The 42368-nt window shown below is 43.3% G+C and carries 42 protein-coding genes; 33 read left to right on the forward strand and 9 right to left on the reverse strand.

Features of this window, described 5'->3' with window-relative positions; translation table 11 throughout:
- On the forward strand, window positions 1-339 hold a 339-nt coding region (locus BLQ57_RS17070), incomplete at its 5' end, for a transposase (protein WP_139162729.1).
- 341 nt (window positions 340-680) lie between these two features.
- Here the strand turns inward: BLQ57_RS17070 and BLQ57_RS17075 are convergent.
- The gene (locus BLQ57_RS17075) at window positions 681-1415 is read right to left on the reverse strand and encodes an RluA family pseudouridine synthase (protein ID WP_087940844.1); all 735 of its coding nucleotides are present in this window, start codon (window positions 1413-1415) and stop codon (window positions 681-683) included.
- Between the two features lie 109 nt (window positions 1416-1524).
- Here BLQ57_RS17075 and BLQ57_RS17080 point away from each other — a divergent pair, with 109 nt between their 5' ends.
- On the forward strand, window positions 1525-2151 hold the full coding sequence (locus tag BLQ57_RS17080) for an NHL repeat-containing protein (RefSeq protein ID WP_087940843.1): 627 nt from the start codon (window positions 1525-1527) through the stop codon (window positions 2149-2151).
- A 44-nt stretch (window positions 2152-2195) separates the two neighbouring features.
- On the forward strand, window positions 2196-2711 hold the full coding sequence (locus BLQ57_RS17085; RefSeq protein WP_139162782.1) for a hypothetical protein: 516 nt from the start codon (window positions 2196-2198) through the stop codon (window positions 2709-2711).
- Window position 2712: 1 nt separating this feature from the next.
- Here the strand turns inward: BLQ57_RS17085 and BLQ57_RS17090 are convergent, their stop codons facing one another.
- The 4 genes from BLQ57_RS17090 to BLQ57_RS17105 all read right to left on the reverse strand — a co-directional run bounded on the left by BLQ57_RS17090 (window position 2713) and on the right by BLQ57_RS17105 (window position 7292).
- The gene (locus BLQ57_RS17090; protein WP_087940841.1) at window positions 2713-3687 is read right to left on the reverse strand and encodes a YpdA family putative bacillithiol disulfide reductase; all 975 of its coding nucleotides are present in this window, start codon (window positions 3685-3687) and stop codon (window positions 2713-2715) included.
- Entirely contained in the window at window positions 3677-4447 is a 771-nt protein-coding gene (locus BLQ57_RS17095; protein WP_087940840.1) for an NRDE family protein, read from the reverse strand. The genes BLQ57_RS17090 and BLQ57_RS17095 overlap by 11 nt, the downstream gene beginning before the upstream one ends.
- 48 nt (window positions 4448-4495) lie before the next feature.
- A complete protein-coding gene (locus tag BLQ57_RS17100) occupies window positions 4496-5602 on the reverse strand; it encodes an alkene reductase (protein ID WP_087940839.1) in 1107 nt (368 codons plus the stop codon).
- 130 nt (window positions 5603-5732) lie between these two features.
- Window positions 5733-7292, reverse strand: coding sequence for a S8 family peptidase (locus BLQ57_RS17105; RefSeq protein WP_087940838.1), 1560 nt, complete (start codon window positions 7290-7292; stop codon window positions 5733-5735).
- 194 nt (window positions 7293-7486) lie between these two features.
- Here BLQ57_RS17105 and BLQ57_RS17110 point away from each other — a divergent pair, with 194 nt between their 5' ends.
- The 16 genes from BLQ57_RS17110 (at window position 7487) to ftsZ (ending at window position 26391) form a co-directional block, all read left to right on the forward strand.
- Window positions 7487-8293 (forward strand): SDR family NAD(P)-dependent oxidoreductase, encoded by an 807-nt coding sequence (locus BLQ57_RS17110; RefSeq protein ID WP_087940837.1) that lies wholly within the window; start codon window positions 7487-7489, stop codon window positions 8291-8293.
- 104 nt (window positions 8294-8397) lie between these two features.
- On the forward strand, window positions 8398-8772 hold the full coding sequence (locus BLQ57_RS17115) for a BlaI/MecI/CopY family transcriptional regulator (protein ID WP_087940836.1): 375 nt from the start codon (window positions 8398-8400) through the stop codon (window positions 8770-8772).
- Window positions 8769-10643 carry a M56 family metallopeptidase gene (locus tag BLQ57_RS17120; protein WP_087940835.1) on the forward strand — a complete coding sequence of 625 codons (1875 nt, stop codon included), beginning with the start codon at window positions 8769-8771 and terminating at the stop codon, window positions 10641-10643. Before BLQ57_RS17115 ends, BLQ57_RS17120 begins: the two co-directional genes overlap by 4 nt.
- Before the next feature lie 389 nt (window positions 10644-11032).
- Window positions 11033-11467, forward strand: coding sequence for a division/cell wall cluster transcriptional repressor MraZ (mraZ, locus tag BLQ57_RS17125; protein WP_087940834.1), 435 nt, complete (start codon window positions 11033-11035; stop codon window positions 11465-11467).
- Between the two features lie 3 nt (window positions 11468-11470).
- Complete coding sequence (rsmH, locus tag BLQ57_RS17130; RefSeq protein ID WP_087940833.1) at window positions 11471-12382, forward strand: 16S rRNA (cytosine(1402)-N(4))-methyltransferase RsmH; 912 nt, start codon at window positions 11471-11473, stop codon at window positions 12380-12382.
- Window positions 12379-12762: an FtsL-like putative cell division protein gene (locus BLQ57_RS17135; RefSeq protein ID WP_087940832.1), complete on the forward strand. Its 384-nt coding sequence runs from the start codon at window positions 12379-12381 to the stop codon at window positions 12760-12762. The genes rsmH and BLQ57_RS17135 overlap by 4 nt, the downstream gene beginning before the upstream one ends.
- Window positions 12759-14867 (forward strand): penicillin-binding protein, encoded by a 2109-nt coding sequence (locus tag BLQ57_RS17140; RefSeq protein ID WP_087940831.1) that lies wholly within the window; start codon window positions 12759-12761, stop codon window positions 14865-14867. The genes BLQ57_RS17135 and BLQ57_RS17140 overlap by 4 nt, the downstream gene beginning before the upstream one ends.
- Window positions 14867-16330 carry a UDP-N-acetylmuramoyl-L-alanyl-D-glutamate--2,6-diaminopimelate ligase gene (locus BLQ57_RS17145; RefSeq protein WP_087940830.1) on the forward strand — a complete coding sequence of 488 codons (1464 nt, stop codon included), beginning with the start codon at window positions 14867-14869 and terminating at the stop codon, window positions 16328-16330. The genes BLQ57_RS17140 and BLQ57_RS17145 overlap by 1 nt, the downstream gene beginning before the upstream one ends.
- A gap of 1 nt (window position 16331) precedes the next feature.
- Complete coding sequence (gene mraY, locus BLQ57_RS17150; protein ID WP_087940829.1) at window positions 16332-17543, forward strand: phospho-N-acetylmuramoyl-pentapeptide-transferase; 1212 nt, start codon at window positions 16332-16334, stop codon at window positions 17541-17543.
- A gap of 8 nt (window positions 17544-17551) precedes the next feature.
- Window positions 17552-18904, forward strand: coding sequence for a UDP-N-acetylmuramoyl-L-alanine--D-glutamate ligase (gene murD / locus BLQ57_RS17155; protein WP_087940828.1), 1353 nt, complete (start codon window positions 17552-17554; stop codon window positions 18902-18904).
- On the forward strand, window positions 18901-20076 hold the full coding sequence (locus BLQ57_RS17160) for an FtsW/RodA/SpoVE family cell cycle protein (protein WP_087940827.1): 1176 nt from the start codon (window positions 18901-18903) through the stop codon (window positions 20074-20076). Before murD ends, BLQ57_RS17160 begins: the two co-directional genes overlap by 4 nt.
- Window positions 20077-21186: an undecaprenyldiphospho-muramoylpentapeptide beta-N-acetylglucosaminyltransferase gene (gene murG / locus BLQ57_RS17165; RefSeq protein WP_087940826.1), complete on the forward strand. Its 1110-nt coding sequence runs from the start codon at window positions 20077-20079 to the stop codon at window positions 21184-21186. It abuts the gene before it with no gap.
- Window positions 21183-22589 (forward strand): UDP-N-acetylmuramate--L-alanine ligase, encoded by a 1407-nt coding sequence (gene murC, locus BLQ57_RS17170; RefSeq protein WP_087940825.1) that lies wholly within the window; start codon window positions 21183-21185, stop codon window positions 22587-22589. Before murG ends, murC begins: the two co-directional genes overlap by 4 nt.
- A complete protein-coding gene (locus tag BLQ57_RS17175; RefSeq protein ID WP_087940824.1) occupies window positions 22586-23344 on the forward strand; it encodes a cell division protein FtsQ/DivIB in 759 nt (252 codons plus the stop codon). The genes murC and BLQ57_RS17175 overlap by 4 nt, the downstream gene beginning before the upstream one ends.
- Window positions 23345-23354: 10 nt before the next feature.
- Window positions 23355-24665 (forward strand): cell division protein FtsA, encoded by a 1311-nt coding sequence (gene ftsA / locus BLQ57_RS17180; RefSeq protein WP_087940847.1) that lies wholly within the window; start codon window positions 23355-23357, stop codon window positions 24663-24665.
- A 106-nt stretch (window positions 24666-24771) separates the two neighbouring features.
- Window positions 24772-26391: a cell division protein FtsZ gene (ftsZ, locus tag BLQ57_RS17185; RefSeq protein ID WP_087940823.1), complete on the forward strand. Its 1620-nt coding sequence runs from the start codon at window positions 24772-24774 to the stop codon at window positions 26389-26391.
- Window positions 26392-26394: 3 nt separating this feature from the next.
- On the opposite strand, the gene BLQ57_RS17190 is transcribed toward ftsZ, so the two are convergent.
- Window positions 26395-26919, reverse strand: a complete 525-nt coding sequence (locus BLQ57_RS17190) for an NADPH-dependent FMN reductase (protein ID WP_087940846.1) — start codon at window positions 26917-26919, stop codon at window positions 26395-26397.
- A gap of 94 nt (window positions 26920-27013) precedes the next feature.
- Between BLQ57_RS17190 and BLQ57_RS17195 the strand changes: the two genes are divergently transcribed.
- From BLQ57_RS17195 to BLQ57_RS17225, 7 genes are all read left to right on the forward strand, one after another.
- A complete protein-coding gene (locus BLQ57_RS17195) occupies window positions 27014-27832 on the forward strand; it encodes a purine-nucleoside phosphorylase (RefSeq protein WP_087940822.1) in 819 nt (272 codons plus the stop codon).
- A 72-nt stretch (window positions 27833-27904) separates the two neighbouring features.
- Window positions 27905-30325, forward strand: coding sequence for a TonB-dependent receptor (locus BLQ57_RS17200; RefSeq protein ID WP_087940821.1), 2421 nt, complete (start codon window positions 27905-27907; stop codon window positions 30323-30325).
- On the forward strand, window positions 30312-31406 hold the full coding sequence (locus BLQ57_RS17205) for a DUF4249 domain-containing protein (protein ID WP_087940820.1): 1095 nt from the start codon (window positions 30312-30314) through the stop codon (window positions 31404-31406). Before BLQ57_RS17200 ends, BLQ57_RS17205 begins: the two co-directional genes overlap by 14 nt.
- 91 nt (window positions 31407-31497) lie before the next feature.
- Window positions 31498-32235, forward strand: coding sequence for a ThuA domain-containing protein (locus BLQ57_RS17210; protein WP_087940819.1), 738 nt, complete (start codon window positions 31498-31500; stop codon window positions 32233-32235).
- Window positions 32236-32301: 66 nt separating this feature from the next.
- Complete coding sequence (locus BLQ57_RS17215) at window positions 32302-32883, forward strand: NifU family protein (protein ID WP_087940818.1); 582 nt, start codon at window positions 32302-32304, stop codon at window positions 32881-32883.
- Between the two features lie 10 nt (window positions 32884-32893).
- Complete coding sequence (locus BLQ57_RS17220) at window positions 32894-33964, forward strand: DUF3810 domain-containing protein (RefSeq protein WP_087940817.1); 1071 nt, start codon at window positions 32894-32896, stop codon at window positions 33962-33964.
- 70 nt (window positions 33965-34034) lie between these two features.
- Entirely contained in the window at window positions 34035-34925 is an 891-nt protein-coding gene (locus BLQ57_RS17225; RefSeq protein ID WP_169712787.1) for a M23 family metallopeptidase, read from the forward strand.
- Here BLQ57_RS17225 and BLQ57_RS17230 read toward each other — a convergent pair.
- Entirely contained in the window at window positions 34915-35823 is a 909-nt protein-coding gene (locus BLQ57_RS17230) for a DMT family transporter (RefSeq protein ID WP_087940815.1), read from the reverse strand. The genes BLQ57_RS17225 and BLQ57_RS17230 overlap by 11 nt on opposite strands.
- Window positions 35824-35935: 112 nt before the next feature.
- Window positions 35936-36925 (reverse strand): tRNA dihydrouridine synthase DusB, encoded by a 990-nt coding sequence (dusB, locus tag BLQ57_RS17235; RefSeq protein ID WP_087940814.1) that lies wholly within the window; start codon window positions 36923-36925, stop codon window positions 35936-35938.
- 37 nt (window positions 36926-36962) lie between these two features.
- Between dusB and BLQ57_RS17240 the strand changes: the two genes are divergently transcribed.
- The 6 genes from BLQ57_RS17240 (at window position 36963) to BLQ57_RS17265 (ending at window position 41487) form a co-directional block, all read left to right on the forward strand.
- Window positions 36963-37907: a CPBP family intramembrane glutamic endopeptidase gene (locus BLQ57_RS17240; protein ID WP_087940813.1), complete on the forward strand. Its 945-nt coding sequence runs from the start codon at window positions 36963-36965 to the stop codon at window positions 37905-37907.
- Entirely contained in the window at window positions 37891-38097 is a 207-nt protein-coding gene (locus BLQ57_RS17245; protein ID WP_087940812.1) for a putative signal transducing protein, read from the forward strand. The genes BLQ57_RS17240 and BLQ57_RS17245 overlap by 17 nt, the downstream gene beginning before the upstream one ends.
- Window positions 38081-38920, forward strand: coding sequence for a phosphatidate cytidylyltransferase (locus BLQ57_RS17250; protein WP_087940811.1), 840 nt, complete (start codon window positions 38081-38083; stop codon window positions 38918-38920). Before BLQ57_RS17245 ends, BLQ57_RS17250 begins: the two co-directional genes overlap by 17 nt.
- A gap of 70 nt (window positions 38921-38990) precedes the next feature.
- On the forward strand, window positions 38991-40268 hold the full coding sequence (locus BLQ57_RS17255) for a Glu/Leu/Phe/Val family dehydrogenase (protein ID WP_087940810.1): 1278 nt from the start codon (window positions 38991-38993) through the stop codon (window positions 40266-40268).
- A gap of 70 nt (window positions 40269-40338) precedes the next feature.
- Window positions 40339-40998, forward strand: coding sequence for a phosphatidylserine decarboxylase family protein (locus BLQ57_RS17260; protein WP_087940809.1), 660 nt, complete (start codon window positions 40339-40341; stop codon window positions 40996-40998).
- 81 nt (window positions 40999-41079) lie between these two features.
- Window positions 41080-41487, forward strand: coding sequence for a hypothetical protein (locus tag BLQ57_RS17265; RefSeq protein WP_087940808.1), 408 nt, complete (start codon window positions 41080-41082; stop codon window positions 41485-41487).
- Window positions 41488-41580: 93 nt separating this feature from the next.
- On the opposite strand, the gene BLQ57_RS17270 is transcribed toward BLQ57_RS17265, so the two are convergent.
- Window positions 41581-42066, reverse strand: coding sequence for a Clp protease ClpB (locus tag BLQ57_RS17270; RefSeq protein ID WP_240507857.1), 486 nt, complete (start codon window positions 42064-42066; stop codon window positions 41581-41583).
- 85 nt (window positions 42067-42151) lie between these two features.
- On the opposite strand from BLQ57_RS17270, the gene BLQ57_RS17275 reads away from it, so the two are divergent.
- Window positions 42152-42368, forward strand: a 217-nt coding sequence (locus BLQ57_RS17275; RefSeq protein WP_139162783.1) for a transposase, incomplete at its 3' end; no start/stop codon positions are given.

Below are 42368 nucleotides of genomic sequence, written 5' to 3' on the forward strand. Positions count from 1 at the left end.
ATTTCCAATGCTTATAGGCTCAAAGAACTGTTCAACGAGTTTTGGGACTTTAAGGACAAAGAAGAGGCTGCTGCATACCTTTCCTATTGGTGTGACCTTGTAAAAGAATCCAAGATATTCCCGTTCATGGAGGCGGCCAAAACCATACAGGCACATTGGTTCGGAATTGTAAGCTATACAGAAACCAATTTAAACAACGGAGTCCTCGAAGGCATTAATTCCAAAATACAGTTAGCCAAAAAAAGAGCCAGAGGGTACAGGAACATTGACAACTACATTAACATGATTTATTTCATTGCTGGGAAACTCAAATTCGACTACCCACTATATTCCACATAGAGCCAAATATTTCCCCCGACGAAGGAGGGCTTATTTCTACTATATTTCAATCGTATTTCCATTCCCCTTTTTCACGGCTAAGAATGGCTCTCCTTCTTCGAGCAAGATGGTAATTGAACCTTCTCCCAAAGAGGAGCAACTTTCAAAAGGTTAATGATGATGATGGTGAGATATCTGCGAAATCAGCGGATTTATCTGCGTAAATCTGCGGGAAATAGAGACTCTGTGAAATAAAATTAACTTCGTACGTCGAAATATTTCACCCGAGGAAGGAGGGCTTATTTCTACTGTATTTCAATCGTGTTTCAACTGTATTTCAATTTCCTTCCTGCAGGAGTTTTTTAACCCGAGAAAGTATTGTCCAAGTGCTGATCTTTAGCTTTGATTTCCTCAAATTCCAGAAACTGCTCCCAAAACTCATTTTCCGGAAGCGCAGCCCGTAAATACAATTTTTCCTTTTTGATGGGATGCACAAAAACCAAATTAAATGCGTGCAGATTGATGCTGGCATCGGGATTGGGCTTGGCAAACCCATACTTCAAATCTCCCCGAATCGGACAACCCATGGAAGCCAATTGCACTCGAATCTGATGCGGTCTGCCGGAAACGGGACGCACCTCGAGTAGCCAATGGTCATTGAGTTTGCCGAGGGTTTTGTAGTTGAGTTCGGCTTTCTGCGAACCCGGTACTTCTCGCTCGTGAGCAGTCACGACGTTTTTTTGCTCGTCCTTGGTTAGCCAATGCGTCAGTTTGCCCATTTCTTCTTTAGGACGTTTTTTGACGATCGCCCAATAGACTTTATGAATATCCCGCTTGCGAAAAAGCTCCATCATCCGCTCGAGACCTTTGCTTGTCCGCGCAAAAACCACCAAACCACTAACGGGACGATCCAATCGGTGGACAGGATGCAAAAAAACTGCTCCGGGTTTATCGTATTTTTTGGCGATGTAATCCTTACAATAATCGGTGAGGGTTTTGTCTCCGGTTTTATCCCCTTGGACGAGAACTCCCGCGGCTTTATTGACCACAAGTAAATGATTGTCTTCGTAGACGACGTTAAAAGGCTGCTTTTTCATAAGTTCTGCAAAGGTAGGGAATTTGTAGCTAGTTGGTTTTTATTCCATTTTATTATGAGTTGGGCTTCAATTATTTTTTAGTAAACTTGAAGAACTAAACTAACTTACAATGAGGTATTCTTGGACTTTTTCTTTACTGCTAGTTGCACTTTTCTACTGCAGTCCAAAAGAAGAGAATTCACAGGTTGAGATCAAACCTAATGAAATCAGTTTGGTCGCTGAAGATTCGACTGTAGTGAAAGATATTCTCGCTTCCACCTTTATTTTTCAAGATGGGGATAAGGATCACTTGATTTTTAGAGATGCTCCAGCTTCGACGATTTATGTATTTGATCGAGAGACAGGGGATTTGGTAAATAAATGGACCAAAACAGGGGATGTCCCTGGAGCATTTTCCATGGCAGTGAGCAATCTGGATATTTCCGATTCCGGTGAACTAGTGCTGTTGGATCCGAATCAGGGTTTGCTGATTTTTACCAAAGATGGGGGATTGATCAAAAGAGCAAGTCCTGTAGCCAATCAGTGGAGTTTTGGAGGAGCTTTTAATCTTTTTAGAGTCAATGAGTTGGTTACTATACAGGAAGAGAAATTCAATCTCTATTCATTAGATAAGCTAGAAGCCGAGCAAGATTATACCGCTGAATACCTTAAGAATCGAAAAAACTTAGTCTTGACAAATCTGGAAACTGGGGAACATCGCCTGATCTATCCTTTCCTGAAGGTTCAAAATTCCTGAGTGGGAAAGTTTTTCCATTTGAAGATTTCAGACCTCGATTTGTGGTGGATGAAGCCGCGAATAAACTCTTTGTGGTTTTCCAAAACGAGCCCGTGCTTTATACCTATGCTTGGAATGATGGCGAGCCGCAACTGGAATCCAGCAAAAGAATTGAGCTTCCCGGTTTTGAAGAAAATAAAGGATGGGAAGTAGGGCAAATTCAAATGGCTCAAATCACGGATCAATCTACCGAGCCTTTTCCTGCTCGGATCCAAGCTTTGGAAGCTGTAGAAAATGGATTTTTGCTGAGTTACAGTACCCGCCCATTGGATGAAGACAACTATACCCGGTATATAAATAAGGAAGCAACAGCCGACGGGTTTAAACAAATTATCGCCGAAACAAGACCAAAAACGGTATTTTTGGATTCAGAGGCAAATGTTTTTCCTGTTGATTTTCCACCGATGCATTATGAAAGCTTTCAAATCATCGAGGATAAAATCCACTGGATGAAAAAACCCAATCCCGGAGAAGAAGCTGAAGAATTTACTGTCTATTGGGGAGCGCTCAAATTCGATTGATTCAATTCAATTTTTTGGCAATATCCGCCATAATTGACTTTGCGTGGACAATGGAATTTTCGATAAAGAACTCGCGTGTATTTAAGCCCCCGCATACCACTCCGGCTAGGTAAACGCCCGGCACATTGGACTCTTGATTGGCTTGATCGTAGCAAGGTTGGCGTTTCTCGTCCAAGGACAACTCCACTCCCAATTGATCCAAAAGCGCAAAATTGGGCTTGTAGCCCGTCATTGCCAGTACGAAGTCGTTTTCGATCGTAATGTCTCCATCGGGTGTGGCGATGACTACTTCATGATCCTTGATTTCCTTGACCTTGGAGCGGGTAAAGGCCTTGATGGAGCCTTCTTTTATTCGATTCATGATATCGGGGCGAACCCAATATTTCACATTTTCATCTACTTCATCTCCGAGCAAAACCATACTGACTTCGGCACCTTTGCGCCAAGTTTCCAATGCGGCATCCACCGCGGAGTTTGCGCCTCCGACTACCAATACTTTCTGGGCAATAAAAGGCCAAGGCTCCTTATAATAGTGCATGACTTTTGGAAGATTTTCTCCAGGCACATTCATCAAGTTCGGTAAATCATAAAAACCGGTGGCCAAAACGATTTTTCGAGTTGGGTATTCACCTTTTGAGGTGGTGATCAGGAAATGTTCCCCTGATTTTTCCAAGGTTTTTACTCCTTCATAAAGATTGACCTTGAGTTTAAAATGAAAATAAATTCTTCGATAATATTCTAAGGCCTCGGTGCGAGTGGGTTTGTTTTCTACCGACATAAAGGGAATGCCGGCCATCTCCAAGCGATCCGAGGTAGAGAAAAAGCGCATATTGATCGGGTAGTTGTAGATGGAATTAGTTAAAGCGCCTTTCTCAAGGATCAAATATTCCAATCCTGCTTTTTGAGCTTCTACACCACAGGCTAATCCGATTGGTCCTCCGCCGACAATAATTACATCAAAAATTTTATCGCTCATTTTTATCTAATTTGAATTGCTCTAGGGTATCCTTAAAATCTTGCTCATTCCAGTCAAAGCTCCTTTCTGTAATAGAAATATCTCCGGATTTGTTCCACAGAATAGCACTTGCCGAGCGGGTCCCATAATTTCCATTTGCCCGGATCAGCTGGGCCGAAAGCGCAATTTCCAGTTCTTTAGGCGCTCCGGTATCGGGAAGCTTTTCTAGGGGATAGGTTTCTTTGGACTTCAGAATTGCCAATAGGGTCTCATGAGAAAATTCATTATCCAGTGTACTTTCAAGTTGGTTTTTAGCCAATTCGGTTTTCGGCCAAGATTCATTGAGCAGTCCATTGCTCAATCCGTATAGCCCGGGTTGTATCTCTTTGATTCCCTTTCCGAAATTGCTCAAATAGAAAAGGTCTCGTCCGTCAGAAACGAGCAGATTAAAGCCCTCATAGCGATCCTTTTCCTTTTCGATTGCCTTAAGATATTCTTCAGGAGAAATGGAGTCTTCTAGAAAATCCTGAACCAATTTACCACGGGAAATCTCTCCATGCCCCATTTTTCTAAAATCCCGATAATTGGTCAAAAGGGACCAACGCCCATTGGGATGAAAACCCATCCAAGTTCCGCCGCTTTTTAAATCCTTTCCACCAAAAAAGCCAGTATCCCATTGATGCAGTTTTGCCGTAGGCCGCTCAAAAAACTCATCTCTATTGGCAGAGATGATCAGCGGATATTCAGACTGTTCTTTCCAGGAAAAGGCTACTAGGCACATGGACTTAAAGATAAAACAAAGGCCGGAAAAACCGGCCTTTGGGGTGAATTAATCAACTTTTGCCTCCTCGAGGCTAGGGTAATCGGTATATCCTTTTTCACCAGGGGTGTAAAAGGTGTCTTGATCCCAATCTGCCAAAGGCGCATGTTGGGCAAAGCGCTCAGGAAGGTCAGGATTGGAAATGAAAGGCTTGCCGAAAGCAACTGCATCAGCCAATCCTTCTTCAATCACTTGGTTTCCACTCTTTTGATCAAAGTTACTATTGATCACTAGGGTGCCTTGGTATATCGGACGATAACGTTTTGCAATATTGGATTCCAAAAATTCAACATCTGAAACATCCGTAAATGGCTCAGATAAATGTAAATAAGCCAAATTGTAGTCGTTGAGTTTGTTCACAATATAATCGAAGGTGGGGATCGTCTCCTCATCGGCTTCCATCCCAAAGGCTCCGTGAAGAGAAGGATTCAGGCGCAGACCGATTCGGTTTTCCGGCATGACTTCTTTGATGGCATCGATGATTTCGAATAGTATTCGAGTTTTATTCTCGATACTTCCACCATATTGGTCTGTCCGCTGATTGGAAGAGTTGTTGAAAAACTGATGGAGCAAATAGCCATTGGAAGAGTGAATCTCCACTCCATCAAAACCAGCCTCCATTGCGTTTTTAGCGCCATTTTTGAAATCCTCGATAGTTTGCTTAATGTCCTCTAAGGTCATTTCTTTAGGAGCGACCGTTTCTTTGAAGCCTTGAGGAGTGTAAGATTTTGAATTGGGATTGATTGCTGAGGGTGCATGGGGTAGCTCTCCATTATGAAAGTCAGGGTGCGAAATTCTACCCACATGCCAAAGTTGGATAAAAATGTGACCGCCTTCCTCGTGGACAGCTTGAGTTACTTTTTTCCAACCGTCGATTTGAGCTTGAGAGTAGATTCCCGGTGTATTGATATAGCCTACTGCTTTCTTGGATATTTGAGATCCTTCTGTGATGATCAAACCCGATGAAGCTCGCTGTTGGTAATACTTGACGTGAATATCAAAAGGTGCATTTTCTGGATTATTCGCACGACTTCGTGTCATAGGAGCCATGAACACACGATTTCTAAGATTCAGATCTCCCATTGTAAGTGGAGATAAAAGTGCTTGATTACTCATAAAATTATAGTCGGTTTAGTTTTGTGAATTCTATGTATATACAACTAATCCGATTTTCTTAAAGTTCGTCTAGTCAAAAAAAAAGCCACCGAAGGCAACTTCGGTGGCTTGAAAGGCTTTGCTATTGAGGTTAGAAGTTTACCGTCACTTCATTGGAGCAAGTGGATGTTCCTGCTTCGCAAATTTGATAAGAAAGACTACCGCCGCCTCGATTAGTGGTCTGGTCTGTGTAGCTACCTCCTGAAACAGTAGCGATTTTGCTTCCATCCCGGTAAATGTCTACTGAACCTGTATTTCCAGACCAGGAGAGGTTAGCTCCCCAGCGTCCTTTTTCTTTAAATCCATTAGCAGATAGGTCTATCCCAGTAGGATCTTCTGGTTCTGGATCCGGCTGTGGATCTGGCTCAGGGTCTGGCTCTGGATCTGTTCCACCGCCACTGTCTCCACCTGTAGTTCCTAGAGAATAGAGCATATGATTGTTAGCCGAATTGGAGTTAGTCACCACACCTTTTGTGGAAGTGTTGCTAATGAAATCATAAACTTGTTGTGAAGTTGCGTTTGGATTGGTTTCCAAAAACAAAGCTGCTACGCCTGCTACGTGAGGAGAGGCCATGGAGGTGCCGCTGATTGAATTTGTGGCTGTATTGCTAGTGTACCAAGCTGCTGTAATGCCGGACCCCGGTGCGAATATATCTACACAGCTTCCATAGTTGGAAAAACTAGACCGAGCATCGGAAGAAGTAGTGGAGCCTACTGTATAAGCATTTGCAGCGCCAGCAGGGGAAGAATTACATGCATTTGTATTTGAATTTCCTGCAGCCACGATGACTGGTACACCTGCATTGTACATTCTACTAACGGCATTGTTTACAGTTGAGCTTGATCCTCCGCCTAAAGACATATTGGCAACTGAAGGGCCAGAAGCGTTTGCTATTACCCAGTCCATTCCGGCAATTACTCCACTAAAAGTCCCGGACCCATTGCAATCAAGAACGCGTACAGATACAAGCGTTACATTTTTGGCTACTCCATAGACAGTTCCGCCTACTGTTCCTGCTACGTGGGTACCATGCCCATCACAGTCTTCTGAGTTTCCTCCAAAAGCATCATAACCCCGCTGGGCACGACCACCAAACTCCACATGGTCTGTGCGGATTCCTGTATCAATGATGTAAGCCGTGACTCCCTGACCGGTTGAATTATAGGTATAAGAACCATCGAGGGGCAAATTGGCTTGATCGATCCGGTCAATCCCCCAGGTAGCACCTGTTTGAGTGGTAGAGTACTTGGTGACTACCCCATCTGGCTCTATGTATTTGACTTTAGGGTCACTTTCCAATTTACGCAGCTGCTCTTGGCTGAGCTCTGCAGCAAATCCAGAAATCAAACTACCATATACTCGATCTATTTGAGTTTCCTCCAAATTGTATCGAGCTGCAAAATCATTGGCTACTACTCGCATCCCTGCTTGGGCAATTTCGTAGTCATTGGTTTTTCTGAATTGAATATTACTTTCATTCAATACCACAATATACCTCCCCGGAATAAGCTCGGATTCCTGGCTATTTACTGCCAGTTCCGCATCTGTCAAATTGATAGTTTGCTCTGTATCCGTACAGGCAAAAACAGAAAATGCAAGACCAAAAAGTAAAAACCATTTGGCCTTTGTGAAATTTTTAAAATGTTTCATCTTTTAATTAGTTGATGGTTTAGGCAAGTAATTTATATTTTATTTCATAAAAAATACAAAAAACAAAATAAAAATATGGGAAAAATTAATTTTACAAATTAAATATGGTTTTCATTTACGTTTTTTAGTTTTTTACATATGGAAAATAGACTTTCATATTTTTTTCTCAACTTGACTGTTTATCACCCCAAAAAATGAACCCAACATTAATCGTCATCACTGGTGCAGGTAGCGGCATCGGCAAAGCACTTGCTCACTATTTTAGAGACCTTGGGTTTCCCATGATTCTCATCGATCGGTCCGAGCAATCCCTGCTTGAAAATTTCTCATCAAGTCCAGAGTTGCATCTGTTGCTGGGAGATGTGAAGGATGAAGCTACTTGGAGGAGCTGTATTCGCTCAGCTCAAAAAATGCATAAGCCGATCTCTCATTTGATACATGCCGCAGGAGTATTGCAGCCTGGATTTTTGACGGATTTCGAACTCTCGGCGATTGACTTTCATATGGATGTCAATGCCAAGGGCTGTATGCTAGGCAGTACGCTGATAGGAAGAGAGATGAAAAATCAGGAGTTTGGACATATCATTACCATTTCTTCTCTAGCAGGCTTGGCCCCCGTACCAGGTTTGAGCTTGTATACGGCGTCCAAGTTTGCTGTCCGTGGATTTTCGATGGCAATCCATCAAGAGTTAAAAGATTATGGTGTGGACGTATCAGTGCTCTGTCCCGACTTGGTGGCTACACCTATGCTGGATTTGCAGCTTCAGTTTCCAGAGGAAGCAGCCTTGTCATTTAGTGGGTCAGCAAAGGTCTTGACAGTAGAAGAAGTGCGCGATGCGGTTTTAAAACTGATGAAAAAGCCACAACCTCTTCTATGTATCCCAAAGAGGAGAGGGTGGCTCGCCAAAATCGCAGGGAACTGGCCCTTCTGGACTGATGTCTTTAGGGATAAACTTCATCAAAAAGGAAAAAATAGAATAAATGCTATCCGTAAGGAGTAGCTAATCAGTAATTTAAGAATTTTTAATACGATTGTTGTCGTACTTTTTTGGGAATTACGATTCTCTTCGTATATCTTTGTACGAAAGCTATCGTATAACTCGCTATGAATAAACCAACAGAAGCTGAACTGGAGATTCTTTCTCTGCTTTGGGAAATGAAAGAAGCAAGCGTCAGACAGATTCACGAAAAACTGGCAGAAACCAAGGAAACGGGCTACACCACTACTTTAAAAATGATGCAGATCATGCATGCCAAAGGATTATTGGATAGAGACGATCAGAATCGGACTCATATTTACAGGCCAAAGATCAAAAAAGGAGATACTCAAAAGTCCCTGTTGAAAAACCTGATGACAACAGCTTTTGGAGGGTCTGCCAAAAATTTGGTGATGCAAGCCCTAGGTCAAGACAATCCCTCTCAGGAGGAAATCGATGAAATTCGTGCTTTTTTAGATGACTTAGCCCAAAAGAAATCATGAATTTATTGAACGACTGGTTACCCGAAAGTTTACTTCAGGTCCTCGGTTGGACCTTGGTACATTCCGTTTGGCAATGGATCATCCTGGCGGCATTGCTATGGGGAAGTCTTAAAATATTTGTACATAAGTCGCCGCAATTCAAATACAAGATGGCATTAATGTCTCTTAGCTTTGGGTTTTTGACAAGCGTAATGACCTTGTGTTATGAATTGAGTTTGAATTCCTCGGACAGCCTCTCTTCTGTAGCGGTATTAATGGATTGGAATACTCAAATGAGTCCCACTGAAGGTCCAACTTTATTGTCAAATTTCACAATTTGGATAGAAAATCAACTTCCATTTTTGGTCAACATCTGGTTTTTCGGGTCACTACTTTTTTTGGTTCGATTATTTACCAATTTGTCAGCAGTCAGGCATCTTCGGCTCCATAGTCAGAGAAATAAAGAGAGCTCCCTAGAGGACATATTTGAGGGGATTTCGCGTAAAATAGGACTAGCTAAATTGCCTCAGCTAAAAATTACTTCCGACGGGCTCTCTCCTATGGCAATGGGCGTGGTCAAGCCGATGATTTTGATTCCTGCTGGCTTGATTTTTCAGCTTTCACTAAAGCATCTAGAGGCTATTTTGGCACATGAACTCGCCCATATCAAGCGAAATGATTATTTGATCAACTTGATGCAGTCCATCATGGAAGTACTCTTTTTCTACCACCCCTGCTTTTGGTGGATCAATCAGACAATCAAGGAGCTTAGAGAAAATGCCACAGATGACTTGGCTATTGCTTCTGGCGTGGCTCCTCAAGTGCTCGCTGAAGCACTGGCCGAAGTGATACATTATGCAAAAGAAAATAGCCCCGAATTAGCTTTGGCAGCAGCCAAAAAAAGAAATCCCACACTAAACCGAATCCGAAGAATGCTGGGACTTCCAGCCCAAAACTATCCACAAAACCCTATAATCACTATTCCTATGATTTTATCATTGATTATCAGTGCGAGCTTGATTACAGCAGCACAGCAAGTAGACGAAAAGTCCATAAACGAAATTCTTCCCGAAATTTCCTTAGAAAACCCTATGTTGGATGCCTTCTCGGATATGATGCCGCAGGCAAAAGCAGTCTCTACAGATACCACAGAGAAAGGGAAGAAAGAAATAATCCTGATCGATGAAGAAAGAGAAGGGCAAGAATGGATAGATGAAAAGGGTAATCGAGTGGTCATTCGACAGCGTGGAAACAATAATTCTTTTGTTTACAGGATGAAAGGAGATACACTAATCGTAAATGGCGATACTCTTATCAACTCCGCCAATGTCATAGAATTGGAAGACATACCCATAATGGATTTGGAAGATTTCCCTAGCATCGTGATGGCTCCTATGCCGCCAATGCCTCCTTTTCCGGAAGGATTTCTTGAGGGTTTTGAACTGAATTTCTCTCCGCCTTCACCTCCCTTTGTTTTTGAATTTGAGGGAAAGGGACCGGGTGTGTTCTTCTTTTCGGACACCACAGAGCTGAGTGAAAAAGAGCGTAAGGACTTGCAAAAAAAGCACGAGGAAGGGATGAAGGATTTTAGCAAAAAGATGGAAGAGCAATCTGCGCGTTGGAACGAGCGAATGAAAGAGTGGGAAGCAGAAATGGCTCCGAAAATGAAAGAATGGGAAGAAAAAATGAAGGTTTGGCAGGAAGCTCAAGCCCCAAGAATGGAGGAGTTTCGTGCTAAAATGAAAGAGTGGCAAGAAGCTAATGAACCAAGAATGGAAGAATTCCGGAAAAAGATGGAAGCTTGGGAAAAGGAGAACGCCGAAAAGATGGCTGAGTTCAAAAAATCACTCGAAGCCGAACTCGAAAAAATGAAGAAAGCAAAAGATAATTAATTTGTGTGTTGATGCCTTTGAAAAAGCCCTGGTCGATGATCGGGGCTTTTTTGCGTGTAACTGCTAGTGATGATTAGGGTTAAATTTTTTTGGGAAATTCTCCCACTTTTTTTCAAATTCTTTTTTCAGGTTTGAGTCTAACCTCTTACCAATTGCTAAAAAAGTGTAATTCTCCTCAAAATCAGACTTTTTTAAATTGCCTTGACTTGATTCTAATCAATTGAGAACCAAGTAAAAAATCCAAGAAATTTTTGTAAAACTATTGGGTAGAATCAATCTTTTGGCTACTTTTAGTCCAAAGTGGGAAAAAGTGGGGCAAAGTGGTAGAATGTGAAAATCATTTTATTACTTTTGTTTTTACTTAAAACTCGAAAAAGCACTAGGAAGAAATGTTCAACAGCCATTACGATTGTAAGCTAGATCCGAAAGGTCGTCTGGCGCTGCCGGCAAAGATTAAGGCAGCGATTCCAGAGGCCAATGGGACTACTTTGATGCTTCGGATGGCAGAGGACCGATGTCTGGCTTTGTATCCGATGGTGGAATACAAAAAGTTGGAGAATCAAATCAAATCCTTGAACATTAATAATCCTGAGCAGCGCGCCCTTCAGCGGGCATTTTTCAATACGGTAGTCGATGTGGAGTTGGATAGTGCAGGCAGGCTTTTGATACCAAAATCATTTCAGGCCTATGCGGGTCTCGAAAAAGAAATAGTAGTAGCCGGAAACGGAACACGAATAGAGATTTGGAATCCTGAAAATCATGCGAAACACGTCATGCCGGATCCGGCGGATTTGTCCGCATTGATGGAAAAATACCTCTCATAAGCCATGACAGCAGCTGTGTACCATATCCCAGTGATGCTTACCCAATGCATTGAAGGCTTGGCTATTGATCCCAACGGGATTTATGTGGACTTGACTTTTGGTGGAGGTGGGCACTCTCGGGCAATTTTGAAGCAATTAGAGGGTGGGCATCTCTATGGATTTGACCAGGATGAGGATGCTATGGCTAATGTGCCGGATGATTCCAGATTTACTTTTGTGCAGGCCAATTTTCGGGATCTGAAAAAATACCTTCGCCTTTACGGTGTTCGTCAGGTAGATGGCATTTTAGCTGACTTAGGTATTTCCTCGCATCAAATCGATGTGCCTGGTAGAGGTTTTTCGACCCGGTTTCAGGGTGAGTTGGATATGCGAATGAATCAATCTGCATCCTTGAGTGCCAAAGAGGTCTTGAATACCTATGACGAGGGTAAACTTCATCGGATTTTGGGCATGTATGGAGAAGTAAAAAATGCTAAAACTCTTGCTCAAGCTATCGTTTCCGAGCGAAATCAGTCACCTTTTTCGAGTACAGAAGGCTTTACCGCTTTCCTGAAAAAATTTGCTCCAAGAGGAAAGGAATTTAAATACTTCGCGCAGGTATTTCAGGCGCTTCGAATCGAAGTCAATGATGAAATGAGTGCATTGGAAGAAATGCTCCTGGCCGCAGTGGAGGTTCTGAAGCCTGAGGGCAGATTGGTTGTGATGAGCTACCATAGCTTAGAAGATCGATTGGTCAAGAACTTGATCCAAAAAGGGAAATTCCATGGAGAATTGGAAAAGGATTTTTACGGAAATCCCATTCGCCCATTGGAGCCTATCAGTCGGGGTGCGGTGGTAGCTGATGCTGAAGAGATCGAGACAAATCCTCGAGCACGTAGTGCCAAGTTGAGAATCGCAAAAAAGGTAAAACTATGAGTCAGAATGCCTTTAGAAAGAAACTGAAAAATGGAAATCAGCCTAAAATAGGGTCTGGAAAGACTATTTTCAGCTGGATAGAAGAGAAACTTGACGTCACCCGATTCCTTGGGGAGGGGGTGCCGGTGCAGTTTGTGCCTCCAGTTGCTTTCGTGGTTTTTTTGGGATTGATCTATATATGGGGCAATCACCGAGCAGATAATATGGTCCGAAAGATCGAAAAAGTGCAGCAAGATGTAGAGGATCTAAGGGCTGATGTGACCACTCTGGAAGCGGAATACATGTTTAGCAGTATGCAGTCGGAGTTGGCCAAAAAAGTATCCAAACAAGAAATAGTAGAGTTAGAGCATCCACCGATTAAGATAACCATAGCCAATTGAATATTAAGCGTTCCATAGTGCTCCGAGTAAGGATAATCTTTATCCTGATTGCGCTTGCAACAGCTGCGATACCTATGCGTATTGCGACTATTCAGTTTGATGAGGGTGATAAATGGCGACAAAAAGCCGAGACGATCAATTTTCAATACCGGGAAGTCCCAGCCACCCGAGGTAATATTTATGCTGGAGATGGAAGCCTTTTGGCGACCAGCTTGCCTTTTTATCGATTGGCAATGGATCCTACGATAGCCAAGTCTGAACGGTACAATGCTGGAATAGACTCCCTGTCTAGATTTCTCTCCTCTTATTATAAAGACAAATCTGCCAGTGCTTACAAGCGTCTGATTACAGATGCCCGACGGGACAATAAGCGCTACATTGTCCTCAATCGTAAGCAGGTAGGCTATCAGGATATGCAGAAAATGTCGCAATGGCCGATTTTCCGAGATGGAAGGTTAGGAGGAGGCGTACTTTTCGAGAAAGTAGAAAAGCGCTATCGACCTTTCAATTCTCTGGCAAGTCGCACCGTGGGCTTTTTAAACGAAAACGAATACGGAGCAGGCATAGAATACAGCTTTAATGAGTACCTCAGAGGGCAAGATGGAAAGGCTCTTTTCCAGCGCTTGGCCGGAGGAGTTTGGAAGCCTGTTTTCGATGCAGAAGATATCAAGCCTGAAGATGGCTACGATGTCTTGACAACCCTTGATGTCAATATTCAGGATGTGGCGGAGAAGGCCCTACTCAGACAGTTGATCAGCCGAGATGCGGCTTTTGGTTCGGTCATCGTCATGGAGGTGAAAACAGGGCAGATCAAAGCCATCGCCAACTTGCAAAAAAATAAGGGAAGTGCCACCTACGGTGAAAATTACAATTACGCTATAGGTGATCAGGGCAATACTGAGCCGGGATCGACTTTTAAGTTGCTTTCTATGCTAGCGCTATTGGAAGAGAATAAAGTGAGTTTGGAAGAGAAAATCGAGACAGGAACAGGCTCTCATAGATTTTACAACCAAACCATGCGTGATGCAAAAAATGGAGGCTTTGGTACGATCACTATCCGAGAGGCATTTGAAAAATCCTCCAATGTGGCAATTTCCAAATTGGTAGATGAGCATTTTGGGTCAAGTCCGTCGAAGTTTATGGCCTACATAGAAAAGACGGGGCTAAGTGAGCCTTTTGGGTTTCAGTTGGCTGGAGAAGGTAAGCCTTTTTTCAAAAAGCCCGGCGCCAAAGATTGGTATGGAACTTCGCTTCCTTGGATTTCAATAGGCTACGAAAGCAAGGTGAATCCCATCCATACATTGGCACTGTACAATGCAGTAGCCAATGACGGTGTCATGGTCAAGCCGTATATCGTGCAAGCTATTGCTAAAGGGAATCGAGTGGAGAAGCAATTTGGAACGGAAAAAATCCGGAACCGCATCGCATCCCAAAAGACAATAAAGCAGTTGCAAGAGCTTTTGATCGGAGTGGTCGATAGAGGTACCGCGAAAAATATTGCTAATGCAGACTATAAAATTGCCGGAAAGACAGGGACTGCTCAAAAGATCGTGGATGGACGCTATACTCAAAAGTACTACACGAGTTTTGCAGGATATTTTCCGGCAGATCGTCCCAAGTATTCCATGATTGTAGTGATCGATAGTCCTACTGGGTTTGCCGCTTACGGCGGGGATGTTTCTGCCCCGGTTTTCAAGGAAATCGCAGACCGGATTTATGCTTTGGATATAGAATTGAACCCTAGCTCAGCAGCAGAAATCTTGAGAGCAGATGCTTCCGGGTCACAGCTGCCTGTGGTGAAAGCAGGCAGAGGAGAAGAAATCTACCAAGTACTTGAAGTCTTGGGTATTAAATCCAATCCAGTCCAAACCGAAGAATGGGTACAAGCTGTCGCACAATCTGACAAAGTCCAGTGGAAAGTAAATAATACCGAACAGGCTACCGTGCCGGATGTATCGGGGCTTCCACTTAGAGATGCGCTATTTATACTAGAAAATAAAGGAATCAATGTGAGTTATCGTGGAAAGGGCCTAGTGATCAGTCAGTCCATCGATGCGGGGACTAAGTTGTCTCCCAACTCCACCATCAATCTTGTCTTGGGATAATGACCATACTAAAAGACATACTATATAAAGTCTCCCTTGTGTCCACTACCGGTGATATGGAAGTGGAAGTGAAGAATATTGTTTTTGATAGTAGAAAAGTAGAAGAGGGTTCGCTCTTTGTTGCCATTCCGGGAACTCAGGTGGATGGCCATGATTTTATCGATAAGGCCGTCGACACAGGTGCAAGGGTCATAGTATGTGAGCGTCTACCTGAAAATAAATCCCCGAAAATCACTTGGGTTCAAGTCAAAAAAGCCTCCCAGGCTTTAGGGGTAATGGCATCTAATTTCTATGACAACCCCTCTCACTCCATAAAAGTAGTAGCAGTGACGGGTACGAATGGCAAAACCACCACGGTGACTTTGCTGCATCAGTTATTTACTTCGATGGGCTACAGCACGGGTTTGCTTTCCACTGTAGAGAACAGAATCAATGAGGAAATTCTACCTGCAACGCATACCACTCCCGATGCAGTCAGCGTACAAGCACTGCTCAGAAAAATGGTGGATGCGGGATGTACGCATTGTTTTATGGAGGCGAGTTCTCATGCTATTGTACAGGAGCGGATTGCAGGTTTGAAATTGATCGGATCGGTATTTACTAATATCAGCCATGATCATCTCGATTATCATGAGACTTTTGAGGAGTACATCAAGGCTAAGAAGAAGTTGTTTGATGATCTGCCTAAGGATGCTTTTGCATTGGTAAATGGAGACGACAAAAGAGGCGCAGTGATGCTGCAAAACTGTAAGGCAACTCCACAAACCTTTGCTTTGAAGAGTCCTGCAGATTTTAAAGCTAAAGTACTGTCGAATACGCTGGAAGGGCTGGAGCTGGACATCAACGGAAAGCCTGTTTGGTTTCGCTTAATCGGTGATTTCAATGCTTATAATCTATTGGGTGTGCTGGGGGTGGCGGTTCTTTTGGGGGAAGATGAAGATGAGGTGATGCAGGTGCTTTCAGGAATTCGTGGAGCAAAAGGAAGGTTTGATCGAATCTCGATAGGAGGAGTCACTGCGATTGTGGATTATGCCCACACCCCCGATGCGCTTGAGAATGTATTGAAGACAATTAATGGGGTACGCACTGGTGGAGAGCAATTGATCACAGTGGTAGGTTGTGGAGGCAATCGTGACAAATCAAAGCGTCCAATCATGGCAAAGCTTGCTGTGCAGGAAAGTGACAAAGCGATTTTGACTTCTGACAACCCTCGGTTTGAGGAGCCGGAAGCAATCCTTCAAGACATGCAAGCTGGAGTGGGACCTAGCGATCTGCGCAAAACGCTCACTATTGTGGACCGCAAAGAAGCCATTAAAACTGCTTGTATGCTTTCCCAGGTCGGTGATATCATCTTAATCGCCGGTAAAGGACACGAAGACTATCAAGAAATAAAAGGTGTCAAGTATCATTTTGACGATGCAGAAGTAGTGAGTGAGTTTTTAAATCAATTGACCAAAAAATAGAATGTTAGAACCGATTTTTGACTATTTGGATCGAGTGTTGGATATCCCTGGAGCAGGGGTGTTTCGCTATATCTCATTTAGAGCAGGAATGGCGGCACTTTTATCCTTGATCATTACCATCACTTTTGGTCATCGAATCATCAATTGGATCAGAAACCGTCAAATCGGTGAGACGGTGAGGGATCTCGGGCTAGAAGGTCAGAATCAGAAAAAAGGCACTCCTACTATGGGAGGATTGATGATGATAGCAGCTATTTTGATTCCCACTTTGCTTTTTGGGGATCTGAATAATATTTACATCATTCTTCTCATCGTCACTACTGTTTGGCTGGGAGGTATTGGCTTTTTGGATGATTATATCAAGGTCTTCAGAAAAAATAAAGAAGGGCTCGCCGGAAAATTTAAGATTATCGGTCAGGTAGGGATTGGAATTATTGTAGGAGCGACTCTTTATTTTCATGAGGATGTGGTGATTAGGGAGTTTCAAAACCCTGTATCAATCGAAGAGGGTGTTGTAGAGACACCTGCCTATCAAGATGTGAAAGTGGCCAAGACCACCATTCCATTCACCAAAAACAATGAGCTGAATTACGAGACGATTTTGGGCTTTTTGGGAGAAAGCATGACTCCTGTACTCTACATTTTTGTGGTGATTTTTATCATCACGGCAGTATCAAATGGGGCAAATATCACAGACGGAATAGATGGCTTGGCGGCGGGGACTTCTGCTATCATTGGCTTGACCATCGCCATTTTTGCCTACTTGAGTGGTAATGCGATTTTCTCACAATACCTCAACATCATGTATATCCCCAACTCCGGGGAGCTCGTGATTTTTGCCTCCGCATTTATTGGAGCTTGTGTGGGTTTTCTCTGGTATAATGCTTATCCGGCTCAGGTTTTTATGGGTGATACGGGCTCTTTGATGCTCGGAGGAGTGATAGCGGTTTTAGCCTTGACGCTACGCAAGGAGCTTTTAATTCCTGTTATGTGCGGTGTTTTTCTAGTAGAAAATCTAAGCGTGATGATTCAGGTGAGCTACTTCAAATACACCAAAAGGAAATACGGTGAGGGCAGGAGGGTCTTTTTGATGTCTCCACTTCACCATCACTATCAAAAGAAAAATATACCTGAAGCAAAAATTGTAACCCGGTTTTGGATCGTCGGAATACTTCTGGCGGTCATTACCCTAGCGACACTAAAATTGAGATAAGAAATCAAATGAAAACCATAGCCATCATAGGAGCCGGAGAAAGCGGATTGGGAGCAGCACTGCTCGCCAAGAAGGTGGGCTATGACCTTTTTGTATCAGAGCTGGGGAGTATTTCAAAGGAGCGAAAGGCTCTTTTGGAGGCCAATGCCATATCCTATGAAGAAGGGAAGCACTCGGAAGAGAAAATCCTAGATGCCGATATGATTATCAAAAGTCCAGGTATTTCTTACGAATCGCCCATCATTAAGAAAGCATTTGATAAAGGAATTGCCGTCGTGGATGAGTTGGAGTTTGCCCATCATTTTACCAATGGCAAGGTCATCGCCATTACGGGGACAAATGGGAAGACCACCACCACTTTACTGACTTATCACTTGATGAAAGAGGCCGGGTTTGACGTGGGTTTAGCAGGGAATGTGGGGCAGAGTTGGGCCGCTCAATTGGTGCAGAAAGATCACGCCTGGTGGGTGATTGAGTGCAGTAGTTTTCAGATAGATGGAATGCAGGCTTTCAGGCCTTTTGTAGCCATCTTGACTAATATCACTCCGGATCATTTGGACCGATACGAGTATCAGATGGATCGATATGTCGCTTCAAAGTTCCGCTTATTTCAAAATCAAAAAGCAGCTGATTTCTCGATCTTCTATAAAGAGGACCTTTTCAGCCAAAAGGGCTTGGCTGAGAAAAAAATCCGCTCAAAAAAGCTTTGGATTTCTCTAGAGGAACAAGGCGATAATGGAGCCTATTTCCAGAATAGTGCTTTGATTTTACGCATGAATGGAGAAGAAGTGAGTATTCCAATGAGTTCACTTTCTATTCAAGGAAAGCACAATCAACTCAATGCGCTTTTTGCTATTACTGCGGTGAGACTGGCCGGAGCTCCACTTTCCTCATTGGAAAAAGGCTTGCAGACCTTTAAAAACGCACCGCACAGAATGGAGCTCGTCGATATAGTAGATGGAGTCCATTTTATCAATGACAGTAAAGGAACCAACGTCGAAGCTACAAGCTATGCTCTTCAGAGCTTCGAGCAGCCTATCGTATGGGTTGCTGGAGGTGTAGACAAAGGAAATAATTACGAGCAGCTCAAAGAGCTAGTAGAAAAAAGGGTAAAGGCGCTGATTTGCTTAGGCAAGGATAATCAAAAATTGAAGACTGCATTTGACGAGGTGATTCCTGAAATCAAAGAAACACAAAGCATCCAAGAAGCGGTACGATGGGGTTTGGAACTGGCCAACGAGAAGGAAGTAGTCCTGCTATCTCCGGCCTGCGCTAGTTTTGACCTGTTTAGAAATTATGAAGATCGTGGGGATCAATTCCGCGAAGCAGTAAAAAGTTTGAAAATAGAATCCAACGCATGAACCAGTTTAAAACATGGATAGATGAGCATTTCAAAGGTGACCCAATTATCTGGGCCATCGTGATTTTGCTTTCCCTTTTCAGTATTCTAGTGGTGTATTCCGCCACGGGTTCTTTGGCCTACAAGTATGCCGGCGGTAATACGGAATTGTACCTCTTTAGGCATTCCGCTTTGGTATTTGCTTCATTAGTCGTGATGTGGCTGGCGCATAAGGTTCCTTACCGAAGTTATGCCCTCTACGCCCGCTTGGCTATGTATTTATCTATGCCGCTTCTATTGATCACTTATCTCTTTGGGTCCAATATCAATGAAGCCAATAGATGGTTGACCATTCCGGTGATTAATCAGGCATTTCAGCCTTCAGATTTGGCGAAATTGGCATTGATTGCAGCTTTGGCGGCCATGTTGGCGAAGCGTCAAAATAACATTAAGGACTTCAAAAGCACCTTTTTGCCTATCATCATTGCGATAGGATTAATCTCCGGACTGATAGGCCTAGCCAATATGTCAACAGCCATTTTATTATTGAGTACCTGCTTGTTGATTATGTTCATCGGTAGGGTGCCCATGAAGTATTTGGTTTTGGTGGTGATGGTAGGAGCATTAGGTCTCACCGCTGCCATTTTCTTGGGGCAAAGAGGTGATACTTTCCGATCCCGAATAGAAGACTATACAGCTTCATTCTCGGATGAAAATAAAATTCCTTTTCAGGCTGAGCAATCTTACATCGCTATTGCCACGGGTGGAGTGACAGGCAAAGGCCCGGGAAATTCGGAACAGCGAAACTCTCTTCCTCATCCCTATTCGGATTTTATATACGCCATTATCATCGAGGAGTACGGTATGATAGGAGGAGTCACGGTACTCTTTCTCTACCTCGCTTTGCTCTATCGAGGGATGCGTATCGTAGCCAATTCCAACAAGGCATTCGGAGGCTTGCTCTCCGCAGGATTGAGTTTCGCGCTGGTGATACAGGCTCTGATCAATATGGCGGTTGCCGTAGGACTTGGCCCAATTACCGGTTTGCCATTGCCGCTTTTGAGTATGGGAGGGACCTCTCTGGTATTCACTGGGATTTCTTTGGGGATTATTCTCAGCGTAAGTAGAGGAGACCATCAAGATGAAATGCAGACTGGATCTGCTATGAATAGACCTAAAATGAAATTAGCCTAAGTGAGCCATCAGGATACATATCGCCTTTTGATCAGTGGTGGAGGTACCGGAGGACATATCTACCCGGCGATCGCTATTGCCAATGCGTGGATGGAGCGTCACCCTGACTCGGAGATTCAATTCGTAGGGGCATTGGGCAAGATGGAAATGCAAAAAGTACCCGAGGCTGGCTATTCCATTATTGGATTACCGGTAGCTGGGCTACAACGAAGCCTGACTCTCGCCAATCTTAGCTTTCCCATAAAATTATTTAAAAGCCTGAGACAGGCCTTCCGGATTGTAAAGGATTTTAAACCTCATGCTGTAATAGGTGTGGGTGGGTATGCCAGTGGTCCAGTGTTGTATGCCGCTCAGAGCAAAGGCATTGCTACGCTGATCCAAGAACAAAATTCCTATGCAGGAATTACCAACAAGCTTTTGGCTAAAAAGGCCAAAAAAATCTGTGTGGCTTATCCCAATATGGAGCAGTTTTTCCCAAAGGAAAACTTGGTGATGACTGGCAACCCTGTTCGCAAGGATCTACTCCATCTCGAAGGAAAAAAATCCACAGGCATAGCTCATTTTGGATTAGACTCGGAGAGAAAAACTATTCTGGTATTGGGGGGCTCCTTGGGTGCTAGAACTCTCAACCAAGGCGTGCTTAAAGATATGGAGGCCTTTGAAAAAGGAGGGTATCAAGTGCTTTGGCAGTCGGGCAAATTCTATTTTAAAGCCATGCAGGAGGCGCTTAATAAGACCAGTTTGAGGCACATTCACCTTAGGGAATTTATCCGGGAAATGGATTTAGCCTATGCTACTGCGGATCTTATCATTTCCAGAGCAGGGGCTTTGTCAGTCTCTGAGTTGGCTTTGGTAGGGAAGCCTGTAGTGTTCATTCCTTCTCCCAATGTGGCAGAGGATCATCAGACCAAAAATGCGATGGCCTTTGTCAGTCGTGAGGCAGCAGTTTTGCTCCGAGACGGAGAGGCTGTGGGCAAATTAAAAATCACTGTGGATGAGGTCTTGGGGGATTTGGTTTTTGCAGAGCAACTAGGAAAAAATATAAAAATGCTGTCCAAGGCAGATGCAGCTGAAACTATAGTAAATGAAATCGAAAAACTGGTAGCGTGAGTTTCAAAAACCTACATAGCGTTTATTTCTTAGGAATTGGTGGGATAGGCATGAGTGCTTTAGCCCGTTGGTTTCATCGGGAGGGCTATGGAGTATTTGGATACGACAAGACGCCTTCACCTTTGATTGACGATTTGATAGCAGAAGGAATTCAGATAGGGTTTGAAGATCAGTTGGAAGCTATTCCAGGGGGTATTTTAGCAGATAAATCAAAGACATTAATCATCTGGACTCCTGCCGTGCCTAAGGATTCCAAGCTGCTCAATTATTTTCAGCAGCAAGGTTTTGAGCTTAAAAAGCGCTCTGAAGTTTTGGGGGATTTAAGTGAGGCCTACTATAGTATTGCTGTAGCAGGTACCCACGGTAAGACCACGACCTCCTCGATGATCACTCATATTTTTAAATCATCAGGAAGGTCCATCATAGCCTTTCTTGGCGGAATCACACAAAACTACCAGTCCAACTTGGTGATGCATCAGCAAAAGGGCGATGCCCTGATGGTGGTAGAAGCAGATGAATTTGACCGCTCGTTTTTGAGACTTTCTCCCAATGAAGCAGTCATCACAAGTGTGGATGCAGATCATTTGGATATCTATGGGGATGAAAATCACCTTCTCGATGGGTTCAAAGAATTCATCAAAAGGCTGAAGAAAAAAGGGCGCTTGTATATTCAACAAGGTGCTGCACAGAAGATAGGAGATGCAGATTTGCCTAAAAAAAGAGTAAGCATGTATGGGCTTCGAAGCGAAGGAATCCATGCAGAAAATATCCAGGCTAGACCAGGTTCTTTTGTGTTTGACTACATCGGTAAAAATCTTGAAATAAAGGGGTTGGAGCTGTTTATTCCTGGTTTTCACAATGTCGAAAACGCACTTGTAGCGATTGGAATTGCCTTGACCCATGGTATTTCTCCGGATCAAATCCGTGAAGCATTGAAGACTTTCAAGGGTGTGAAAAGAAGATTTGAGATCCATGTCAATGAAGGTGGGAAGGTGTTTATCGATGATTATGCCCACCACCCTGAGGAAATAAGAGCATTCTTAAGTTCGGTCAGGGCGATGTTTCCTGCCAAGCATTTGACAGTGGTTTTCCAGCCACACCTTTTTTCTCGCACGCGTGATTTTGCACCTCAGTTTGCAGAGAGTCTTTCTTTGGCCGACGAGGTGATTTTACTGGAGATCTATCCAGCTAGGGAACTTCCCATTGCAGGAGTGAACTCTTCTATGCTGCTTGAGGGAATTCAGGCTCAGACCAAGCAAGTATTGGCCAAATCCGAACTCTTGGAGTATTTGGAATCTAGAAATCCTGAATTGTTGGTGACTATCGGTGCCGGTGATATTGATCGTCTGGTACCTGAAATAGCCTCCTTTACACGTTCAGGAATTAATCAGAATGAGGTATGAAGAGAGCTAGAATTAAAAAGATCGCCGTTTTTGTGACTCTCAGTCTTGTACTGGTCGGTTTTATAGGCTTCGTAGAAAAGCAAAGCCTCTACAAAACCTATCAGGGGATGGAAATCTCCATAGATGGGCAAAGTGGAGTGTACTTCGTCGAAGACAATGAAATCAGAAGGATTTTGAAGGAAAGCTTTCCCAATTTGAAGGTGGGAGCTGTATTGGAGGAGGTGCCCTTGAAGCAGGTGGAAAATAGGATTTCGGGCCACCCTTTTGTAAAAGCCGTGGATGCGACGGTCGGACAAAAAGGAATTCTTCATCTTGAAATTCAGCAGTATCAACCCATCGCTCGAATAGCCAGGCCGCTGGCTGCTGATGGCTACATCACAACAGAGGGAAGAGTAGTGCCGACCTCACCATCCTATACTAGTAGGGTATTGATACTGGAGGGTGACTATGCAGAGAAGCTGATGGATAAAGGCGATATCAGCATTGAAATGCCTGATTTGATGGAGTTGATAGAGTTTATCACCGGTGACGAATTTTGGAGTGCGCAGATCATCAGCTTGGAGGTGAACTCGCCGTCGGATATTCGGATGTATCAGCAGGTGGGAGAGCAGGTGATTGAATTTGGAGATGCGAAAAATATCGCTGACAAATTCGATCGAATCAAAATTTTCTACAAGGAAATTTTACCGAGAAAAGGCTGGGATGCCTATAGTCGGGTAAGTGTAAAATTTAAGGATCAAATTGTTTGTGAATAAAAGCTTGGGTATGGAAAATGAAAAATTAATTGTTGGATTAGACATCGGTACTACAAAGATCTGTGCCATCGTCGGTCGTAAAAACGAATACGGAAAGCTCGAAGTCTTGGGAATGGGTAAAGCTGTCTCTGACGGAGTTGACAGGGGAGTGGTGACCAATATCGATAAGACGGTTCATGCGATCCAAAAGGCTGTAGAGGAAGCCTCAGAGATGGCTGATGTAGAGATTGCAGAAGTGATCGTGGGTATCGCTGGTCAGCATATTCAAAGCAAGATTCAAAGTGGGAGCATCATGCGTCAGCCGACGGAAGATGAAATCACCGTAGAAGATGTGAGAAGGCTCTCTTCTGAGATGGAAAATATTTTAGTGCCTCCCGGCAATAGAATCATTCATGTGATGCCACAAGCTTACACGGTCGATTATGAAGGAGGGATCAAGGATCCAGTAGGCATGTCAGGGACGAAACTGGAAGCGGATTTTCACATCATCACAGCACAGACTACAGCCATCAATAATATCAATCGTTGTGTACGAAGAGCGGATTTGACTTCGAAGCAGTTGATCCTAGAACCATTAGCGAGTTCTCTTTCAGTGCTGAGTGATGAGGAAAAAGAAGCGGGAGTTTGCCTAGTCGATATCGGTGGTGGTACCACGGACATTGCTATTTTTTATGAAAATATCATTCGGCATACGGCAGTGATTCCTCTTGGGGGCAATATTATCACCAAGGACATCAAGGAAGGCTGCATGGTCATGCATAATCAGGCCGAACTGCTTAAAACCCGATTTGGCAAAGCCATTGCTGAGGAAGCCAATCCCAATGAGATTGTGTCCATTCCTGGCTTGAGAAATCGTCCGCCCAAAGAAATATCGATCCGAAACCTCGCCTCCATCATCCAAGCTAGAATGGAGGAGATCATCGAAATCGTCCAAAATGAAATCTACCAAAGCGGGCATTACAAAAAATTAGCGGGAGGCATCGTCATCACAGGAGGAGGATCCCAATTGCAGTGTGTATCTCAGCTTTTTGAATACTTGACGGGCTTGGATACCCGCATCGGATATCCTAATGAGCACTTGGGTAAATCAGTCCTAGAAGAAGTGAAAAGCCCCATGTATGCTACCTCCGTCGGGTTGGTATTGGCAGGATTCAAAGCCTTGGATGACCGAGAGGATAGTTATAACAAGCGAATAGCAAACGGTAGTAGTGCACTCAAGCAGACGAAGAAGGAAATAAATCCAAAGGACATTTGGAGAAGTATCGGAAATAAGCTGAAAAGCATCATTCATGATGACATCGGCGAAGACTTAAATTACTAGGGCTTATGATTGGGGGAGATAAGCGGTTTTGCTGCTTATTTCCCCGATTTAACCCTCTATCAAAACGAAAAAATAATTCACCAAAACAATAAATATGTCAGATAACATGAAAGATTACAGATTTGATCTTCCAAAGAATCAAAAGTCAATTATCAAGGTAATTGGCGTGGGTGGAGGCGGTTCCAATGCCGTTAACCACATGTTTGCACAAGGAATTAAGGATGTGGAGTTTGTGGTAGTCAATACTGATGCCCAAGCGCTTAAGTCCAGTCCGGTTCCTCTTAGACTACAGCTTGGAGCCAACTTGACCGAGGGTCTCGGTGCAGGGGCTAATCCCGAGCAGGGGAAAAATGCAGCCATTGAGTCACAAGACGAAATCAGAGAGCTGCTAGCCGATAACACCAAAATGGTATTTATCACCGCAGGAATGGGTGGGGGCACTGGTACAGGTGCTGCTCCGGTCATTGCCAAAATCGCAAAGGAACTTAATATCCTGACTGTAGGTATCGTCACCGCTCCCTTTATGTTTGAGGGTAAAAAGAAAATGTCTGTGGCCCAATCAGGAATCGAGTCTCTTCGTGAAAACTGCGACACGGTTTTAGTTATTCTTAATGATAAGCTAAGAGAGATCTATGGAAATCTAGCGATTCGAACTGCCTTCGGTAAAGCAGATGATATCCTTACTACTGCTGCCAAATCCATAGCAGAGATCATTACCATTCATCAGGATGTCAATGTTGATTTTGAAGACGTCAAAACAGTCATGAAGGAAGCGGGCGCTGCAGTGATGGGTTCTTCTACAGAGGAAGGAGAAGGACGTGCTATCCGTGCAGCGGGTGCTGCCATTTCATCTCCTCTTCTTAACAATGTGGACATCAAAGGAGCTCAAAAAATCCTTCTTTCTATTATGTCAGGTGAAGATGAAGAGCTTTCTATGGATGAGTTGAGTGATATCACGGAGTATATCCAAGAGAAGGCAGGAGACAATGCCGAAGTCATCTTTGGTCAGGGAATCGATCCTGAGCTTGGTAAGGCAATCCGAGTGACAGTGATCGCTACTGGATTTGAAATGGATAGATTGTCTGGGACACTTCCAAAAGTAGAGCCTGAGGTGAAGGCTTCTCCAAGCCCTACCGTTCAAAGCGCGGCTCCTAAGGCAGAGGAAGAAGATGTCAAAACCGTCATCAATCTTGACTCTGGTAAATCTGAAAAAGTAAAGGAAGAGCCTATCGGAAATACGTTTATTTTCAATAGTCCAAAAGCTCCCGTTTCTACTGAAAAGGAGGAAGAGGAGATATCAAGCCCAAAGAAAGACTCCTTCACTTTTGATTTCAAAAAGCCTGAAAAGCCTGAAATTAAGCCTAGCGAACCTGAAAAAATTGTTCACGACCTCTATGAAGAGGAAGCGGAGGAGAAAAGCGAGCCTATCCTTCCGGAAAATTCAGAGCCAGCTAAGCCTGTCTACGCCAATGACTACTATGAGCAAATGAAACAAAAGGCGATTCAGAGAGCTCATGAGCGTTTTGAAAAGCTAAAAGGCAGTAGATCGATCAATCCAACACCTGAAGAGTTGAAGGAAAAGCTAGAAGTGCCCGCTTATTTGAGAAAGAAAGTCAATCTAAGCGAGCCAGTTCATAGCTCTGAAAACAACATCAGCAAATTCAATGTCAGTGATGACAACGAAATATTGGGTAATAACCGCTTCCTACATGATAATGTAGATTAAGGATTAAAACTCAATCAGCATTTCAGCTTGGGTGTGCAGAAGTTCTGTATACAGCCTGTTGGTGAGCAGGTTATCTGACATGTTTTGCTCGATTTTGGCAAGCTTAGGCTTGAGAGCAAGGACATGCATGCCCAAGTAATGAAAGATATCGGTGAGGTGGCTCATTGCGATGCCACCTCCGCCGATTCCTGATGAAATACCGACAAGTGCTGCTTTTTTATTCCTAAAGGTATTGGGATAGGTCATCCCATCGATAAAGGTTTTCAATATTCCCGGAAAGGAGCCATTATATTCAGGGACGATGAAGATAAATTTCTTTCCTGAAGCGACGCGCTGATGAAAGGCGTTAAATGCTTCATTTTTTCCATTGTTCTCATACAGTGCAGTGGCTGTCAAATCTCCCGGCAAATCTTCCAATTCCAGTATTTCTGATTCTACTCCCTTTTCTGTTAAGATAGACTGATAGGTAGTGGCTATAACTTTTGAGACGGAGTTATTTCGATTGGTTCCGACGATGATTTTTATCATTGCTAAAATAATTTGACTGTGATACACGCTAAGTGGGGTAAAAGTTCGTAGATAAGCCAAGTTTCCTATCTTTACCGTGCAAAATTTAAAGCCCATGAATTATCAAAGTGAAATCAAAGAAGCGAGCGATTTTTTAAAAAATCTCCATCCAGCACCTATCGAAAACCTCATTATTTTAGGTACGGGTTTGGGGAAATTAGGGGATCAAATCGAGCTTGACTTGGAGGTAGACTACGCAGACATTCCTCATTTTCCGGTATCCACAGTAGAGAGTCATTCTGGTAAGTTGCTCTTTGGAAAGTTGGCGGGTAAAACTGTCCTAGCGATGAAAGGTAGATTTCATTACTACGAGGGATATACCATGAAGCAGGTCACCTTTCCGGTTCGGGTAGCCAAGGAGCTAGGTGTCAAAAAATTATTGGTATCCAATGCCTCAGGGGGACTCAATCCAGCTCAAGAGGTAGGAGAGGTGATGATCTTAAGTGATCATATTGACCTTTTTCCAGAAAACCCGCTGCGTGGCCATAGCCCTGAGGAATTCGGTCCGAGGTTTCCAGATATGAGTGAGGCCTATTCCAAAAGGTTGGTTCAACTTGCCTTGGAAGTAGGAAAGGAAATGGGAGTCAAGCTGCACACGGGAGTCTATGTGGGTGTCACAGGGCCCAACTTAGAAACTCCCGCCGAATACAAGTACATGCGGATCATCGGTGGGGATGCCGTAGGGATGAGTACCGTGCCAGAGGTGATTGTGGCTAAGCAGGCAGGTTTGGAGGTTTTTGGGATATCCGCTATTACTGACTTGGGAGTAGAGGGCAGAATCAAAGAAGTCAGTATCAAAGATGTCTTAGAAGCAGCCGCCAAAGCTGAGCCCATCATGGCTAAGGTAATGAGCGAAGTAATCCGTAGAAGTTAAAAAGGAGAAATGAAGCCTATTTTGATTGCGTGGAAGTCGATTTATTTTAATATTCATGAAAATTAAATTTCCATGATTCTCAAAAGTCTATTTTTTTCTTTCATTTTTCTCTTTTCATTCTCCTCTGGATTTGCTCAGGATATGGCAGATTCTCTTCGTTTTTCTTTCGGAAGGGAAAGCGGCAATCATCCTTCTACCTATATTCTTACAGGAAAAATTCTCAATCAAGATACCCAAGAGCCCATCGAAGGTGTGGGTGTTAGTATTAATGGCGCCTTTTCTGGTGTCAATACAGATCGATTTGGCACCTATTATATGGTGCTAAAGCCAGGACAGTATCGGGTGACTTTTCGACATATTTCGATGATTCCTGTTTTTACCACTGTTTCTCTTTATGCCGATGGTGTGGTGAATATTCAGATGCTAGAGAAAAGTTTTGAGTTGGACGGAGTGGTGGTTCAGTCTCAAGAGCCCGATAGAAATGTAAGAGAGCCGATTTCAGGAATTACGAAACTGACCACGAGGGAGTTGAGAGCTATTCCAGCTTTTATGGGGGAGGCTGATATTTTCAAAGGGCTGCAACTGATGCCAGGGGTAAGCTCAGTGGGCGAAGGCACCTCAGGAATAAATGTCCGTGGTGCCAAAACAGACCAAAATCTCCTGCTGATGGATGAAGTACTGGTGTTGAGTTCCAATCATGCTTTGGGGTTTCTTTCTGCTTTCAATACAGATGTAACCGAAAACTTCACACTCTACAAGGGTAATCTTCCAGCAAATTTTGGAGGGCGTACCGGTTCTGCCCTGAATATTAAAATGCGTGCTGGCGACATGGAACAGTGGCAGGGGCAAGTAGGCGTAGGTACATCGAGCGGTAAGCTATTGCTGGAGGGACCCCTAAAAAAGGATAAGGCTAGCCTTATATTTGGGGGCAGGCTTTCCAATACAAACTGGCTTCTGAAGCAAGCTAGAAGTTTTGATATTCAAAACTCAAAATTAGACTTTTATGATGGCTATCTCGGACTAAAGTGGAATATTAAGCAGGGGCATGATTTGGAAGCAAATACGCTTTTGACAGGAGATTACTTCAAGTTTTCGGATCAATTTGGATACGATTGGGCCAATCGTGTGAGTTCGATTCGATATAGAGGGGTTCTCAGTGACAATTGGGTTTTGCAAGGTCTTGTTGCAGATGGGGAGTTTACAAATTCGTTTTTTGATCCGGAAGGTTTTGATGCCGCCTCGATCGGAAATGGAATGAATTATCAGCAAGCTAAGTTTTCTGCCACTTGGGCTGATCAGAAGCTATCCGTCCAGTCCGGTGTGGAGGGTATTTACTACAAAGGCAAAACAGAAGAAAGAACTCCCTACTCCGAAGAATCGTCGATTTTGCCAGAGCAAGTGGGAAAAGAACGAGGAGTAGAATTCTCTGTTTTCTCTTCTTTGGAATGGGATTTAGGACCTCAAACGGGTCTTGTAGCGGGTTTACGTTGGAGCAGGTTTAGTCAGGTGGGACCCGATACCGTTTTTCTTTATTCAAACAATCGTGATTTTACGGAAGATCAAATCATCGGTGAACAGCGGGTAGACGGGGTCATCCAAAGCTACTCTGGCTTGGAGCCGAGGATCTCCATCAGACATAATTTGAGCGAAACGGCCTCTCTCAAGGCAAGCTATGCACGTCTATATCAGTATGTCCAATCTGTCAGTAATACGTTTGGTCCCACGCCAATAGATTTATGGCAGCTGAGCACAAGGTATATAGCTCCTCAGCTTTCGGATAACTTCTCTTTGGGCATTTTCAAAAATAACCGAGCAAATAGTTGGGAGTTTTCTATAGATGCTTTTTACAGGGCTTCAGTCAATCAGGTGGAATACCGGGATTTTGCTCAGGTTTTTCTCAATCCCCACATGGAGACAGAGTTGGTTTTTGGTGAGGGAAAGGCTTATGGATCAGAATTTTTAATTAAAAAGAATCTAGGTCGGACGACAGGATGGTTGGCGTACACTTGGTCTCGGTCTTTTTTCCGCAGTCAAGGACAAATCCAGGAGAAGCAGATTAACCGTGGCAACTGGTTTCCGTCCAATTACGATAAACCCCACGAGGTCAATTTTATTCTGAGTCATAAAATTTATCCTAGGGGGCTCTTTAATTTTACGATTAATTACAGTACCGGTAGGCCGGTGAGTGCTGTCAATAGCAGCTATGTCCTCAATGGACTCATTGTGCCTGAATACAGTCAGCGAAATCAATACAGAATACCGGATTACTTCAGAATGGATGTTTCCTATACGGTCGAAAAAGTCTTTTCAAAGAAGGGAGATAGTTTGAATTTCAGTATCTATAATTTATTGGGAAGAAGAAATGCCTATTCTGTTTTTTGGCAAAAAGACGGGGATAGTAGGCAGCTCAGACCCTATCGATTGGCGATTTTGGGATCGATTTTTCCGTCTATTTCGTACAGTTTGAATTTTGGAGGAAATGAAAATGAATAAGCGCTACGGAGTCTTATTTTTATTGGGGTTATTGCTGCTTTCTTGTGTGGAGCAAATCGATTTCCCACTTGATCGTCAAGAGGAAAAGTTGATCGTATCGGGTCAAATCAGTAATCTCCAAGAAGAAAAGTACATTTACCTTTCAAAGACCACTTCTGCTGATCGGCAGCCACTACCCTCAGGCCAATACCTGGTATTGAATGATTTGCCTCGCCCGGTTAGCAATGCTGGCGTTTTTTTGGTGTCAAGTTCCAATGCTGTTTTTCAATTGAGGGAAGTTTCCCCGGGAAAATATGAACTCGGTCGGAGCGTACCCATTGAAGAAGACCAAAGTTACTTTGTGGAGATTCAAGTAGATGGCAAAACCTATCGTTCTTCCCCGGAGGAGATGCCTTCAGAAGTAGGCACTGACGAATTAGCTTATGAGTTCACTTTGGGTGAATTGAATGATGCGCCCGAGGTCCCGGTGATTTCTATTTTCTCGGACGTGAAATTACCCGATACCAGTGAGCCCTACTATTTGCGTTGGGATGTGGAGGAAGCCTATTTTTGGCAATTGACTTTTTTCCCTAATCCGTTTAACTCAGCTCCTCCTCCCTGTTATGTTTTTGGATTTCCACAGCCAGAGCGTTTTGCATTATTGAATGAAGAGTCTGTCAGAGCGGGAAGCGAAGGGAGTAGACAATTGCTAGCACAGCGCCGAGTGGACCAATCCTTCTTGAGTAGGCATTATTTCACTGTGAGGCAGGTAAGTCTGAGTAAAAGGGCCTTTGATTATTGGAGTAACGTCCGGGACTTAGTCAATAACACAGGTTCTGTTTTTGATACACCACCAGCACCTGTAAGAGGAAATGTCATCAATGTGGGGAATCCCGATGAAGTGGTTTTGGGCTATGTGGAAATAGCGAGAGTAGCTCAAAAGAGAATTTACACGACTCAGGCTGATGTGCCTTTTGTCTTAGAGGAAGTCTGTAGGTACCTGCCCGGAAAACCCGCCATTGAGTATCCCCGAAGCTGCCGGACTTGTGATGCCTTTCCCAATAGTACTAATCAAGTCCCGGAATGGTGGTTTGATTTATAAGAGAATGGAATAGCCGATTATATAAAAATCTTCTTTCTCCAGCCTTCATTTTGTATTTTGGATCGATCAAACATTTCAAACCCAAAAACCTATGAAACTTAAAACCATAACCTTATTTGCTTTTTTGAGCCTATTCTTCGTTTCAGCCATTCAGGCCCAACAATTTCGCGCTTTAGTTTTTAGCAAAACGGCTGGTTTTAGACATCAGTCTATTCCGGATGCAGTAGTAGCCATCAAAAAAATGGCTCAAACACAGGTGTTTTCGGTGCATACCACCGAGGATGCTAATTATTTCACAGATGATAACCTGTCCAAGTTTGACGTAATTATTCTTGCCAGTACCACAGGAACGATATTTAATGAGGAGCAGAAGGCTGCTTTTCAGCGTTTTGTTCAAAGTGGTAAAGGAGTGGTAGGAATCCACTCGGCTACGGATACAGAATATGAATGGCCTTGGTATAATCAATTGATTGGGGCCTATTTTTTAGCGCACCCAAAGCAACAAACACTTCGCCTCGAAACTGTAGATGCAAATCATCCTTCTACTTGGCACTTGCCTAAAAACTGGCTTTGGACGGATGAGCTTTACGAATTCCGTGATATTAATCCAAATATCAAAGTGCTAATCAATGCGGATGAATCTACCTATGAGCCTGCAAAACCAATGGGAGCTAAGCATCCTATGGCTTGGTATCATGAATTTGATGGTGGCAGGGTGTTTTATACGGCCTTGGGTCATGTGGAGTCTGCTTATCAAGATGCTGATTTCTTAAAGCACCTCTACGGCGGTATCTGGTATGCAGCCACCGGAAAGAATCCCACTCCATAAAAAATAAGGCAAGCCTCGGAACTTTCAAGCCTAGCTTTGGTTTCTATCAACAAAAAAAGACTGATTATGCTTCAAGCCCAAGCAAGACCTGTTCACCTCTATATGGAGGCTAACCCCAATCCTAATTCTTTGAAATTTGTAGCTAATTTCATGTTGGTCGAAGATGGGATAAGTTTTGATTACCCCGATGCCGAAAGTGCAGACAACAGTCAACTGGCCAAGGAGCTGTTTAATTTTGCAGCGGTGAAGAGAGTATTTATCGCTTCTAATTTCGTAACGGTAACTAAAACCGATGAGGTGGAGTGGCAGGAAATCCAGACTATTATCAGAGATCATATAAAAAAGTACCTAGAAACAGGGAAAAAAGCGGTTACAGCCTCTTTCGAAAAGGATCCGCTTTTTGACGAAGGAGACTCCGAAGTGGTCAAGAAAATCAAAGGTATCCTAGATGAGTACATCCGTCCTGCAGTAGAACAAGATGGAGGAGCTATTGTATTTCACTCTTTCAAGGATGGTGTGGTCAAAGTTTTACTTCAGGGCTCTTGCTCCGGCTGCCCTTCTAGTACTATCACCCTGAAGGCTGGTATCCAAAATTTATTGACTCGTATGCTCCCCGAAGTAAAAGAAGTGGAAGCTGAAGGAGTATAATTAAAGCATCATGGCCAAAAGAGACTGGTCTTGGGCGATCCTGGGTACTGTTGCGTTAGGCCTTCGCTGGCTTGCAATCTCCTATCCTGAATATACAGACGAAATTTATTCACGCACTTTCTTTTCTTCGATCAGAAATGTGTTTGATTTGACGCTGGGAAAGCTTCCTTTTCCCAGCGTTTATTTGTTTACAGCAGTCCTTGTTTTTCTACTTGTCAGATTTATTGTTCAGCTAAAACGAACAAAAGGCTGGCGGAAAAACGCATTTTTTATTTTCCAATCCACACTGAATTTTGCTGGAGGGCTGATTTTTTTCTTTTTGGTTTTGTGGGGATTTAATTATCAACGAACACCTATTTTCAGACAACTGGGCCTGTCTCCAAAGGCGCTTAATCTGGATCAGCTCAAATCTGAAATTATCTTGACACATCGATTGGCTAGGATGAATCGCTATCAACTGACAATGGATACGGTTGCTTTGGTGGAAACCTTACCTTATAACGATCTGGAGATTTTGGTACGTCAAAACATGCGGGAACATCTTGATTTGTTAGGCTTTAACTTTACAGGTAACCCAAGGACTAAATTATTTCCGCCACCAGGATTTATGAGGAAAATGGGGATTTTGGGAATTTACTTTCCCTTCACTGGAGAAAGCTATATTGACCCCACCTTGCATACCTTGGAAAAGCCCTTTACAGTAGCTCATGAAATGGCCCATAGCTATGGTGTCACAGATGAAGGAGAGGCTAATTTCATAGCTTGGGTGATCAGCACTAATTCTCAAGATCCGCTTTTGCGGTATTCTGGGCATCTTCGGCTTCTGATGTATCAGATTCGTGATTTTTACCGGATGGATCCGAAAGGCTACAAGGATTGGTTAAAATCTCTTGACAGGGGGATTCGAAACGATATTCAGTCGATTCAGGCCCTATCGGAGCAGTATAAGCCTTTCTCTATTGAGCTTAGCAGAAAAACAAACGATGTATTTTTGAAATCTCAAGGAGTCAAAGCAGGTATAAACAGCTATCAGCAACTTCCCATGCTAGCCTTTGCTTGGCGAGAGCGGATGAATGAATAGCAAAAAAATACTCCTCAGTTTTTGGATAGTAGTTGATCGTCTATAATTTTAGCCAATATAAGTAATGACAATGAGATATCTTTTGGGATTTATTTTTATGCTTAGTAGCATAAGTTCTTTTGCACAGATAGAGATTGAAACAGAGCGAGACAAGGATGGAAATGTGATTATCAGTGCTTTTAACTCTAGTTCGGTTCCCTACACGCTACAGTTTGATTTTAGCAGACTTCAAAATCTATCAGCAGCGGGCGGAGGGAATCCAATGGGAATATCCAATCCCGGCACGAGCAGAGTACTGACGCTCAAGCGGGTGAATTCCTCCCAAGGAACTGATTTTTCCTACAGCTATCGCTACATCAAGGGTAATATTTATTCTAAGAGTAAAATCGATCCGCTCTATCTGATTCCCGTGAAGGAAGGAGTAGCGGTAAGGGGAGTTTCCATGACTCATATTGAAAACCGTCTCCAGCCCAAGGAGCAAAATGATATGTTTGTTGGAGTTGCCTTTTACCTTCCAGAAGAGGTGACTATCGTAGCTCCTCGTAAGGGTTACATTTCGGATATGAAGATGGATTACACGGCAGGGAAAAATGATCTGGATTTTGCACGATCAGAAAATTACATTGAAATCTATCACGCAGATGGGACGCTTACTCAAATCAAAGTATTGAAGGCAGGCTCGGAATTGGTGAAAATAGGCCAGCAAGTGTTTCCAGGAGATCCCTTGGCAACATCTGCCGGAGAAAATTATCAAAATGGAAGACATGTCAGAGTGATTCCTCTTCGAGTAAGTAAAGATGAAGAAGGAAAAATTCACTCTGAGATCTATCCAATTAAATTTGTTTTGGATGGTGGATATGAGACAATAGAGAAACCGGTGGAATCGACCGTAATTCATCCAGAAGAGATCATTACTTTAGAAATGACGAAGAAGGAATTGAAAAATCGGGCTAAGAAGTAGCAGTCACTTTTTTACGATTGCCTATCCATACCCCAAGGATTACAGCTGCTATTCCCAAATAATGACCTAAAAGCAAAACCTCTCCATCCCAAACACCCCAGAGGATAGCTACAACAGGAATCAGATAAGTCACCGAACTAGCAAAAACAGGACTGGCCGTTTTAACCATCATATTAAACAATATCAAAGCCAGTGCGGTGCCCAATACTCCCAGTAATGTCACATATCCCAAAGCTGTCCAAGCTCCTTGGACAGATACTAGTTTGTAAGCAAACTGGGTACCCGCCATCAAGTAAATTAAGGCCACCGGGAGGACCATTAGCAGTGATATTGCGGTGATTTCTATGGGCTTTAGTTCGATAAATCGGTACTTAATCAAATTCAGGTTAAAACCATAACAAAGACAAGCAAGGAGAACGAAAAAGGCATAAGAGTTTATCTCCGTCAATGCCCCGAAACCAGAGCCTTCTTTGACTGTGACTAAGATGATCACACCAATAAATGCGATCAGCAAACCCCATGCATTGCGTTTGGTGATCCGTGATTTGAAGAAAATAGCTCCTACTACCACTACGAATAGCGGAGTGAGCGCATTCAAAACACCCGTCAGAGAGCTACTCAATTGGGTTTGTGCTTTTGCAAACAAAAAGGCAGGGATAAAACTACCGACAAGACCCACGAGAATTAAATTCTGGATTTGCTGACTTTTCAGATATTTTACTCTTGGCAGGGATAGGGGAAGTAGAAAAGTAGCGGCTGCTACTATGCGATAAGCTCCTAGTTCTCCGGGAGAAAAGACCTCAAGTCCACGCTTGATGAGAATAAAGGAACTCCCCCAGACGAGGGCTAATATGATAAGAAAGCTCCAGTTTTTAGAGGTATTTTCGGAGTGGGACATAGGGAAGAGGTGGGTGAAGATAGCCAATGCAAAAGTAAAGAGCTTGATGAAAGAATTGTTTACGAAAAAAATACCTCAGGCTAAAAAACCTGAGGTCTGGTAGAAAGTGTATTTAAAATTCATAATCTGCATAGACGTTTGCCACTTGGTCGAGGATTTCACAGACTTGCTCATAAGTGTCGGCAGTGACCATTTCGGTACGATAGGGTTTGAAATTGGGCATTCCTCTGAAATAGTTAGTGTAGTGCCTTCTCATTTCTAAAATACCGAGTTTTTCACCTTTCCACTCTACAGAGAAATCCAGGTGTTTCTTGGCTACAGCAATACGCTCATCCAAATCTGGGCCGGGCAATTTATCCCCTGTTTGAAGGTAATGTTTGATTTCATTGAATATCCATGGATAGCCAATTGAAGCCCTGCCGATCATCATACCGTCTACGTTGTATTTGGCTTTGTACTCAGCGGCTTTTTCGGGGGAGTCGATATCTCCATTTCCAAAGACTGGGATGTGAAGGCGAGGATTATCTTTGACCAAATTGAGCCAAGACCAGTCTGCTTCGCCCTTGTACATCTGCTGCCTTGTCCGGGCATGGATGGAAATAGCCTGAATCCCCACATCTTGCAATCGCTCCGCGACCTCTACTATGCGTATGGTGTCATGAGACCAACCCAACCGGGTCTTGACAGTCACAGGGATATTGACTGCCTTGACGATCTCAGCAGTCATGGAGACCATTTTGTCTATGTCAAGTAAAATACCAGCTCCGGCACCCTTACAGGCCACCTTGTGAACTGGGCATCCGTAATTGATATCTAAAATGTCCGGTCCTGCTTCCTCAGCGATGGCGGCTGCCTCACGCATGGATTCTATATCATTTCCGAAAATTTGAATCCCAATGGGGCGCTCGTAATCAAAAATATCCAGTTTTTGGACACTTTTTGCTGCATCACGAATCAAGCCCTCCGAGCTGATAAACTCCGTATACATCAAATCCGCTCCGTTTTGCTTACACACTGCCCGAAAGGGAGGATCACTCACATCTTCCATGGGTGCAAGCAGGAGAGGAAACTCACCTAACTCTAACTTTCCGATCTTTACCACTGCTTATTCTAAATTTGGCGTAAATTTACGCCCAAATATGGAGATTTACGAAACTCAATCAGAAATAGCTAAGCGAAAGAATTGGCTTTTGTCGCTGGTAGTCATAGTTTTAGTCACTTTTGGAGTCCTGATCTTGCTTCAGGGTGTTGCATTGGCTTTGACCCCGCTGTTGTTTAATCTTGAATTTAATGAGGTTTTGGGCCTGTTTTCGGGAGATTATGAGGTGCCCAATGGTCGGATGGCTATGTTATTTGTTCAAGGGATCGGTTCCGGTATAGGATTTTGGCTCTCGGCCTGGATTCTGATTCATTTTATCGATAGGGCCAAATTAAATGGAGCGCTGCAGCTAGCCCGTTACGATTCCAAAAAAATAGGGCTTACGGTACTGATCACCCTCGGAGCGATGTTTTTCAATGGCTTGCTCGTTTATTGGAACTCCCTATTGAGCTTGCCTGAATTTCTTTCTGGAGTGGAAGCATGGATGGAAGAAATGGAACTTCAGCTCATGGAAATGACAAAGTTTCTTACAGATTTCCAAACCATCCCAGAGTTATTAATGGGCATCCTTGTGATCGGAGTGCTTGCGGGGATTGGAGAAGAAATGTTTTTCAGAGGACTTTTGCAGCCTAAAATGCATCGATATACGGGATCTGTTCATGCGGGAATTTGGATCACGGCTATTATTTTCTCTGCGATCCATGTGCAGTTTTATGGGTTTTTTCCAAGAATGTTCCTTGGAGCGCTATTTGGGTATTTGTATGTGTATTCAGGAAGTCTGATTTATCCGGTTTTGGCTCATATTTTTAACAATACCTTCACTGTGATTTTGGTATATGCCGCCAATCAGGGAATGGTAGATTTTGATATTGAGTCAAATGATTCCTTCTCCTATCCCCTCTCAATCCTCGGATTATTGGTTCTTTTGGGAGGAATCTATTACTTTAAGCAATCTAAGCCAATATCAGATGGGGAAATGGGATAAAGTCTTTGAAAGCAAACAGCAAGTGAGGGCTGAAATCGTCAAGGGAATTTTGGAAGAGCACGACATCCCCGCTGTAGTCATGAATAAAAAGGAGACGGTCTATCACGTCTTTGGATACTATGAAGTCCATGTTCCCAATGAAAATTTGATGAAGGCCAGCAACATTATCGCCAATGAGATCTCGTTTTAATATAAATAATTACAGCAACCTGGGACAGCGAGCCATCACGGCCGCGGTCGGTGCAGTAGTCGTGATCTCCTCCATTTTATTTTCGGACTGGACCTATTTTCTGGTTTTTGCCTGTATTCTGGGCTTTGCTCAAATGGAATTCTACAAGCTGTGTGGCTTGGACGGAATGCTTCCCCTCAAGAGTTTTGGCACCTTTCTGGGCTTGATGATATTTTCGTTAACCTTTTTGATCGAGAAAGAGCAACTTCCCCATGAATACCTGTATCTGATTTTCCCCATTGTCTCACTTACCTTTTTTATCAAGCTCTATCGCAAGACAGATAGAAAACCCTTCACAGGGGTAGCTTTTACCTATTTGGGAATTTTCTATGTAGCGGTACCCTTTTCCTTGATTAATCTGGCGGTTTTTGCGGTGGATCAAACCTATCATTTCGAGATTATATTAGGATGCTTGTTGATTCTATGGGCGAGTGATACGGGGGCTTACTTTGCGGGGACTAAGTTTGGAAAGACTAAATTGTTTGAACGGGTTTCGCCCAAAAAATCATGGGAAGGGTTTCTTGGGGGTGCTTTTTCAGCGATTGCGGTGGCCTTTTTGGTGGCACGATATTTTCATACGATACAGGACTGGAAGTGGTTGGTGATAGCGGGGATAATTATTATTGCTGGAACGTATGGAGATTTGATCGAGTCTCTATTTAAGCGCTCGATTGAGATCAAGGATTCGGGCAAAGGTCTTCCCGGACATGGAGGATTTATGGATAGATTTGACGGTTTGTTATTATCAGCACCATTTATTACGGCTTTTTTGAAAATCTTTTAATTCAAGCCTGCCTTCTCTGAAAAACTACTTAATATTGTATAGCATTTCACTACTCAAATAAAAACCCAATATGGCTTACATTGAACCGGCTCCGATTAAGGATAAAGAGAATCCATTGGAGTCAATGATGGAACGATTCAACATCGCAGCTGAAAAGCTGGGACTTTCAGATGAAGTTTATAATGTGTTGAAAAACCCGGCAAAGCAGGTTATTGTCTCCTTGCCGATCACGATGGATAATGGTAAAATTCAGGTTTTTGAGGGGATTAGGGTCATCCATTCCAATATCCTCGGGCCTGCAAAAGGCGGAATTCGATTTGCCCCGGACGTTCATATCGATGAAGTCAGAGCGCTAGCTGCTTGGATGACATGGAAATGCGCCGTGGTGGATATTCCTTATGGTGGAGGTAAAGGAGGTGTACGCTGTAATCCTCGTGAAATGTCGAAAGGTGAGATCGAGCGACTGATGCGTGCCTATACGATGGCGATGATAGATGTATTCGGTCCTGACAAAGACATCCCCGCTCCTGACATGGGTACAGGACCAAGAGAAATGGCTTGGCTGATGGATGAATATTCTAAGGCACGCGGTATGACGATCAACTCAGTAGTCACCGGTAAGCCATTGGTATTGGGAGGCTCACTTGGTCGGACGGAAGCGACAGGTAGAGGTGTGATGGTATCTGCACTAGCCGCTATGCAAAAACTAAAAATCAATCCTTTTCAAGCGACTTGTGCCGTGCAGGGCTTTGGCAACGTAGGGTCTTGGGCAGCCAGATTATTGGAAGAGCGAGGGCTTAAAATTGTCGCTATCTCAGATCACACGGGAGCATTTTACAATGAAAACGGCATCAATATTCTAGAGGCGATCGAATATCGGGATGGAAACAACGGTACTTTGGATGGCTTTAAGGGTGCGGATCGGATGGATGATCCTTCTGAGCTCTTGGAATTGGAAGTAGATGTGCTGGTGCCAGCAGCTGTGGAAGATGTCATTACCGTAAGAAATGTAGATAAAATCAAAGCTAAGCTGATCGTGGAGGGCGCCAATGGGCCGACTTCTGCCAAAGCCGATGCCATTATCAACGAAAAAGGAATCATGGCAGTGCCTGATATTTTGGCAAATGCTGGAGGTGTGACAGTATCCTATTTTGAATGGGTGCAAAACCGCCTAGGTTATAAATGGACTGCCGATAGAGTCAATAGGAGATCGGATAGAATCATGAAAGATGCCTTTGAGCATGTCTATGAGGCTTCCAAAAAATACGATGTGCCTATGAGAATTGCTGCTTATATCGTGGCAATTGACAAAGTGGCTAAAACTTATACCTTCCGAGGAGGATTCTAATTTAGAAGCATTCGGAAGAATACCTTATCTTTGAAGCGTGGGAGAAATCTCACGCTTTTATTTTGCGCTTATGACTATTCACAGAGAAGGACGTGTTTTGTTGTTTTGGTTGATGATCATTTTGGTCGTGGCCAATTACCTCTTGTATTATTTCCTGCCCGATGAGCGGCTTTGGCTAAATGTAAGTATGCTTGGCAGTATCGTGCTTTATTTGCTGATTCTTCAGTTTTTTCGCAACCCTATCTTTCCTTTACCCAATGAGGAGGGAGTAATTTTTGCTCCTGCCGATGGAAAGGTTGTGGTCATCGAAGAGGTTTTTGAAGACGAATATTTGCAAGAAAAGAGAAAGCAAGTCTCTATTTTCATGTCCCCGATTAATGTGCATATCAACCGATCTCCTATCAAAGGAGTTGTCGAGTTTTTCAAATATCATCCGGGAAAATATCTGGTGGCATGGCATCCCAAGTCCAGCACAGAAAATGAGCGTACTACCATGGTGCTCAAAACAGATCAAGGAACAAAAATCCTTATTCGGCAGGTGGCAGGCGCCTTGGCAAGAAGGATCAAATGGTATGTCAAAGAAGGCTCTCAGCTCGATCAGGGTGGTGAATTTGGCTTTATCAAATTCGGTTCTCGAGTAGATTTGTATTTGCCCATGGACGCCGAGATTCTTTGTGAAATCGATCAAAAGACCAAAGCAGCTCGGACTAAAATCGCGCGCCTAAACTGATTATTTTCTAATGATGCAAAAGTTCAGTATCATTTAAGGGGTTAGTTTCGTATAAAAGAATACAAAGCAAAAACTTACTTTATGAAACCTGTCTTCTATTTTGCCTCTTTATTTTTGATTTTGAGCTTACTTTCTTGTAGTGAATCTGAAAATCCAAGATCCCCGCTGATAGGCACTTGGGAAAATCGTACTTATGTTGACTCTTTGGATTATTGGTTTGTAGAAAGCTACACCTTTAAAAACGACAGCATTTTTGATCTTAAAACGACAGTCAGAGATCTAGAAGCAGGGACGGATCTAGGTTATAGAATGACCTCTACGGCTTGGTATAACTTAGAGGGAGATGTATTTCAATATTATTATTCTGATGCTCTAATCTATTTTGCCTTTAGACCTGATGATCCCTTATTTGTGCCCAAAGAGGATTTGAGAGCAGGGGTCATTGACTTTTTCAGAGTTCCTAAGGGTAAAATTATCTTTTACCGATGATCTGCGCCAATTTACTTTTCAGGAAGATTGTATAACGATCAATCCAGATGCGGATTGTCTACAATTTCCTCCCAGGACCTTTGTGAGAGTGGATTAGGGTTTTTTGGACCGATACATCCAGTATCCCAATCCGAGCGTGGTTAGAAAAAATACCACTGTAGTCCATTCGAAAGTTCGTCTTGAGGAAAGCATTTCCTGAATTGTCTTGTCCCGATCATTCAATGCCCTTTTGAGTGCTTGGACGTCTCGCTCCAGACTCAAGGTGATTGTTTTATAGTCCTCTTTTTCTTGACCGATGACAGCCGTTTCGATTCTGCCACTGAGTTTGAGTTCTTCGATGATTTGAGTGTCTTTGGTCAGGATTCTCTTGAGCCAGTCGTTGGTCTCGGTCATGTCTTTTTTGGTGCGATTACCAAAAATCCCCGACTTTTTAGACTCGGAAGCCTGCCATTCGTTGACAAGACGTTCTCTTTCACTGACAAGACGCTCAAGTCTAGCACTCTCACCAGACTCCGTCTGCACGAAAGACCCGATCCAAAGAAAAAGAATATGAATATCCGCAAAGTCACCAGTAGCCAAATAAGTTCTTTTTGACAGTTGGTGTCAATTGCTTTATTAAGGGTTTAACTCGATTTAAATTAGGTCAAAATAAACGGTTTTGACCATGAATATTATCAATTTCATTAATCGGTTTCCTGACGAGGCTTCCTGTGTTGAATTCATCAAATCACAAAGGATCAAGCAAGGAATCATCTGTAAGAAATGTACTGGAATCAAGCATTATTGGCTTGAAAACAAGCTTTCTTTTCAATGTGCTTCCTGTGGATTTAGAACCAGTATCAAGAGCGGTACAGTGATGCAGAGCAGTAATTTATCGATCA

The sequence above is a fragment of the Algoriphagus faecimaris genome (assembly GCF_900101705.1).
In the GTDB taxonomy this organism is placed as follows: Bacteria; Bacteroidota; Bacteroidia; order Cytophagales; family Cyclobacteriaceae; genus Algoriphagus; species Algoriphagus faecimaris.

Bases quoted from the DNA above. Each gene is read 5' to 3' on its own strand.
- BLQ57_RS17225 (WP_169712787.1), top strand. From the start codon at position 34,035: ATGAGATATCTTTTGGGATTTATTTTTATGCTTAGTAGCATAAGTTCT.
- BLQ57_RS17095 (WP_087940840.1), bottom strand. From the start codon at position 4,447: ATGTGCCTAGTAGCCTTTTCCTGGAAAGAACAGTCTGAATATCCGCTG.
- BLQ57_RS17205 (WP_087940820.1), top strand. From the start codon at position 30,312: ATGAAAATGAATAAGCGCTACGGAGTCTTATTTTTATTGGGGTTATTG.
- BLQ57_RS17200 (WP_087940821.1), top strand. From the start codon at position 27,905: ATGATTCTCAAAAGTCTATTTTTTTCTTTCATTTTTCTCTTTTCATTC.
- BLQ57_RS17265 (WP_087940808.1), top strand. From the start codon at position 41,080: ATGAAACCTGTCTTCTATTTTGCCTCTTTATTTTTGATTTTGAGCTTA.
- BLQ57_RS17135 (WP_087940832.1), top strand. From the start codon at position 12,379: ATGAGTCAGAATGCCTTTAGAAAGAAACTGAAAAATGGAAATCAGCCT.
- BLQ57_RS17210 (WP_087940819.1), top strand. From the start codon at position 31,498: ATGAAACTTAAAACCATAACCTTATTTGCTTTTTTGAGCCTATTCTTC.
- BLQ57_RS17215 (WP_087940818.1), top strand. From the start codon at position 32,302: ATGCTTCAAGCCCAAGCAAGACCTGTTCACCTCTATATGGAGGCTAAC.
- BLQ57_RS17100 (WP_087940839.1), bottom strand. From the start codon at position 5,602: ATGAGTAATCAAGCACTTTTATCTCCACTTACAATGGGAGATCTGAAT.
- BLQ57_RS17080 (WP_087940843.1), top strand. From the start codon at position 1,525: ATGAGGTATTCTTGGACTTTTTCTTTACTGCTAGTTGCACTTTTCTAC.
- ftsZ (WP_087940823.1), top strand. From the start codon at position 24,772: ATGAAAGATTACAGATTTGATCTTCCAAAGAATCAAAAGTCAATTATC.
- BLQ57_RS17220 (WP_087940817.1), top strand. From the start codon at position 32,894: ATGGCCAAAAGAGACTGGTCTTGGGCGATCCTGGGTACTGTTGCGTTA.
- BLQ57_RS17245 (WP_087940812.1), top strand. From the start codon at position 37,891: ATGGGGAAATGGGATAAAGTCTTTGAAAGCAAACAGCAAGTGAGGGCT.
- BLQ57_RS17115 (WP_087940836.1), top strand. From the start codon at position 8,398: ATGAATAAACCAACAGAAGCTGAACTGGAGATTCTTTCTCTGCTTTGG.
- rsmH (WP_087940833.1), top strand. From the start codon at position 11,471: ATGACAGCAGCTGTGTACCATATCCCAGTGATGCTTACCCAATGCATT.
- BLQ57_RS17160 (WP_087940827.1), top strand. From the start codon at position 18,901: ATGAACCAGTTTAAAACATGGATAGATGAGCATTTCAAAGGTGACCCA.
- murD (WP_087940828.1), top strand. From the start codon at position 17,552: ATGAAAACCATAGCCATCATAGGAGCCGGAGAAAGCGGATTGGGAGCA.
- BLQ57_RS17145 (WP_087940830.1), top strand. From the start codon at position 14,867: ATGACCATACTAAAAGACATACTATATAAAGTCTCCCTTGTGTCCACT.
- BLQ57_RS17090 (WP_087940841.1), bottom strand. From the start codon at position 3,687: ATGAGCGATAAAATTTTTGATGTAATTATTGTCGGCGGAGGACCAATC.
- BLQ57_RS17075 (WP_087940844.1), bottom strand. From the start codon at position 1,415: ATGAAAAAGCAGCCTTTTAACGTCGTCTACGAAGACAATCATTTACTT.
- BLQ57_RS17240 (WP_087940813.1), top strand. From the start codon at position 36,963: ATGGAGATTTACGAAACTCAATCAGAAATAGCTAAGCGAAAGAATTGG.
- BLQ57_RS17190 (WP_087940846.1), bottom strand. From the start codon at position 26,919: ATGATAAAAATCATCGTCGGAACCAATCGAAATAACTCCGTCTCAAAA.
- mraZ (WP_087940834.1), top strand. From the start codon at position 11,033: ATGTTCAACAGCCATTACGATTGTAAGCTAGATCCGAAAGGTCGTCTG.
- BLQ57_RS17260 (WP_087940809.1), top strand. From the start codon at position 40,339: ATGACTATTCACAGAGAAGGACGTGTTTTGTTGTTTTGGTTGATGATC.
- BLQ57_RS17250 (WP_087940811.1), top strand. From the start codon at position 38,081: ATGAGATCTCGTTTTAATATAAATAATTACAGCAACCTGGGACAGCGA.
- mraY (WP_087940829.1), top strand. From the start codon at position 16,332: ATGTTAGAACCGATTTTTGACTATTTGGATCGAGTGTTGGATATCCCT.
- BLQ57_RS17230 (WP_087940815.1), bottom strand. From the start codon at position 35,823: ATGTCCCACTCCGAAAATACCTCTAAAAACTGGAGCTTTCTTATCATA.
- BLQ57_RS17255 (WP_087940810.1), top strand. From the start codon at position 38,991: ATGGCTTACATTGAACCGGCTCCGATTAAGGATAAAGAGAATCCATTG.
- BLQ57_RS17120 (WP_087940835.1), top strand. From the start codon at position 8,769: ATGAATTTATTGAACGACTGGTTACCCGAAAGTTTACTTCAGGTCCTC.
- ftsA (WP_087940847.1), top strand. From the start codon at position 23,355: ATGGAAAATGAAAAATTAATTGTTGGATTAGACATCGGTACTACAAAG.
- BLQ57_RS17175 (WP_087940824.1), top strand. From the start codon at position 22,586: ATGAAGAGAGCTAGAATTAAAAAGATCGCCGTTTTTGTGACTCTCAGT.
- BLQ57_RS17110 (WP_087940837.1), top strand. From the start codon at position 7,487: ATGAACCCAACATTAATCGTCATCACTGGTGCAGGTAGCGGCATCGGC.
- BLQ57_RS17105 (WP_087940838.1), bottom strand. From the start codon at position 7,292: ATGAAACATTTTAAAAATTTCACAAAGGCCAAATGGTTTTTACTTTTT.
- BLQ57_RS17195 (WP_087940822.1), top strand. From the start codon at position 27,014: ATGAATTATCAAAGTGAAATCAAAGAAGCGAGCGATTTTTTAAAAAAT.